The 57671-nt window shown below is 46.6% G+C and carries 54 protein-coding genes (1 of these 54 cut by a window edge); 25 read left to right on the top strand and 29 right to left on the bottom strand.

The genetic code is table 11. The features are described 5' to 3' along the window. The 3 genes from yfkAB to R7V76_RS08885 form a co-directional block, all read left to right on the top strand. A protein-coding gene (gene yfkAB / locus R7V76_RS08895; protein ID WP_318092135.1) for a radical SAM/CxCxxxxC motif protein YfkAB crosses the window boundary here: on the top strand, nt 1-145 show its 3' end. 968 nt of this gene lie to the left of the window's left edge; 145 of the gene's 1113 nt are visible here — the last part of the coding sequence; its start codon lies beyond the left edge, outside the window; it ends in the stop codon at nt 143-145. Between the two features lie 79 nt (nt 146-224). After that, nucleotides 225-407 carry a hypothetical protein gene (locus R7V76_RS08890; protein WP_012369542.1) on the top strand — a complete coding sequence of 61 codons (183 nt, stop codon included), beginning with the start codon at nt 225-227 and terminating at the stop codon, nt 405-407. Nucleotides 408-478: 71 nt separating this feature from the next. Further along, nucleotides 479-1633 (top strand): MFS transporter, encoded by a 1155-nt coding sequence (locus R7V76_RS08885; protein WP_369076251.1) that lies wholly within the window; start codon nt 479-481, stop codon nt 1631-1633. A 244-nt stretch (nt 1634-1877) separates the two neighbouring features. Here R7V76_RS08885 and R7V76_RS08880 read toward each other — a convergent pair whose 3' ends face one another. Beyond that, nucleotides 1878-2174: a hypothetical protein gene (locus R7V76_RS08880; protein ID WP_318092132.1), complete on the bottom strand. Its 297-nt coding sequence runs from the start codon at nt 2172-2174 to the stop codon at nt 1878-1880. Nucleotides 2175-2327: 153 nt separating this feature from the next. After that, complete coding sequence (locus R7V76_RS08875; RefSeq protein ID WP_318092131.1) at nt 2328-3257, bottom strand: DMT family transporter; 930 nt, start codon at nt 3255-3257, stop codon at nt 2328-2330. A gap of 187 nt (nt 3258-3444) precedes the next feature. Here R7V76_RS08875 and R7V76_RS08870 point away from each other — a divergent pair, with 187 nt between their 5' ends. After that, nucleotides 3445-5394 carry a heavy metal translocating P-type ATPase gene (locus tag R7V76_RS08870; protein WP_318092129.1) on the top strand — a complete coding sequence of 650 codons (1950 nt, stop codon included), beginning with the start codon at nt 3445-3447 and terminating at the stop codon, nt 5392-5394. 84 nt (nt 5395-5478) lie between these two features. On the opposite strand, the gene R7V76_RS08865 is transcribed toward R7V76_RS08870, so the two are convergent. From R7V76_RS08865 to R7V76_RS08850, 4 genes are all read right to left on the bottom strand, one after another. Further along, nucleotides 5479-6387: a YihY/virulence factor BrkB family protein gene (locus tag R7V76_RS08865; RefSeq protein ID WP_012369537.1), complete on the bottom strand. Its 909-nt coding sequence runs from the start codon at nt 6385-6387 to the stop codon at nt 5479-5481. 87 nt (nt 6388-6474) lie between these two features. Continuing rightward, entirely contained in the window at nt 6475-6900 is a 426-nt protein-coding gene (locus tag R7V76_RS08860) for an NUDIX hydrolase (RefSeq protein ID WP_318092128.1), read from the bottom strand. Between the two features lie 27 nt (nt 6901-6927). Beyond that, nucleotides 6928-7839, bottom strand: a complete 912-nt coding sequence (locus R7V76_RS08855) for a PfkB family carbohydrate kinase (RefSeq protein ID WP_318092127.1) — start codon at nt 7837-7839, stop codon at nt 6928-6930. A gap of 196 nt (nt 7840-8035) precedes the next feature. Further along, entirely contained in the window at nt 8036-8929 is an 894-nt protein-coding gene (locus R7V76_RS08850; RefSeq protein ID WP_318092125.1) for a 1,4-dihydroxy-2-naphthoate polyprenyltransferase, read from the bottom strand. Nucleotides 8930-9089: 160 nt separating this feature from the next. Between R7V76_RS08850 and R7V76_RS08845 the strand changes: the two genes are divergently transcribed. The 6 genes from R7V76_RS08845 to menC all read left to right on the top strand — a co-directional run bounded on the left by R7V76_RS08845 (nt 9090) and on the right by menC (nt 16243). Further along, the gene (locus R7V76_RS08845) at nt 9090-10469 is read left to right on the top strand and encodes an isochorismate synthase (protein WP_318092122.1); all 1380 of its coding nucleotides are present in this window, start codon (nt 9090-9092) and stop codon (nt 10467-10469) included. Continuing rightward, nucleotides 10459-12105, top strand: coding sequence for a 2-succinyl-5-enolpyruvyl-6-hydroxy-3-cyclohexene-1-carboxylic-acid synthase (menD, locus tag R7V76_RS08840; RefSeq protein WP_318092120.1), 1647 nt, complete (start codon nt 10459-10461; stop codon nt 12103-12105). The genes R7V76_RS08845 and menD overlap by 11 nt, the downstream gene beginning before the upstream one ends. Then, nucleotides 12102-12881: a 2-succinyl-6-hydroxy-2,4-cyclohexadiene-1-carboxylate synthase gene (gene menH, locus R7V76_RS08835; RefSeq protein ID WP_318092118.1), complete on the top strand. Its 780-nt coding sequence runs from the start codon at nt 12102-12104 to the stop codon at nt 12879-12881. The genes menD and menH overlap by 4 nt, the downstream gene beginning before the upstream one ends. A gap of 14 nt (nt 12882-12895) precedes the next feature. Next, nucleotides 12896-13720, top strand: a complete 825-nt coding sequence (gene menB, locus R7V76_RS08830) for a 1,4-dihydroxy-2-naphthoyl-CoA synthase (RefSeq protein WP_012369530.1) — start codon at nt 12896-12898, stop codon at nt 13718-13720. 73 nt (nt 13721-13793) lie between these two features. Next, nucleotides 13794-15167, top strand: a complete 1374-nt coding sequence (gene menE / locus R7V76_RS08825; RefSeq protein ID WP_318092117.1) for an o-succinylbenzoate--CoA ligase — start codon at nt 13794-13796, stop codon at nt 15165-15167. After that, nucleotides 15164-16243 (top strand): o-succinylbenzoate synthase, encoded by a 1080-nt coding sequence (menC, locus tag R7V76_RS08820; protein ID WP_318092115.1) that lies wholly within the window; start codon nt 15164-15166, stop codon nt 16241-16243. The genes menE and menC overlap by 4 nt, the downstream gene beginning before the upstream one ends. A 77-nt stretch (nt 16244-16320) precedes the next feature. Here the strand turns inward: menC and map are convergent, their stop codons facing one another. The 5 genes from map to R7V76_RS08795 all read right to left on the bottom strand — a co-directional run bounded on the left by map (nt 16321) and on the right by R7V76_RS08795 (nt 21496). Further along, nucleotides 16321-17067: a type I methionyl aminopeptidase gene (map, locus tag R7V76_RS08815; protein WP_318092114.1), complete on the bottom strand. Its 747-nt coding sequence runs from the start codon at nt 17065-17067 to the stop codon at nt 16321-16323. 14 nt (nt 17068-17081) lie between these two features. Further along, the gene (locus R7V76_RS08810) at nt 17082-18272 is read right to left on the bottom strand and encodes an EAL-associated domain-containing protein (protein WP_318092112.1); all 1191 of its coding nucleotides are present in this window, start codon (nt 18270-18272) and stop codon (nt 17082-17084) included. A gap of 73 nt (nt 18273-18345) precedes the next feature. Continuing rightward, a complete protein-coding gene (locus tag R7V76_RS08805; RefSeq protein ID WP_318092110.1) occupies nt 18346-18612 on the bottom strand; it encodes a hypothetical protein in 267 nt (88 codons plus the stop codon). Between the two features lie 95 nt (nt 18613-18707). Beyond that, nucleotides 18708-20303, bottom strand: coding sequence for a DEAD/DEAH box helicase (locus R7V76_RS08800; RefSeq protein WP_318092108.1), 1596 nt, complete (start codon nt 20301-20303; stop codon nt 18708-18710). A 338-nt stretch (nt 20304-20641) separates the two neighbouring features. Next, nucleotides 20642-21496 (bottom strand): S1-like domain-containing RNA-binding protein, encoded by an 855-nt coding sequence (locus R7V76_RS08795; RefSeq protein ID WP_214766405.1) that lies wholly within the window; start codon nt 21494-21496, stop codon nt 20642-20644. A gap of 504 nt (nt 21497-22000) precedes the next feature. On the opposite strand from R7V76_RS08795, the gene R7V76_RS08790 reads away from it, so the two are divergent. The 5 genes from R7V76_RS08790 (at nt 22001) to R7V76_RS08770 (ending at nt 27209) form a co-directional block, all read left to right on the top strand. After that, a complete protein-coding gene (locus tag R7V76_RS08790; RefSeq protein WP_012369520.1) occupies nt 22001-22306 on the top strand; it encodes a hypothetical protein in 306 nt (101 codons plus the stop codon). 43 nt (nt 22307-22349) lie between these two features. Then, nucleotides 22350-22607 carry a hypothetical protein gene (locus R7V76_RS08785; protein WP_012369519.1) on the top strand — a complete coding sequence of 86 codons (258 nt, stop codon included), beginning with the start codon at nt 22350-22352 and terminating at the stop codon, nt 22605-22607. 78 nt (nt 22608-22685) lie between these two features. Continuing rightward, complete coding sequence (locus tag R7V76_RS08780) at nt 22686-23384, top strand: lysophospholipid acyltransferase family protein (protein WP_318092103.1); 699 nt, start codon at nt 22686-22688, stop codon at nt 23382-23384. Nucleotide 23385: 1 nt separating this feature from the next. Then, nucleotides 23386-25281: an ABC-F family ATP-binding cassette domain-containing protein gene (locus tag R7V76_RS08775; protein WP_318092101.1), complete on the top strand. Its 1896-nt coding sequence runs from the start codon at nt 23386-23388 to the stop codon at nt 25279-25281. Between the two features lie 134 nt (nt 25282-25415). Continuing rightward, entirely contained in the window at nt 25416-27209 is a 1794-nt protein-coding gene (locus R7V76_RS08770; protein WP_318092099.1) for a diguanylate cyclase domain-containing protein, read from the top strand. A 58-nt stretch (nt 27210-27267) separates the two neighbouring features. Here the strand turns inward: R7V76_RS08770 and R7V76_RS08765 are convergent, their stop codons facing one another. Genes R7V76_RS08765 through R7V76_RS08755 form a run of 3 tightly spaced genes read right to left on the bottom strand, consistent with a single transcriptional unit; the run spans nt 27268 to nt 29541 of the window. Next, a complete protein-coding gene (locus R7V76_RS08765) occupies nt 27268-27855 on the bottom strand; it encodes a hypothetical protein (protein WP_318092098.1) in 588 nt (195 codons plus the stop codon). Between the two features lie 50 nt (nt 27856-27905). Next, on the bottom strand, nt 27906-29072 hold the full coding sequence (locus R7V76_RS08760; RefSeq protein ID WP_318092097.1) for a DEAD/DEAH box helicase: 1167 nt from the start codon (nt 29070-29072) through the stop codon (nt 27906-27908). 37 nt (nt 29073-29109) lie between these two features. Then, entirely contained in the window at nt 29110-29541 is a 432-nt protein-coding gene (locus R7V76_RS08755; protein WP_318092096.1) for a hypothetical protein, read from the bottom strand. A gap of 347 nt (nt 29542-29888) precedes the next feature. Here R7V76_RS08755 and pflB point away from each other — a divergent pair, with 347 nt between their 5' ends. From pflB to abc-f, 3 genes are all read left to right on the top strand, one after another. Beyond that, a complete protein-coding gene (gene pflB, locus R7V76_RS08750; protein WP_318092095.1) occupies nt 29889-32138 on the top strand; it encodes a formate C-acetyltransferase in 2250 nt (749 codons plus the stop codon). 24 nt (nt 32139-32162) lie between these two features. Further along, nucleotides 32163-32885, top strand: a complete 723-nt coding sequence (pflA, locus tag R7V76_RS08745) for a pyruvate formate-lyase-activating protein (protein ID WP_318092094.1) — start codon at nt 32163-32165, stop codon at nt 32883-32885. Nucleotides 32886-33156: 271 nt separating this feature from the next. After that, nucleotides 33157-34827 (top strand): ribosomal protection-like ABC-F family protein, encoded by a 1671-nt coding sequence (abc-f, locus tag R7V76_RS08740; RefSeq protein ID WP_318092093.1) that lies wholly within the window; start codon nt 33157-33159, stop codon nt 34825-34827. A 78-nt stretch (nt 34828-34905) separates the two neighbouring features. Here the strand turns inward: abc-f and rsgA are convergent, their stop codons facing one another. Further along, nucleotides 34906-35955, bottom strand: a complete 1050-nt coding sequence (gene rsgA, locus R7V76_RS08735) for a ribosome small subunit-dependent GTPase A (RefSeq protein WP_318092092.1) — start codon at nt 35953-35955, stop codon at nt 34906-34908. 271 nt (nt 35956-36226) lie between these two features. On the opposite strand from rsgA, the gene R7V76_RS08730 reads away from it, so the two are divergent. Genes R7V76_RS08730 through R7V76_RS08710 form a run of 5 tightly spaced genes read left to right on the top strand, consistent with a single transcriptional unit; the run spans nt 36227 to nt 39716 of the window. Further along, a complete protein-coding gene (locus R7V76_RS08730; protein ID WP_318092091.1) occupies nt 36227-36607 on the top strand; it encodes a lmo0954 family membrane protein in 381 nt (126 codons plus the stop codon). A gap of 58 nt (nt 36608-36665) precedes the next feature. After that, nucleotides 36666-37289 carry a PspA/IM30 family protein gene (locus tag R7V76_RS08725; RefSeq protein WP_318092090.1) on the top strand — a complete coding sequence of 208 codons (624 nt, stop codon included), beginning with the start codon at nt 36666-36668 and terminating at the stop codon, nt 37287-37289. Between the two features lie 59 nt (nt 37290-37348). Continuing rightward, entirely contained in the window at nt 37349-38068 is a 720-nt protein-coding gene (gene liaF, locus R7V76_RS08720; RefSeq protein WP_012369506.1) for a cell wall-active antibiotics response protein LiaF, read from the top strand. Beyond that, the gene (locus tag R7V76_RS08715) at nt 38065-39090 is read left to right on the top strand and encodes a sensor histidine kinase (RefSeq protein ID WP_318092089.1); all 1026 of its coding nucleotides are present in this window, start codon (nt 38065-38067) and stop codon (nt 39088-39090) included. The genes liaF and R7V76_RS08715 overlap by 4 nt, the downstream gene beginning before the upstream one ends. Next, nucleotides 39087-39716 carry a response regulator transcription factor gene (locus tag R7V76_RS08710; RefSeq protein WP_012369504.1) on the top strand — a complete coding sequence of 210 codons (630 nt, stop codon included), beginning with the start codon at nt 39087-39089 and terminating at the stop codon, nt 39714-39716. Before R7V76_RS08715 ends, R7V76_RS08710 begins: the two co-directional genes overlap by 4 nt. A gap of 105 nt (nt 39717-39821) precedes the next feature. On the opposite strand, the gene R7V76_RS08705 is transcribed toward R7V76_RS08710, so the two are convergent. The 11 genes from R7V76_RS08705 to R7V76_RS08655 all read right to left on the bottom strand — a co-directional run bounded on the left by R7V76_RS08705 (nt 39822) and on the right by R7V76_RS08655 (nt 50848). Next, the gene (locus R7V76_RS08705; RefSeq protein ID WP_318092088.1) at nt 39822-41513 is read right to left on the bottom strand and encodes a b(o/a)3-type cytochrome-c oxidase subunit 1; all 1692 of its coding nucleotides are present in this window, start codon (nt 41511-41513) and stop codon (nt 39822-39824) included. Further along, nucleotides 41514-41984, bottom strand: a complete 471-nt coding sequence (locus R7V76_RS08700) for a cytochrome c oxidase subunit II (protein ID WP_318092087.1) — start codon at nt 41982-41984, stop codon at nt 41514-41516. It abuts the gene before it with no gap. 12 nt (nt 41985-41996) lie between these two features. Beyond that, nucleotides 41997-42110: a cytochrome C oxidase subunit II gene (locus R7V76_RS08695; protein WP_318092086.1), complete on the bottom strand. Its 114-nt coding sequence runs from the start codon at nt 42108-42110 to the stop codon at nt 41997-41999. Between the two features lie 318 nt (nt 42111-42428). After that, on the bottom strand, nt 42429-43136 hold the full coding sequence (locus tag R7V76_RS08690) for a Crp/Fnr family transcriptional regulator (RefSeq protein ID WP_318092085.1): 708 nt from the start codon (nt 43134-43136) through the stop codon (nt 42429-42431). Between the two features lie 162 nt (nt 43137-43298). Then, complete coding sequence (locus tag R7V76_RS08685; RefSeq protein WP_318092165.1) at nt 43299-44426, bottom strand: CDP-glycerol glycerophosphotransferase family protein; 1128 nt, start codon at nt 44424-44426, stop codon at nt 43299-43301. Nucleotides 44427-44496: 70 nt separating this feature from the next. After that, on the bottom strand, nt 44497-44886 hold the full coding sequence (gene tagD / locus R7V76_RS08680) for a glycerol-3-phosphate cytidylyltransferase (RefSeq protein WP_318092084.1): 390 nt from the start codon (nt 44884-44886) through the stop codon (nt 44497-44499). Then, nucleotides 44883-46100, bottom strand: a complete 1218-nt coding sequence (locus R7V76_RS08675; RefSeq protein ID WP_318092082.1) for a CDP-glycerol glycerophosphotransferase family protein — start codon at nt 46098-46100, stop codon at nt 44883-44885. The genes tagD and R7V76_RS08675 overlap by 4 nt, the downstream gene beginning before the upstream one ends. A 69-nt stretch (nt 46101-46169) precedes the next feature. Next, on the bottom strand, nt 46170-47552 hold the full coding sequence (locus R7V76_RS08670) for an aldehyde dehydrogenase (RefSeq protein WP_318092081.1): 1383 nt from the start codon (nt 47550-47552) through the stop codon (nt 46170-46172). 101 nt (nt 47553-47653) lie between these two features. Next, the gene (gene deoD / locus R7V76_RS08665; RefSeq protein WP_012369495.1) at nt 47654-48361 is read right to left on the bottom strand and encodes a purine-nucleoside phosphorylase; all 708 of its coding nucleotides are present in this window, start codon (nt 48359-48361) and stop codon (nt 47654-47656) included. Between the two features lie 25 nt (nt 48362-48386). Then, nucleotides 48387-49091 carry a helix-turn-helix domain-containing protein gene (locus R7V76_RS08660; protein ID WP_318092079.1) on the bottom strand — a complete coding sequence of 235 codons (705 nt, stop codon included), beginning with the start codon at nt 49089-49091 and terminating at the stop codon, nt 48387-48389. Beyond that, nucleotides 49091-50848 carry a sensor histidine kinase gene (locus tag R7V76_RS08655; protein ID WP_318092077.1) on the bottom strand — a complete coding sequence of 586 codons (1758 nt, stop codon included), beginning with the start codon at nt 50846-50848 and terminating at the stop codon, nt 49091-49093. The genes R7V76_RS08660 and R7V76_RS08655 overlap by 1 nt, the downstream gene beginning before the upstream one ends. Nucleotides 50849-51056: 208 nt before the next feature. On the opposite strand from R7V76_RS08655, the gene R7V76_RS08650 reads away from it, so the two are divergent. After that, nucleotides 51057-52349 carry an NCS2 family permease gene (locus R7V76_RS08650; protein ID WP_318092075.1) on the top strand — a complete coding sequence of 431 codons (1293 nt, stop codon included), beginning with the start codon at nt 51057-51059 and terminating at the stop codon, nt 52347-52349. Between the two features lie 52 nt (nt 52350-52401). Here the strand turns inward: R7V76_RS08650 and R7V76_RS08645 are convergent, their stop codons facing one another. Then, nucleotides 52402-53688, bottom strand: coding sequence for an ABC transporter substrate-binding protein (locus R7V76_RS08645; protein ID WP_318092074.1), 1287 nt, complete (start codon nt 53686-53688; stop codon nt 52402-52404). Between the two features lie 188 nt (nt 53689-53876). Here R7V76_RS08645 and R7V76_RS08640 point away from each other — a divergent pair, with 188 nt between their 5' ends. After that, nucleotides 53877-55340: a potassium/proton antiporter gene (locus tag R7V76_RS08640; protein WP_318092073.1), complete on the top strand. Its 1464-nt coding sequence runs from the start codon at nt 53877-53879 to the stop codon at nt 55338-55340. 13 nt (nt 55341-55353) lie between these two features. Here R7V76_RS08640 and R7V76_RS08635 read toward each other — a convergent pair whose 3' ends face one another. Together R7V76_RS08635 and R7V76_RS08630 are read right to left on the bottom strand one after the other, a co-directional pair. Continuing rightward, nucleotides 55354-56808 carry an IS1182 family transposase gene (locus tag R7V76_RS08635; RefSeq protein ID WP_318092072.1) on the bottom strand — a complete coding sequence of 485 codons (1455 nt, stop codon included), beginning with the start codon at nt 56806-56808 and terminating at the stop codon, nt 55354-55356. A gap of 259 nt (nt 56809-57067) precedes the next feature. Further along, on the bottom strand, nt 57068-57661 hold the full coding sequence (locus tag R7V76_RS08630; protein WP_318092071.1) for a DedA family protein: 594 nt from the start codon (nt 57659-57661) through the stop codon (nt 57068-57070). Nucleotides 57662-57671 lie beyond the last annotated feature (10 nt).

Raw genomic sequence — 57671 nt, 5'->3', positions numbered from 1 at the left:
AGCGTATGCGGTGTGGAAGCAAACAGAACTCAATCAGAGTTTATCCTGTCACTGTCCTGCCGTTCAGTGCCTCGGTCCAAATGCACTCGTCAAAAATGCCTACTATCCGGAAGTCGATTTCCTAAAACAATCCAGTCGTCTGTAAGCAGGTTTGAGTCTCTTTTAAAACGGGAAAAGTTTGTCACAAAGTCGCCACACTTTCCTTGTTCGAAGGGGGTTTCAAAATGGAATGGCTTGTTGGAATCGTTGCAATTATTGGGATGTTCAGTATGGTACTTGGAATCATGATGATCGGGATTCGGGCGTCTCACAGTATCGAACACGATGAAGTGTTTGACCAAACGGACTGGGACGAACATCTTCTACACATGCCCCGCCCGACACGCTTTGAACAAAATAAACCATAACCGTGTGACATGCCCCGGTGTACAATCGTACAGCCGGGGCATGTTATGCTTAAATAAAAAAGGAAAGGCAGTTGTTTGTTTTGTCGCGTCGCTTTGCTTTGATTCTTTCGATTGTATTCATTTCCGGTTTCACCCAAGGATTACTGATCCCATTGCTTTCTATTTTGCTCGAACGTCAAGGAACACCTGCTTACATAAATGGACTAAGCGCTGCTGTCCTGTATATCGGCGTCATTGTTGCCGCACCATTGATGGAAAAACCGTTGCGCCGACACGGTTATGTACCTGTCATCTCGTTTGGTCTCGCATTAGTAGCGGTTGCTGTATTTGCGTTCCCGCTGATTCCGAGCGTTCTCGCTTGGATGGTGTTACGATTTGCAGTCGGCTTCGGGGATCAAACCCTCCATTACGGTTCTCAAGTATGGGTCACATCGATTACACCCAATCATAAACTCGGCCGGACGATGTCTCTGTACGGCATGGCCTTTGGTCTCGGTTTCGCTCTTGGTCCACTCGCAGCACCGCTTGTCGACTGGATCAGTTGGCTGCCGTTCGTTCTGACCGGAACATTAACCGTTCTCGTCTTGATTGCTTTAAGACGGTTACCGAATGAAAAACCGTCTGATATCATGCCAGAAGAACTTCAGTCCGCTGCTTCCCGTTACCGTCTTGTCCTGACGAGCGCTTGGTTTACATTGTTACCCGGCTTCACCTATGGTTTTTTGGAAGCGACCTTAAATGCCAGCTTCCCGGTCTTCGCAACACGAAACGGTTATGAACTATCTCAGACAAGCAGTTTAATTACGACATTTGTCGTCAGCTCTTTATTGATGCAATTACCCCTCGGACGTCTCGCTGACCATTTTGGAAAACGACGGACGCTGATCACCGTCCTCAGTATCGGAGCGTTTGCATTTTTGGCAGCTTGTTTTTTCTTTCAAAGTTACGGAGCATTATTTATGATTTTTGCTGTCAGTGGCATGGCACTCGGCTCGACTTATTCACTCGGCGTTGCTTACATGACAGAACAGTTACCCAGTCATCTGTTGCCGACCGGTAACCTGCTTGCCGGGATTTCATTCAGTCTCGGTTCAATTCTCGGTCCGATTTCCGGTAGCTTGTTCGTCATGTTACCGCCGGGATTCTACTTTATTTTGTTTGTCCTGGTTCTCGCGACACTCGCTTATCTGCTTTTTCGGTCAAAGACTACACCCCGCTCGCTGTAAACAGATAAAGATACTGAATCAAAAAGAAATCACTCGTTCTTTCACGCCCTTTCCTCAGGCGAGACACAAGCCAGTTTCCCTGCTTCATTTAGCGGGTCTTGTTTGTCTCTGACAGCGCAAAAATGCGCTTTTCCCTGTAGGAGTTGCGTGAAGCGAGTGATTCTTTTTTTACAAGATGAGGGTGGCAGAATTGGAATCTGCCACCCTCATCTTTGCAGGAACTGACCTTTGAGTCAGTTCCATTCTATTTCACGATTCCTTCTTGCCGAAAACTGTGCCAGAGCTTATCGTCGATTGCATACGGTTGTTCTTTTGCCCGTTTCAATTCTTCCGTTTCCAGCAAGACGACGACCTCTCGACCGTTGATTGACCAAACGGAGTCGTACCCTCTTTCCGCCTCAATGATTTCCACACCGACATCTCCATGCGTCTCCTTTAATTGTTGACTGACACAAGTAACGACAAACCGGGCAAACTCATCCCGCGGACGACGGTTGGCAATGATCTTTCGAACGATCTCATTCCGTTCCAATTCTCTCATCTCCTCTCGTTTTTTAGTTGCACTAGCCTTTGCAGCAAGGCCGAATCGGTGGTTTTATGACCGTACAGAAAAAGCCGAACGAGTCGGCTTAGCAACGAACGATTAAAAATAACAGATTGATTGAGACTATTTTTGCACGATTCAGAATCTTCGTCAACCGCGCTTTTGAAACCAGACCGGTAGATAGGTCGAGACCAAAATACCGGCGACTACAAATACTAATCCAAGGCATGCCTGGGGTGGAATCGATTCACCGAGAATGAGTGCGGATAACGTCACACCGTAAATCGGTACAAAAAACATAAACAATGACACCCGGCTGACCGGATTGTATTTCATCAAGAGATTCCACAATGTAAATCCCGTCGCTGACAAGAATGCTAAATAGATCAGCATCCAGACGGTCGTACTGGTGAAGTTAAACGGGAACCAGTCTCCATTCAAGACCGCTCCGACGATGAATAAACCGATTGATCCAATGACCATGGCCCAACCTGTCATCGGTGCAACCGGATAACTGGCCGAATATTCCTTGGCGATTAAATTTCCGAATGCCCCGGAAATCATCGCTAAAATCAACAGGATTTCTCCGGCACCAAACGAAACACCGGCAGACCCTTGCGGCCAGTTCGCTAAAATGACGCCTGTAAACCCTAAAAATAAAGCGAGTCCCTTAAATCGATTTAACCGGTCATCTTCATACCGGAAATGAGCGAGCAACATTTGAAAGAAGGAAGTCGATCCGGCAATGATTGATCCTTGCACGCCTGTTGATAAGGAAAGCCCGATGTAAAAAAACACATACTGGAGAAACGTCAAGAAGAAACCAAGCCGGCTGTAAGCGAGTGTCCGCTTTTTCAACGTAATCGGCTGTTTAAATATCAGGACGCTGACAATCAGCAATAAGACACCGGCTAGGAAAAAACGGTAACTGGCAAACAACAGCTGTTCTCCATATTCGGTTGAGGTGATGGCAAGTAAAGCATAACTTTTTTTAATGAAGGGAAAGGCACTTCCCCAAAGAAAGGTCGTCACTAAAGCGAGCACAACCATACCAAATCGATCGGTCAATATTTTTTTCATTTTTACTGATTCCTTTCCTGTTCCTTTTGACATAGACATGGTATAGTAGTTTTACAGATAATAATTATTATAATCTAGCGACAATGAAACTCATTATCATTCATGAGAAAACGTTGGTAATTAACATTCTCATTGTTTTAACATAATGATTTCTTTTCTCATTTAGACTTGAAAGGAGTTTTCCCATATGACTACCTCTACTACTACTGATGTCCATCAGCGTTCCGCTCTCCGCCATGCTTGGGAGGAACATCACGAATTGATTTTAGCACTCTTTAGTGGAATATTGATTTTAATTGCCTACACACTTGAAAAGCTCAACATTCCGGCTACCGGTTATGTCACGCTTTATCTCTCCGCTTATTTGATCGGCGGTTATGCGAAAGCAAAAGAAGGTTTAACCGAAACGTATCATGATAAAACCTTAAACGTAGAATTGTTGATGATCTTGGCTGCGATCGGTGCAGCGGCGATCGGTTACTGGATGGAAGGTGCTATCTTGATTTTCATCTTTGCTTTATCTGGTGCCCTTGAAACCTATACGATGAATAAAAACGAACGGGCATTACAGAGTTTGATGTCCTTGCAACCGGAAGAAGCTACTCGTTTAAACGCTGACGGTAAGCTTGAAGTTGTGGGTCTTGAGCAATTGGTTGTCGGCGAACTGGTCTACGTCCGTCCCGGGGAACGCATCCCTGTCGACGGAACGATCATCCGCGGTCAAGCCGCCATTGAGGAAGCCTCGATTACAGGCGAATCAATCCCTGTCGAAAAGCATGTTGGGGATACCGTCTATAATTCGACCGTCAATATGAATGGTGTTTTGACGATTGAGATGACGAAAGCTGCGGACGAGTCGTTGTTCCAAAAAATCATTCATATGGTTCAAAACGCTCAAAGCGAGCAATCACCCTCTGCACAATTCATTGAGCGGTTCGAAAGCCGTTACGTCAAAATCGTCTTACTCGTCGTTGCTTTGATGATGGTCGTCCCCCACTACTTAATTGGTTGGACATTTGAAACGAGCATTTACCGGGCTATGATTTTGCTTGTCGTCGCTTCTCCTTGTGCGTTGGTCGCTTCGATTACACCAGCTGCTTTGGCAGCAATCGCCGCCTCTGCCCGAAACGGTGTTTTATTTAAAGGTGGTGCACATATCGAGACACTCGGACAAGTCGATACGATCGTCTTTGATAAAACCGGAACATTAACGACCGGAAAACCTATCGTCACGGAAAGCCATTATGCTGACGGAGTGGATGCATTTGCCGTCAAACAAGCGGTCGCATCCATCGAAGCACAATCGAATCATCCGCTCGCACAAGCGATTGTCACGCATTTAAAAACGGATATCATCGAGCCATCCACTTTTAAGGATGTGACCGGCTACGGAATCGAAGCCACGGTTTCCGGTCAGACATACCGGATCGGAAAATATGCATTCCACGAAGGATTAGTTGATCCTTTCCTATCGATGGAACAGACCTTAAAAGAACAAGGAAATACGATAGTTTATGTCAGTAACGGACAATCGATCATTGCGCTTTACGCATTACGGGACACGATTCGTCCCGAAGCCAAGACAGCCATCACCTCTTTAAATGCTCTCGGTATCACGACGATCATGTTGACCGGAGATAATCCGGTGACTGCCGCTGCGATTGCTAAAGAAGCAGGTCTGACGGATTATGTAGCGGAATGTCTTCCTGAAGACAAAGTCCGTTATATCAAGCAGTATCAGACTGAAGGAAAAACAGTTGCGATGGTCGGAGACGGAATTAACGATGCTCCCGCCCTTGCCTTGGCTCACGTCGGGATTGCAATGGGTGAAGGAACCGATGCTGCTCTTGAGACAGCCGATGTCGTCTTGATGAAAAACGATTTAGGACGCCTTGCTTACGCCGTCAACAAGGCGCGTAAAATGAATCGTGTAGTCAAACAGAATATCACGCTCGCTATCGGTGTCATCTTGTTACTAATCATTTCGAACTTGTCACAGTTCCTCATCATGCCGTTTGCAGTAGTCGGTCATGAAGGTTCTACCATTCTCGTCATCTTGAACGGATTACGCCTGCTCCAAAAAGATACGCCGTCTCAGAAAATTCACGCTCCGCTTTCAAAACAAGCGGCAGCTTAATCCAATTAAAAAGCATCTACCATCGGATTACCGACGGTAGATGCTTTTTTGATGCAACCGATTAAAACGCGGGACGATTTGAAATCAGCCAAATGTATTGGTTGGAATCGAGTCTAAATCCGCCTGTTCTTTTAATCGTTTTTCTTCCATTTTTTGCGGATCCGCTTTTTTCATGAACCGTTCCCATGAGGCGTTCAGCTCAGATCCAAGTAAAATGATGAGTCCTGTAAAATACAACCACAACAGTACAATGACGACACTTCCGAGTGAACCGTATGTTTGGTTATAGTTCGAGAAATTCGAGACATAAAATCCGAATCCAACCGATAACAATTGCCACACGATGACGCCAAAGACAGCTCCCGGAATGGCTTCCTTAAATGTAATGGGACGTTTCGGCGCGACGCGGTAAAAAATCGACAAAATCAGAATCAACAGTACAGTGGAAATGGCATACCGCAATACCGTCAGCAGAATTTTTTGTCCCATATCGATCGGAATGACAAAGTTGGCTAAGTAGCTGATAATCGGACCGCCCAGAACGTTCAAAACGATTAGTAACAACATACCAATACCAAGAACAATCGTTAAAATCAATGCGATTCCACGGGCTGCAACGAATCCGCGCGGTGAGAAGTCTCCGTACGCATGGTTAGCAGTCGTAATCAGACGATCGACACCTTTTGACGCCGACCAAATGGCAAGAATCGCACCGACGGACAAGAGACCGCCCTGTGGTTCTTTAATGGCCTGGAAAATGACATCGGTAAACGTGTTAACCGACCCACCCGGCGCTAAATCACGAATTTGGGATTCAAGCGTCTGTTGATCAATGTCAAAGAATGATAATACTGAAATAACAAAAATGATACCTGGAAAAATGGATAAAAACCAATAATACGCGAGTGTTCCTGCATAATCCGTAATGTTGTGATCGGACATCCGTTGCTTTAGATTCAGGGCTAATCCTTTAGGATCACGTGTATGCGCCATCGTCATCTCTCCTTCATAAAAAAGAGGCAGTCTAGGACCACCTCATTGTCTTACTATACTTTTTCCCTGTTTATTTTAACTAAAACCTCAATTATCCTTGAGCTCGATATTATAGAAACGATCCGTCATCTTAGCCAATTCCTGCACAAGCGATGTCGGACGAATCGGTAAATCGGTTAACGCTTCACGTTTGATCCACAACGGTGTATACCCGGACGACTGATCTTCGAATTCTTCTCCGGTTCCCGTCCCGAATACACCACCCGTTATTTTTGCCCAATAATACGGATTTTCCAAGCCGTTAAAGTGAACGTTCGCAGCAACACCTTCAAGTTCTACGTCCACACCAAGCTCTTCATGGGCTTCCCGAATCGCCGTCTCTTCCAGTGTCGCTCCAGCTTCCCGTCCACCGCCGGGGAATACATAATACGTTTCACCCGGCTTATCCCGACGAATCAAGGCAACTTCGTCTGCTTCATTGATTAAAATAATCGCACTTCTTTGAATCGGCATTGATTCTCCCCCTCACAATCTGAGGACTCAACGAATGGTCTCAAGCATTTCTGGAATCAGTCCGTTTTCCGTGGATGCAATGACTTGTGCGGCAACTTTCATTCCAAGCTGTAGTGCCTCTTCTGCCCGCTTCGATTCCGTCAATTCGGAAAGAACAGCGGAAAAGAATGAATCTCCTGCACCTGTTGAGTCGACTACTTTCACTTTTTTTGTCCCGACGTGACCGGAAGTCGCCGTCCGGCGATCGACATAAACAGCACCTAACTCACTCATCGTGACGACGGTAAAGGGTGCTCCTTTTTTCGCCAGTTCGTTCGCTACATGGATTGCGTCTTCTACTGTCACAATCGATAAATCCGATAAAATTTCAGCTTCTTCGCGGCTGCAGATGAATCCTGTGAATCCTTGCAACAGATGACGGTTGCGTTCAATTACACTCAAATGTCCACAGACACCGTAAAGCGGTAACTCCATTTTACGGCAGATGTGAATCAATCGTTCAAGCACTGTAACCGATAAATCCAAATCGATTGCGACTGCGTCCACTCCGTCAAGCGCATAGACAGATTGGCGAAGAATGGCTTCTTCGAGGAGTTTGGCGTCCGGTTGTTTGGAAATCGACGTCTGCAAATCTCCTTCATTGTCCATCACCGCAAGCCACATTCCCATTCCATGATCTTCGAGCATCTCCACATGATCGACGTTGGCTCCGTAAGATTTTAACTCTTCCAGTACCCCGACACCAATTTGATCGTTCGTAACCGTCGAGATAAAACGAACATCATTTCCGAGAACAGCAAGATTTTGTGCTACGTTCCGCCCTGTACCACCGTTCGAGAAGGTGATATCCCCGACGTTTTTGGCATCCTTATGCAAAGGCGCAAACGAAGTTCCTTTTATGTCGACGAATACTTTTCCGATTACCGCAATTTTATTCATTCCTGTTCCACCTCTAAAAAAATTTCATGAACCCGAAGGATTTTATACGCGTTCTAGGCACATTGCTTCCATTATAGTAAAATTTCAAAACTGTTACAACCAATCAAACCCTTGACTGTACCAACAAAAAAATCCCGACGAAGACAGTTTTATCCGTCCATCATTCGGGATTCCGTTCATAAAAGCAGTTTTCCGGTCACAAATTGGCAATCGTCAAACTGATCGCAAGCAATAATCCGAAAATCGTATTGACCTTTCCGGTCTGTGCCATACCCGGCATCAATTCCTGCGGCGGAAGATCACGCCAGAACAATTTTACGGCTTTGATCATCAGTGGAATGCTCAAAAGAGCAAGCAGTGCCCACCAGGTGACGTTAAAGACCAGTACAGCAATCAAAAGTGAGACGATTGCAGCGGCAAAAAAGGCAATCAGGACGTAAACGGCTTTTTGGTGCCCAACTAAACAGGCGATTGTCTTTCGGCCGTTGACTTTATCATTGTCGAGATCCCGTATGTTATTTGCGAGCAAAATCGATCCGATTAAAATCGATACCGGAATCGAAATTGCGATTGCTTCCGTCGGAACATAACCGATCTGCAGATAAGCTGAAATCGCGATGATGACATAGCCCATGAAGAAACCGGCGACGATTTCCCCGAATGGTGTGTAGGCGATCGGTAACGGTCCGCCTGTATAGATGTAACCAACAAACATCGACACGATACCGATTAGCAGTAACCACCATGTTGTTTCAAGACACAAATAGATACCAAGCAAGGCCGAAATACCATACAACGAGAAGGCAAACGCCAAAATCGTTCCCGGTTTAAAACCGTCACGGACAATCGATCCGCCGATTCCCACCGAGTCTTCCGTATCAAGCCCGCGCTTGTAGTCGTAATATTCATTAAATAAGTTCGTCGCAATCTGAATCAGCATCGATGCGATCAACATGGCAAAAAACAGATCCATCCGTAACGATTCGATCCGCGGTGCCACAATGGCCGTTCCGACGACGACAGGTACAAAACTTGCCGTCAGCGTATGTGGTCGTGTCATTCGCCAGTATACAGCGATTGATTTATTCATATAATAAACCCCTTTCCTGTCTAAGTGTATCGGGTTTCGTTTTTTACTGTCAATGCTCAATCCAAGATAGCTTATTCCTTCTTTTTTTCACATAAAAAGTTTACACTGAGAATAAGTGAAACGTATCACAGTATCTTTAGACTAGGGGGCAATGAGCGGTATGGCCTACGCTCAACATGAGCTTAAACAATGTATTGAACGTGCTGTTGGTCATGCGAATGCATATCAACGGTCTATCATCGCCGCGTATTCTTGGAATGTCGAGGCGCAGGATGTTAGTGCACTGTCATTCGGGACAGAAGAACGCTTTTATTTTACGACACCTGATCGATCGATGCGCGCCATCGGTTTTGGTATTACGCAACAATTAAAAACAGCAGGACAGGACCGATTTTTACGGATGCAGTCCATGTGGTCAAATTTGAATCGGGATCATGTCGGCACCGATTTATTTGCCTTTTGCGGCTTCTCTTTTTCGGAACTGAAACACACTGAATTTCGTTGGTCTTCTTTTGGAGAAGCATCAATGACCATTCCGAAGTATCTTTACCTGGAACAAGATGGTCGTACGACGGTAACGGTTTTTGCGTTCGTTGAACCGCAATCTAACGCAGAAAAAATCCTCAATCAGTTGGCTGTCGAATATGCAGAACTGCATACTCCAAAATCCGACCGGTTTGTGACCCGGATTCGACTGACCCGTGACGGAAATGATGCTTTCGAAGCTTCTTTCCATCAAGCGACACAACTCTTAAAAACATCACTCAAAAAAATCGTCTTGGCCCGTGAAGTCGTCTACGAACTTGATCAACCAATCGACTTGGCAGGACTTGTCCAGGAACTCGAATCATCGCAGCCGGGCAGCTATATCTTCTTCTTTCAACCAACGGCAGACGAAGCTTTCCTTGGTGCGACACCGGAACGATTGATTTTAAAATCCGGTCTTGAACTTAAGACAGCCGCCGTCGCCGGATCTGCTCCTCGACATGCCATCGAGACGACAGATACCGCACTCGGACAGTCGCTGTTACAAGACGACAAAAACCGTCACGAACATGCGATTGTCGTTGATTCGATTGAACAGACACTTCAAGGACTCTCAACGACGATCGACAAACCGGATGAACCGATGTTGCTGAAGAATCGCCACATCCAGCATCTGTACACTCCGATCAACGCTACGCTGTCACCTGAAGTCAGTCTCTTTCAGCTGATTGAAAAACTTCACCCTACACCCGCTCTCGGTGGAGAACCAAAAGAGGAAGCCGTCGCCGCCATCCGCGAAATCGAAACGTTCGAGCGCGGCTGGTACGGTTCTCCCGTTGGTTGGATGGACGGACAGGAAAACGGTGAATTCATCGTCGCCATCCGCTCCGGTCTGTTTACCGATCGCTCGGCTGTTCTTTATGCCGGTTGCGGACTCGTCGAAGGATCCGTTCTTCAAAGTGAACTCGAGGAAACCGAAACGAAACTATCACCGATGCTGCAGGCGCTGTCGCATCTCTGTACGATAGAAAAGGATGATATTTATGTTGAGTAAATGGATGCATGCATTAATCGATAATTTGGTGAAAAGCGGTGTCCGGGATTTCGTCATCAGTCCCGGATCCCGTTCGACACCACTTGCCATCGCTGCCTTTCTTCACCCTTTTAGCCGTACCCACGTCCTCATCGACGAACGGTCGGCTAGTTTTTTTGCCCTTGGTTTGACACGGGCGGAGGATGTCTTGCGCCCGGTCGCCTTGATTTGTACGAGTGGAACAGCAGCTACGAATTATTATTCCGCCGTGACGGAAGCCAACATTTTCGAGCTGCCCTTGATCGTATTGACAGCGGATCGTCCCCACGAATTACGTGGTGTCGGTGCGCCCCAAGCAATCGATCAAGTCGCCCTCTACGGGAAACAGGTCCGGCATTCTTTTGATTTGCCGTTACCGGAAGAGACTGCTCTTCCTTACGTCCAGCACGCGGCGGAACGAGCCGTCCTCCTCGCGCTTTCAGAGCCCGCCGGTCCGGTTCATATCAATATTCCGCTTCGGGAACCATTAATTCCAGAACTGGATCTCTTACGAACGGGTCAACCCGTCGGACAACCGGATCAACCACAAGCAGAAAAACATACCGAAAAACTCATTGAAATTTTATCAATCCCGCGTCTTTTGATTGTCATCGGACCTCAAATTTCTCTTGCCGATACACAAATCATTCTGGACTATGCAGACCGTGCACGGATTCCTGTTTTAGCCGATCCTTTGAGTCAAGGGCGCCGTTCTGCCAACGATACGGTTTTCGGCTATTACGATACGTGGTTAAAGGCAACGGCGATTCACGATAAAATCCGACCGGAACACATTTTACGATTCGGTGCGATGCCGACTTCAAAACCGTATCTGCTTTGGTCAAAAGGAATTCCGACGACAGTCATCGGCCATCCCGGAAACTGGCGCGATCCCCAGTTGCAGGCTCATTTTTTAAGCGGTCATCCGAGCCAACTGAAAACTGCTCCTGTCACCGTGCATGAAACCTCTTATCTCGAGACCCTGCAACGGGCAGAGAACACCGTACAGACTGTTTTTTCTTCTCTGGATGCCAATCAGCTGACGGAATACAATGTCGTCCGGGCATTAAATGATTTAACAGACGGCAGTCTGTTTGTTTCGAACAGTATGCCGATTCGGGACTTGGATACCTTTTTACCGATGGGGACACCGCTTCGTATTCTTGCGAACCGGGGTGCCAATGGTATTGACGGCATTCTTTCAAGTGCTCTCGGCGCGACCTTTGAAGCCGAAAATCGTTATCTGCTTGTCGGCGATCTGGCGTTCTTGCATGATATCAACGGATTGCTGATGGCGCGGACTGTTCCGATTACGATTCTGTTAGTGAATAACACGGGTGGCGGGATTTTCAGTTTCCTGCCGCAACAAAATCTCGATCCGGCTTTGTTCGAACCTTTGTTTGGAACAGCACAAGACGTTGATTTCAGTCATCTCGCTGCCGGTTACGGTGTCGAGTATGAACGGATTTCCTCGATTACGCATCTTCAGTCGACCTTGCAACACCAAGCGACTGCGACACGGGTCTTGGAAATCATCACCGACCGTCCGGAGAACGTCCGTCTGCACCGCTCGATTTGGGAGCAGACGAACGAGGCACTGCAGGAGACATTCCGATGAAACTGCGGCATCAGGAATACCATGTCGAGATCAGCGGAAGCGGTCCGCCACTGCTGCTGTTGCACGGTTTTACCGGGAGCAGTGCCACATGGGATCTGTTCGGAAGCCGGTTGCAGTCAGACTATACCGTTTACCGGATTGATTTGCTCGGCCACGGCCGTACCGCTGCTGCACCTTATCAACGTATGCGCTTGACGGAACAAGTAAAAGATTTAAAAAGTTTGCTTGCGACCCGTGATGAAGACTGGTCCGTTCTCGGTTATTCGATGGGCGGACGAATCGCGCTTCTGCTTGCTGCGACATCGAAACAGGTAAAGCAGACGATTGCTGTCAGCACAACTCCCGGTCTCCGGTCGGCACATGAGCGACGATTACGCCGTCAAGCCGACCGGCGTCTTGCTAATCGTTTACTAACAGATGGTTTAGCCGATTTCATCGATTATTGGGAGTCGCTCCCGCTGTTTGCAAGCCAACGTCATCTGCCGGTTGAAGTACAAGAATCGATTCGCCGTGGACGCCTTGCCCAATCACCGGAAGGGCTGGCCGCTTCTTTGATCGCTCAAGGAACCGGCAATATGGCTCCGGTCTGGCATTTACTTGACACTTCCTCGATTGATTGGATTGTCGGAAACGACGATGATAAATTTAAAAAAATTGCCATCGAAGCCGCTCCATCGGAAAAAATTCATTTAATTGAAGGTGCATCACATGCCCCACATATCGACCAACCGGAAAAGTTTGTTACAATAGTAGAGAAACTACTCTTAATTAACTAAATGGGGGAATTGAAATGAGATACGTTCCAGAATGGGCAGCTGCCCGTAGCTACGAAGACATCAAGTATGAAAAATGGAATGGGATTGCTAAAATCACAATCAACCGTCCCGAAGTCCGGAATGCTTTCCGTCCGAAGACGGTTCACGAATTGATCGATGCTTTTTCACGTGCACGTGACGATCAAAACGTCGGTGTCATCGTCTTGACTGGTGAAGGCGACCTTGCTTTCTGTTCAGGCGGCGACCAAAAAGTCCGCGGACATGGCGGTTATGTCGGTGAGGATGAAATCCCACGCTTAAACGTCCTTGATTTACAACGTCTGATCCGTGTTATTCCGAAACCGGTCATCGCTATGGTAGCGGGCTATGCAATCGGTGGCGGACATGTTCTTCATCTCGTCTGTGATTTGACGATCGCAGCAGACAACGCCAAATTTGGACAAACTGGTCCTAAAGTTGGTTCATTCGATGCTGGTTATGGTTCCGGTTACCTCGCTCGCGTCGTTGGTCATAAAAAAGCACGTGAAATCTGGTACCTTTGCCGTCAATACGATGCCCAACAAGCACTTGACATGGGTCTCGTCAATACGGTCGTTCCACTGGCTGATTTGGAGCAAGAAACAATCCAATGGTGTTCTGAAATTCTTCAGCATTCACCAACAGCACTTCGTTTCTTAAAAGCTGCGTTTAATGCCGATTCAGACGGCCTTGCAGGTATTCAACAACTTGCAGGTGACGCAACGTTACTCTATTACACGACAGAGGAAGCAAAAGAAGGCCGTGACGCGTTTAAAGAAAAACGTGATCCTGACTTCGGACAGTTCCCACGATTCCCATAATACAAAAAAGGTTCAATGTCGAAAGACGTTTGAACCTTTTTCGTATCATCATTCAGAAAGGAAGTGACCATCCGTGTATCCTTGGATTTACACGCGTGCCAAAGAACAACCGGATGACCTTGCCCTCATCACGGACAACGAGCGTCTGACCTGGTCTGCCCTTTATACAAAAGCGCATGAACTCGCCAGTTCCTGGGCTCCCTTGTTGTCACGCGGTGACCGTATCGCTTTGTACGGTCCTTCAAGCAGCAGCTATATCATTGCTGTCCATGCGGCTCAATTGCTTGAATTGACGATTGTTCCGATCAATGTCCGTCTGAGCCAAACAGAAGTTCACATGCAACTCCAGCAAGCTGATGTCCGGTTCGTCATCTCAGATCGCCCGATCGATGCACCGGTTAAACGGCTACCGTTTCATGTCGTGAAGCCGGCACCTGATGTTCTCGTCCGGCATATGCCAAAACATTATATTCAGTCGATGTTATTTACAAGCGGAACGACCGGGCGGCCAAAAGCGGTCGAACAGACGATGCTCAATCATTTTTCAAGTGCCATGAATGCGGCCCGTCATACCGGCTCCTATCCGGATGACCGGTTCCTGGTCGTCACGCCGTTATTTCATATGAGCGGTCTCGCCGTCGTTTACCGCTCCGTCATCTATGGTGTTCCACTTATCCTTGAGCCTCATTTTTCACCGAACAAGACTATTACATGGATCCAGACAGAACACATCACACATATTTCTCTCGTTTCCGTCATGTTGGATCGGTTGCTCGAAGCCGGATTACGACGGTTTGATTTACGCGTTGTTTTGACGGGCGGAGGGCCTGTCCCGTTACCGATTCTGACACGGGCGTTAGACCGCGGCATTCCCGTCATGCAAACATATGGTATGACCGAAACTGCTTCGCAAGTGGCGACACTCCTACCGGAAGAAGCCATCCGGAAAATCGGTTCTGCCGGTAAAGCCATCGCTCCGACGGAAATCCGAATCAACCGGTATCAGGAAATTGAAGTCAAGGGACCAACTGTCATGAACGGATATTTCGCTAATCCGGAAGCGACAGCCGCTGCCTTTACTGCTGACGGCTATTTGAAGACCGGTGATCTCGGACGGATCGATGCCGACGGTTACCTGTATGTATTGGATCGAAGAAGCGACTTGATCATTTCCGGCGGTGAAAATATTTATCCGGCAGAAGTCGAAGCCGCCTTATTATCGATCTCCGGCATCGCAGAAGCCGGTGTCGTCGGACGGTTTGATCCGGTCTGGGGTCAGGTACCGGTCGCCTTCATCGTCAGTACGCTGTCAGAAACCGATGTCCGGCATGAAATGGAACGATTACTGGCCAAATACAAATGTCCCGTCAGCTACTTTTACCGTGACACATTACCGCGCAATGCAAACGGTAAACTAATTCGGCGCCAGCTGAAGGAGTCGCTATGACGACGATTACCCTGCGCAGTGCGGAGCTGTTTGACGTCTATCTGACGTTCCGCCAGCCGATGCAGACCGCCATCTCTACGTTGTCGAAACGACGGACAACCATTTTGCGGCTGACCGACCAGGAAGGACGCATCGGCTACGGGGAAGGCGTTGCTTTTGAGACACCTTGGTACACGGCAGAAACACAGGATTCTCTTCGTGCCTTGTCTCCCCTCCTGTACCGGTTGCTTGCTGCAACACCTTTATCCTCGCCCGCTGCCGTTCCTGCACGCTTTCAGCCGATTAAAGGGAATCAGATGGCAAAAGCCATGTTCGACGGGGCTGTTCATGAATTATTTGCCCAAGCAGAGCAGACCTCTCTTGCCGCTTACCTGGGGGGCGACGAAAACCGGTCGATTCCGTGCGGAAAAGCACTTGGCCGCTCCTCGGCCGAGCAAACGGTGGAAGCGGTAGGTCAAGCATTAAACGATGGATTCGAGCGGATTAAGTTGAAACTCGCTCCGACGGATACTGCAGTTTTGGAACAGGTTCGCAAATCTTTTCCGGATGCTCCGTTAATGTTTGATGCCAACGGAAGTTTTCAGTTAGCTGATTTGCCGCTCCTTCAAGAGTGGGATACATTTTCGATGCTGATGATGGAACAGCCGTTTCCTGCTGACGACTGGTTAAGTCATCAGCATGCCGCCTCCTTACTGAAGACACCGCTTTGTCTCGATGAATCCATCCAGACGACACAAGATGCCTTACTGATGCGGACACTGCAGGCCGGTCACATCATTAACATCAAACCGGCCCGTCTCGGCGGTCTGACAGCAGCACTCGATGTTCGGGAGATGACATCCTCGTATTGGTTAGGCGGGATGTTCGAAAGCGGGATCGGACGACGCCAAACGCTGGCTTTTGCCACTTTAGCAGGTCTCGCTTATCCCATCGATATGTCGGGGACCGATCAGTACTTCACGGAAGATCTTCTTGAACAGGACTATATCGTCGAAAACGGAGCCATCCGGTATGCAGAACATCCGGTTTCTCAGGAACGACTCGACCGATTGGCTGTTTCAACAAAAACTCTTTAAAAAAAGGAGTATCATATCCCGTTTTAATCAAGGGATGTGATACTCCTTTTTATTTTCAGTCATTCACAGATTTTGAATCAATCGACTTTCGTTAAAATCTCATATCCGTCTTTTAAGACGATGACGCTATGTTCAAATTGCGAAACGAGACTTTTATTTGGTGTATATAAGGTCCACCCGTCTTTCTCATCTTCCATACAGAACTCGTCGCCGGTCGAGATAAATGTTTCGACGGCAATGACTTGTCCTTCTTTCAACAAATCATTTTCCTCGCGGCTGAAGTAGTTCGAAATCGATTCCGGCTCGCCGTGTAATGTCTTTCCGAGACCGTGTCCCGCCAAGTTCCGGATGACAGTAAAGCCGCTTTTCCGTGTCTCGGCATAAATCGCTTTCCCGATCTGATTGACCTTCGTTCCGGCCTTTACTTTCTCCAACCCTTTTTCAAGGGCGGACAACGAAACTTCGACCAACCGAACATCTTCCGGGCGACGGGCTTGTCCTGCGATAACCGTTTTGCCGGTATCGGAGTAATAACCATTCTTTACGGCTGAGACGTCGACATTGACAATGTCCCCCTCTTTGATGACGTACGCTCCCGGAATACCATGTGCTGCTACTTCATTTACACTGATACAAGTTGCTCCCGGAAAGTCATACATGACGATCGGTGCCGATTCCGCCCCGTGTTCTTTCAGGATCCGTGCCCCGATGTCGTCTAATTCTTTCGTCGTAATCCCCGGTTTGACGGCATCTGCCATCTCATCGCGTGCAATCGCGACAATCCGTCCGATTTCACGTAATGCATCGTAATCATAATCCAACATTATTTATTTCCTCCTCATTCACTCAATCGTTCTTGATATAAATAGTCTGCTGAAATATCAGCAAATAAGAACATCCCATTATTCAGCGGCATACTGAAGGTCCGTGTCTGATCCCCGGAACTGAAGTCGACGTACCGGTCGGATAAATAACCGGTATGCCGTCGTTCCATTGCTACTGTCGTACGGATGAAATACGGTCGGAAACTCCAATTGTATCCTTGATAAAACGAATAACGTTTCCATTCGCCGCTTTTTTTACTGATGTTTGATGACTGCTGGAACCCGTTCGCATCCGTGATGTAGAATCGAATAAATTCCGGCTCCATCTTTTTCGCTAACATCAACAACCAGCTGTCGAGGTCTTCCTCCGGCCTGATGGACTGGCAATATTCGTTGAATCGAACGGTCCAGTCCTGTTCGAGTTGAAACAGCCGGTTCATCTGTTCCCGGTCATATTTATAAAACATTGGAACCTCATGCAGCAGAATGTCCATTCCCGGGCAAGTCGTCACCCAGTCAGGCGTCGTTTCACCGAGTAGGTTCCCCATGTAATATCGTCCGCCGTGCTGCCAGGCATACCGCAATTGACCGAGGTGACTGATGTTTTTGTACAGCAGCGGAGCCCCCAGCTGATCGCAGAGATGTTCCATCGTCTGCAATAAATGCGGATAACTGGCCGAGACCGTTTTTTTCTCAATCATCGATGCCAAATCGACAATCAACATGTCCGGCGACATCGAAAACACCCGTTCGAGACTCGTTGCTTCCGCCCGGTCTAACGCTACCTTCAAACCGGAATTTTGATAATAGGCGACAATCCGGCCAAGACGGTCAAAATCATCGACCTGAACATCCGTCAATGTGACATATAATCGGTCTTCCGGAAAATCGATTTGGGCATCACGCAGAATACTTAAAAAATCTTCGCCGCCGTTCTCAAACAACCAGGCCGGGCGACAGCGGACCAAAACAAACGAATGGGCATCCGTCGGTACTTTTTGAAAGGCATGTCGAATGACATGACTCATCACTTCGAGTTGGTATTCAATCGGTACATCATCTTCTTGAAAAAACGGTTTTAACGGTTCTCCCCGGAAATGGGATTGGATTTCATACCCTTCTACTTTAAAAGGCGCCGCTCCGACAATCGGCTGAAACCAAGCTTCAATTTGTTCCGGATGAACAATGACATCTAAGGCATCCATTCTTCTGCCCCCCTTTTCTCTTGTTCCATCTTATCAAAAAAAGAACCCCTCTGTAATCAGAGAGGTCCTGTCTTTAAAATAAGGTCGTATCTTTTCTGACTGCGATGTACAAATAGACACCAAATGTCGCCGTTAAATAGATAATACTCAGCACGCCGTATTGAATACCGGTTGCCCCACCTTTTCCAATCGCCAAGACAAGAAAGATAATCCCGCCAAACAGAAGCGTTGCTAAAGGAATATAACGGAAGTGCCCTTTCGTCGTCCGCTCACTGATCTGTTTTGTCGCGACGACTAGCACAATGAGACAAATAAATGCCAAAGCGTAGGTAATATACACAAAATTCCGCCCTCTCTATATCGTTCATTGCTCATTTTAGCACGAGATTTCATAAAAAAGAACCGACTTGTCTGTGACAAATCGGTTCAAACTTCTTACTTTTCAAAACGTGGTTTACGTCCACCACGGTTGCGATCACTTTCACTGCGGTTACGGCCAGCGTATCCACCTTCACGACGATCTGATGATGCTGAAGAAGAACTACGGTTTCCTTCAGAAGGACGACCGCCTTCACGGCGCTCCCCACCACGTGGGTTGCTGCCACGGTATCCGCCACTGCTACGGTTAGAAGAAGAACCAGAACCTGATCCACCTTTGTTACCGTAAGGACGACGGTTACCACCGCCACCGTTGCTACCAAAACGTTTAACACGGATTGGTTCGATTGACGAGATTTGAACTGGCGTTGCGTCCGGCTCTTTCGTTAATCCTTTGAGCGCTGCTGAAATCAACTCAACTGCTTCATACTCTTCAAGAAGTTCTTGAGCGAGTGTTGTATACTCTTGTGAGTTTTTCGCTTCTACACGTTTGATCAGTTCTTGTGCAGCAAGTTTCAAGTTACCTTCTAGGATTTCATCAAGCGTCGGTGCATGACGGCGCGACATTTTTTTGTTTGTAACACGTTCGATCGTTTTGATCTGACCGAATTCACGTGGTGTAACAAAAGTAATCGCTGATCCTGTTTTACCAGCACGACCAGTACGGCCGATACGGTGAACATAGCTTTCCGGGTCTTGCGGGACATCGAAGTTGTAAACGTGTGTAACGCCTGTAATATCAAGACCACGTGCCGCTACGTCTGTAGCTACAAGGATATCGATTGTTCCTTTTTTGAAACGACGGATAACTTGGTCACGTTTTGCTTGTGTTAAGTCACCGTGTAAACCGTCCGCCGTGTATCCACGTTGGACAAGTCCTTCAGTCATCTCATCAACACGTTTTTTCGTACGACCGAAGATGATTGAGAGTTCCGGAGAATCCGTATCAATCAAGCGGCAAAGTACGTCGAATTTTTGGTTTTCTTTTAATTCGATGAATGATTGGTCGATGTTTTCGACAGTCATTTCTTTTGCTTTTACTTTGATGTGAGTCGGAGTCGTCATGAAACGATCTGCGATTTTACGAATCTGCGGCGGCATTGTCGCAGAGAATAAAAGTGTTTGACGAGTTGGTGGAAGTGTACCCAAGATTTTTTCGATATCTTCCACGAAGCCCATGTTCAACATTTCATCTGCCTCATCCAAGATAACTGTTTGGACGTGGTCAAGGTTTAATGTTTTACGGTTCATGTGGTCCATTAGACGACCAGGTGTCGCAACGACGATTTGCGGGTTCTTACGAAGCGCACGAATCTGACGGTCGATTTGCTGACCACCGTATACTGGCAAGGCATGAACACGTTTCACTTCACCAATGCGGTTTAATTCTTCTGCAACCTGAATCGCAAGCTCACGAGTCGGTGCAAGGATCAATGCTTGGATATGGCGCGATTTTGCGTCAAGACGCTCAATCGTTGGAATACCGAATGCAGCTGTTTTCCCTGTTCCTGTTTGTGCTTGACCGATTAAGTCAACGCCGCTAAGACCGACTGGAATTGTTTCTGCTTGGATTGGAGTTGCTTCTTCAAAGCCCATTTTTAGGACACCTTTGATAAGTGCCTCACTAAGATTTAATTCACGAAATGTTGTCAATGCTAAATACTCTCCTTTGTCATATGAAAAGCGTCTGCCACTAAACAGACGCTACCGTAACGAATACAATCGACTACCTATTATAGCAGAACCTCTTCCTTAAAGATAGGGGCTATTTCTGCGTATAATAATGTTTAGGGAAGTCACCATCATAATCGTTGCCATAAGGGCGAGGGAAAGGCATGATGCCCGGACCGTACAACGCTTGAATTCGCGCCGTTTGCCCCCACTAGTGATGGGGTTTTATTTGGAAATGGTCGCCGGTAAGTACCAGCCGCAACCACCAAAATGATGAATTCCTAACTATTTATTCGAAACGTAGGCTGAAGTTGGTTAACTTATTTCGTTAACCGAATACCCGTTTCATGTTTTTCTATTTTTTTGTCTTTCAACAATCGACCTAAAGCACGTTTGAAGGCAGCCTTACTTAGGCCAAATACCTCATCAATCGTCTCAGGAGGTGTCTTATCACCATACGACATCTGACCACCATGTTCAAGCAGGTGATTCATGATCAAATCCGCATCGATGTCGATTGCCTCGTGAGCACGTGGTCTTGCTGAAAGTAATACTGTACCATCTGGCTTCACATTTGTCACCCGTAATTTCATAACTTCTCCAAGTCGCGGCCACCGTTCCATCTCTTGTTCATGGAGAAAACCAATCGTCTGTTCATTGACCCAGACGTTGACGCCGGGATCCCGCTGAGCAAAGACAAGTCCTTCGACATCCATGTTATTCCACTCTTCCGGTGCTGGTTTTGCCCGTAAGTTGAAATACGCATAGGGAGCCGGATCTCCGAGTAAACGAAGTTTTTGGTCATGTTTCAGACGAATGTAGAGTTGATCTCCTTCTTCCGGCCAAAATGTCCGGCGTTGCGGCAAATCATCAAGAGATACTAAGACATCTTTTTGAATACCGATGTTTGCAAATACGCCTGTATTGTAACGCGTACCGTTAATCGTCGTTTTGACATAGTCTTCAAACGATGCTTCCGGAATCGTCATCGAAGAAGCGAGCCGCCCTTCGTTGTCCTGATAAAGAAATACTTCCACTTCTTCGTCAAGTTCGAGCTTTTTTGTTTGTTCATTATTATGAAGTAAGATGTCCTCTTCCCCGTTGCTTAAGAAAACACCAAACTCTGCTTCTCGTTCTACTTTTAATGTGACAACCTGTCCTGCGCGTAATGCCATGAGTGGTCATCTCCCTTCTGTTGTTTCCATCTGTTCCTGCGTATCACCTATCATACTATACTCTTTTTCCTCCCCTCTCCGACATGAAGCAAAAGTGACCAAATATGACATTTTTGTGAACGGTTCTGATTTGAGTGATTTTTTCGAAAAAAAGATATATGATAAAACAATAGGAAAAAGAAGGTTTAGTTTAGTTAAATATGGGGGAAAAACATGTTTCATAACATTCAATCGCGTTCTTTCGCAAGACGCTTCACAAAAACATTGGTATTTGCTTTTTTTGCATTCCTCGCAACGATCGGAATCGTTTTTGCAGAAGGTTCGAACAGTACAGACCTGTCTCCAAAGACACCTGCACTTCAACATATTGACACTCCATAAAATCTACACTAAGCGTGTGGATTTTTTTATTTTTCCCGAAGTTTTACAGGGCGATACAGGAAATCACGGTTTCGTCACGAATTCTTTAGAAGATGTACATCATCTAAATAAGGAGGGCATGTCATGTGGTTTTACCTTTTCACAACGTTTACAGGTCTCATCAGTACATATTTAAGTTATACGACCGGCTATTATACGGATTCAATCGGTGTATTCGTTTTTACACTCGCCATCTGCTTATCGCTCTCTTCCTTCAGACAGCTCCTTCGGACATCTCACCAGTCCTATCATGAATATGTGCAGCATCGCCGAGTCAAAAAGCAGTATGAACGGATGAAAAAACGGGAACAGTCGTATCAATTGTCTTACGATCAACGTGAATCCATTCCACCACTTGCATTATCGGCGACAGAACAGCATGATAAATAAAGAACCGCTTTAACTTCGTATTATTAGGAGGAACTGAGTCATTATGAATGAAATTCCCTTATCCAACGGTTGGACCCTTCGTTACTCGCCTGTCATCGACCTGTGGTTAAAAGAAGACGGCGTCCTGCTTGTCGATCACGAAGATAAGGTCCGACTGACATTGATCCTTGACGAGGAGTCGATGGAAATCAAACAGATTGATAATACTAACGCTTCTTTCTCGATTGACCCAACGACCCGTCGTTTGACGTTTGAACTTGGAGAAACCGAAGAAGAGTCGGAACCTCGTTATTGGGAATAATGACGAAGACTGGGTGCGATACCCGGTCTTTTTTTGTACAATAATCATTGAAAGCAAAAAAAGGAGTCTGATGCCACTATGTTACGCACAATCATCTGGTTCATTCATTTTGGACTGGTTCTACCCCTTACATTACCGTTTCTTCCGGGGGCAAAACGTCGAACGCACGCCGCACGCTACGCCTATACACAAAAAGTGGCGCATGCCTGGGCAAACTCATTACTCCGGCTTGCCGGAGTCAAAGTCCGGATGACGGGTCAAGAAAACATCCCAGCCGATCAACCGGTCGTCTTCATCGCTAATCATCAAGGTAATTTTGATGTCCCGATCCTCCTCGGAAAAATCGACAAACCAAAAGCCTTCATCTCAAAAATTGAAGTGAACAAGATTCCCATTGTGAATGTCTGGATGAATCTGATGGGATGTGTCATGATTGACCGCAAAGATCGCCGACAGTCCCTCAAAGCCATAAGGGCCGGAATCGACACGATTAAAGATGGTCAATCGATGATTATTTTTCCGGAAGGCACACGTTCTAAAGGAGGACCTGTCGCCGAGTTTAAGGCAGGCAGTTTTACACTGGCTACATCGAGCGGAGCATTAGTCGTTCCGATTGCGATTTCGGGAAGCTATCGTGTCATGGAGGAAACCGGACGCATTCGACCGGCGACCGTCGATGTGACGATTTTAAAACCGATCGATCCGACACCCATGTCGCAAAAAGAACTGGTCGTTCTGGTCGAACAACAAATCAAGGAAATTGTAGAAGGAGTCTGACATGTTACTTAAAGTCGATCAACTAAAAAAAGAATTCGCCGATAAAATTGTATTCGAGGATGTCACCTTTTCCGTAAGTCCCGGTGACCGGATTGGAATCATCGGTGTCAACGGTACCGGAAAATCAACGTTGCTTCATATCTTAGCCGGACAAGAAACACCGGACTCAGGTGAGCTTCAACATCCGAATGACTACCGAATCCGCCTGCTTTCGCAGTCAACGGATTATCCGGAAGATCAAACAGTCATGCAGGTTTTGTTATCCGGTAATACCCCCACCATCAATGCGCTTCGTCATTATGAGGTTGCACGGTTGGCTCTTGAGCAGGATCCGGCAAATGAAATGTTACTGACACGGTTCATCAGCGCACAAACAGAAATCGATGCTGCGAACGCCTGGGATACGGAGTCCCGTCTCAAAATGATTTTAAATAAACTCGGCATCACGAATCTTGAAGCTACGATCGGTTCCTTGTCAGGCGGACAACGAAAACGGGTCGGACTGGCTGAAGCATTACTCGACGAAGCCGATCTCTTACTCCTCGATGAGCCGACCAACGAACTTGACGCCGAAACGATCACTTGGCTTGAATCGCAAATCAAGGAATATCGTGGGGCAATCTTACTGATCACCCACGATCGTTACTTCTTGAACCGTGTTACGAATCATATGATGGAAATCGCGAACGGAACAGCTTACTTCTATGTCGGCAATTATGAATCATTCCTCGAGAAACGGGCGGAGCGCCGGGAACGGACAGCCTCGATGGAAGAAAAACGACAAAACATCCTCCGCCGGGAACTCGCCTGGCTGCGCCGCGGAGCGAAAGCACGGACGACCAAACAAAAGGCACGCATTCAACGGGTGGATGCTCTGCAAGAACTGTCTTACGAAGAAGACGAAGCATCGCTCGAAGTCCAGGTCGGCTCCACCCGACTCGGTAAAAAAGTCATCGAAGCGGTTGATATCAGTCAGCAATTTGGTGACCGGACGTTGTTCAGCGACTTCAACTGGTTATTTGGCCGTAAGGAACGATACGGAATCGTCGGACGAAACGGGAGTGGAAAATCCACTTTGTTATCCATTCTTGCCAAGCGTCTGGAACCGACGAGCGGTGAAGTGATCCACGGCGAAACGGTAAAAGTCGGCTTCTACGGTCAATTCGCAGAATTCAGTCACCCTAACCGCCGGGTCATTGAAGAAGTCGAACGGATCGCCCAAGTCATCACGACCCTGGACGGTCAGGAAATCACGGCAAGTCAAATGCTGGAACAATTTTTGTTTAAGCCGGAAGCACAATACAAACCAATCGGTAAATTATCCGGTGGTGAAAAACGACGGTTGAAACTGCTCACCATCTTAATGGATGAACCAAACGTTCTTTTCCTTGACGAGCCGACCAACGATTTGGATACGGAAACGTTATCCGTGTTGGAAGATTACCTGGACTCGTTCCCGGGAACCGTCATCACGGTCAGTCACGACCGCTATTTCCTTGACCGTGTCGTCAACCGGTTATTAGCATTTGAAAACGGTGAAATCGTATCGTACTACGGACAATATACCGACTATTTAGAGCAACGGGAACTCCCGTCCGTCATCGAGGCACCTGTCGTAAAAGACGTGCCGCCCGTCGAAGCACCGTCTGCCGAGACACCAAAAAAACTAAGTTATCAGGAACAACTCGACTGGAAGACGATTGAATCTCAAATCGAGGAAGCGGAACTTCAGGCGGAGTCGCTTGAACAACAACTGGCTTCTTCCGGAAGTGATTTAGGTCAGGTCAACGATCTTTACCAGCAAATCGAACAAGCGAAAGCAAAAATCGATCAGTTGATGGAATACTGGACTTATTTATCCGAAAAAGTCGAGGCGTACGAAAACTATAAAAACTAATTTTTTTCTTACGAATCGTATCCATTCGTCAACACGACGGACGGATACGATTTATTTTTTTGATTCACATGAACCGGACAAAAGCAGTGTATGATAAAAAAAGGACAACACACTTCACGTGAGGAGGCAGTTTCTTGCAACGATCCCCCTATTTCATAAAATGGTTTCCGCCGTTGCTGATCATTTCTACGCTACTCGTAGTGATTTCCTCTGCAAACGAATCGATTCCCAACCTTATCGTCGAACAAATCCTGCAGTATCTGTCGTTGATCTTGATTGCCTTTTTCATTTTGGTCGCCTATAAAAAAGAACAGTTTCTCATCGTTCCCAGACGGAATTTCTGGTTGCTTGCGCTCGGTTCTTTATGTCTATCCGTCATCGGATCCGTCTTAGAAACGATTCATTTGTTCAGTCCGCCCGAAAGTTTTTCCGGACTCTACAGCCTCGCTTTATTTTCCTTATCTCATTATTTATTTTTGTATGCTATTTTCTACCGGATTGCTTCTAAAAAGAGTTTCGGTCAACATCTTTTGGCTTTTATCGATGCCATCATTTTAGTCATCTTTCTTGCTTTAGTTGCGTTTCATATCCTGAATGAACTGGTTGACCCTGCTGTCAATCCGTTCCCTTATTCGCTTGTCGTCATCATTAATACATCACTCGGTCTATTCGTGTTCTTTTACTTTTTCTTTATCCAGGACACCCATTGGGTATCCCGGACGACATTATTTTTACTGTTCTTATCGATTTTCATTCGGGGTCTGTATGAAATATCGTCCGTCTATTTTCCGGCATTTACGATGCAGTATCTGGTTTTCTCGCCCATTCTTATCCGTTTGGCTCAGAGCGCAGCAATTCTTTGGCATATTGACCATATCGCTGAAGGGGCTAATAAGTCGCCGATCGTCAAACGCGCTTGGCTCCCGCTGTTATCTTTACCGTTATTCCTTCACTATTTTCTGGATGAGGACGGACAAAAACAGGATGTCTTTGTCATCTTATTTTTATTGATTGTTCGCCAGATTCTTATCACACGCCAACATACATCGATCGTCCGTCAACTCGATACCCGGAATGAACAATTAGCGATACGGGTGGATCGACGAACTGAACAAATCAAAGCCAGTGAACAACAAGTCATCCCGCTGTTCATGGGACATCCTGATCCAATCGTTCGCTTTAATCAGGACCAGGAACCGACTTATGCGAATCAGGCTGCTCAACGGATTTTCGGCCTTTCAGACATGACGATTGATTATGTGACTGACGAACTGCATCATGTTCAAACTGCCTTGAAAACAGGGACGAATCATTATCAAAATGAAGCGAATCAACAATTCGAATTAATTCCGATCCCGATTCAGATTGGCGATACTGCCGTTGGCCACTTCTTGATCCTGCATGACGTAACAGAGCGGATGGCACGTCAACAGCAAATCGAATACCATGCCTATCATGACGGTTTAACCCACATCGGCAATCGCCGATCGTTGGAAAAAGCATTTCATGAAAAAACAGTTGCCTTGAATTATCTCGCCCTGATTGATTTGGACGGCTTCAAACAAATTAATGACACATACGGTCATGAAGCCGGAGACTATATTCTGATGGAAGTCGCACGACGTCTTGCCGGCGCATTATCCGCTGACGAATCGGTTTACCGGCTCGGTGGAGACGAATTTGCTCTGCTGACCTCGGCGAAAGATGAAGTTTCATTAAGAAGACGCTGTAAGATTTTCTTGAATCAGTTGTCGAAACCATACCAGTATCACGGACAACGGTTACGTGTTTCTGCCAGCGTCGGCGTCGCACGCCACGATTTGGAATCCGATTTAGAACAATGGCTGAAACAGGCGGATTTAGCCATGTATCGTGTGAAGCATCAAGATAAAAACGGCATCGGTGTATACCGTTCCGAAATGGAATAATGATTGCCGCTCAAAAAAACCGGCCCTTCCGAATGATTACGGAAAGGCCGGTTTTTTGTTATTCCGGGCGTGGGGCGATGTTTCCTTCTTCAATATCGAGCAATAAATCAATTAACTCGGCACAAAATTCAGGATATTGGCGTAACAAGGCATCTTCTCCTACCTCATCCACGAAATCCGCCAAAAGAATCCGGACTTCCGGAACTAATGCTTTGGCGACTTTCATGTAAGCAATCGCAAAGCGCCACTTTCCCGAGATATAAAGAAGTTTACCGACCAGTAAATCCCCTGGTTCGACTTCAATTTCTCCTAAATCCGTCTGATAGGTCTGTTTTGACATAATGTCGACGACCCGGTCTTCCTCAACAAGAAACAGAGAAGGCACCGGATCCGCCAACCCTCTTAAAGCACGATACAAACTTGGTGACATGTCTTCCTTGACCTGTTCTAAAAAACGGCCGTGCGGTGTTTTGCCTTGTTCGTCCGTTTCATAAAAAATTGCCCAATCGACGAATAGATCACGGAACAGTTCCGCGTCCTTTAAATACCATCGTCCTTCCGTTGCAATTTCTTCAATGAACGCGACCCAATCAGTACTTCTGGCCGTTGCGGCTTCCTGGTACATCTTTTTTAATGCCGTATTCATCTCCGCTTCCGATACGGTCGTTGGAAAAGGAATGATCTTTCGCTCGCTTTTCATCGTGTCGGTCCTTTCCGGTGTGGGTTCGCCGGGCGTTTAATGGTTTTTGGTTCAGTTTCTTCCCGTTTCGGAATCACTTCCCCACGGTAAATCTCCATTTCTTCTAGTTCCACACCCATTTGTTTAGTCAATGTCTTCAGGTGTTTCAAATCGTGATCCGTCACAAGAGCAAGGACCATACCGGATGCATTCCCGCGTCCTGTCCGTCCTGAACGGTGAACGAAATCATCGAAGGATTCGGGTAAATCATAATGAACGACATGAGTGACCGCTTCGATGTCGAGTCCACGGGCTGCAAGCCCCGTCGTGACAAGTAAAGGGAACTCTCCGCGTTTATATGAACGAAGCGTCTCCATCCGTTCGCGTTTTCCTTTTTCGGCGTCAAGAATCCGGTACTTTAAGGAGAACTTACTCAATTCGCCGTTTAACGGTCCGAGGAATGAACGATTGTTGATGAACGTCAACACTTTTGCTCCCTGCATGTTGGCCAGGCGGCGCAAGTATTCCGGTTTGAGGCGGCGTGACATCTCGATATAACCGAACTTCACTTGCGTACTCATGACACGTTCTACTTTAATCCGTTCCGGCTCGTTCGCAAATAACGTTTTGCCCCATTCAGCCGTTCGTTCCGGCAACGTCGCCGAGATGAATGCCAGCTGACGATCACGCAATGCACTGTTGGCAATACGTGTTGCCGAAGCACTCATGCCGCTTTCATAAATCTGATCGGCTTCATCCAAAACAATCAGTTTCACTTTATGCATCTTCATTTTTTTAGAGTCAATCAGTTCAACGAGACGTCCAGGTGTCCCGACGATGATTTGCGGTTTTTTCTTCAATCGTTCGTGCTGGCGTTTAAGTTCGACACCGCCGATGAAGGCACCGGATTTAATGCCGCTTCCTTGCGAAAACAGTTGAATGACTTGATGAATCTGCATGACCAGTTCACGTGTCGGTGCGGTAATCACGACTTGGATATGCGGCTCATTTTCATCAATCAATTCCAGTGCCGGGATGACATAGGCTAATGTTTTCCCGGTTCCGGTCGGTGCTTCGACTAAAACATCTTTTCGTTCGCGTAATAATGGAATTGCCTGTTCTTGAACCGGCATCATTTTTTCGAAGCGGGCGCGTTCCCATGCTTCCGTAATAAAAGGTTTCATAAAGTCCATAACGTGTATTCTCCTACTCTCTTCTGCATCAGTCTGTGACATATTCAAATTGATCGTTCGTTTCGTCACGCATCCCGCGTAACGTTTGCGTATATTCGTTTCCGGCGTCGATCAGCCGGATATGATATACCACTTCCTGGTCACTTTTTATTTCTTCCGTCAAAATATCGAACCCTTGAATGACACGGTCTTGAAGTTCATCCGCCAGTTTCGGAAACTGACTGAGTACCGGATAATCAGACCGGACATCACTCGGACGACGGATCAGCTTCGCCAAGTATTTTTCGTTGTATCCGATGAAGTCTTCAAAATCAAAGTCATCTTCAAAACGAATCCAAAAGCCGTCTTCCTCAAACTCCGTAATCATACCCGTTCGCGGCGTTCCTTCAGTTGATACCTTTAACGTCACCCAATCACCTGCTCTATAATCGGCACGGTCTTCCAGCATTGAAAAATCCATTTTATGCACCTCCACGGTCTATATTCCCTTTTTCATTGTCAACGATACGTCATAAAAATACAAGATAACCCGGTGTGACTTTTATCACGATTCAAACTGTCTTGTTTAGAACAGAATAAAAATAGTGATACAGATTTGAAAAAACGGCTAGTTTTCGACCTTTCTCTGTTTTCCGGACATCTTTCGTCCACTGGTACACATTTGAAGAATCCCTTTTATACCAACGTTTTTCAAGTCTTCTACGCTTTCACCGGGATGTAAAACTCTTCCGGCTTTATGTTTGTTACACTATTCACATAAGGGATGTATCTTGTACTGTTCACCTTACAACCAAAGGAGTGTTCGTGATGTTACTTGAAAAAACACCAGCATGGCAACAATTCGAAACAGGCACGTGGAACAATCAGATTGACGTGGCTGATTTCATTCGCCGCAACCGGACAGAGTACCGGGGGGACGATCAGTTTCTCGCCGGCCCTACCGTTGCTACCGAAACACTGTGGCAACAAATCATGAATTTAACAAGTGAAGAACGTTTACGCGGCGGTGTCTATGCCGTCGATGCCTCGACACCTTCAACGATTCTGTCACATGGTCCGGGTTACCTCAACCGTGAGCTTGAACAAATCGTCGGCCTGCAAACCGATGAACCGTTCAAACGGTCGATTCATCCGAACGGCGGCATCCGGATGGTCAATGATGCCTTGGAAGCCTATGGCTTCCAATCGGACCCTATCGTGACAAAAACGTTCAGTGAATACCGGAAAACACATAACCAAGGCGTATTCGATGCGTATACTCCTGAAATGCGTGCCGCCCGTAAAGCCGGGATCATCACCGGTCTTCCCGATGCATACGGACGCGGCCGGATCATCGGTGACTACCGACGTGTTGCCCTGTACGGTACCTCCTTCCTGATCGCACAGCGGAAACAGGATTTACAGGACCGTGGCGGCTTCCTGTCCGAATCAATGATTCGCGACCGCGAAGAGATGAACGAACAAATCCGGGCCTTGCAGGAACTGACTGAACTCGGACAACGGTATGACTGTGATTTATCCCGTCCGGCGGAAACTGCTCAGGAAGCGTTCCAATGGGTATACCTGGCTTATCTCGCTGCCATTAAAGAGCAAAACGGAGCCGCGATGTCACTCGGCCGCGTCTCGACGTTCCTGGATATTTACATTGAACGGGATTTACAGAGCGGTCGTTTGACGGAACAAACAGCACAGGAACTTGTTGATCATTTTGTCATGAAACTGCGGATCGTCAAATTCCTCCGGACACCGGATTATAATGATCTATTCTCCGGCGACCCGACCTGGGTCACAGAATCAATCGGCGGAATGAGTGAGGACGGCCGCTCCAACGTAACTAAAAGTTCGTTCCGTTTCCTGCAGACACTCGTCAATCTCGGTCCGGCACCCGAACCGAATCTGACGGTGCTTTGGTCCATCAAACTGCCGCGCGGTTTCAAAGAATTCTGTGCCAAAATGTCGATTCTCTCCAGTTCGATTCAGTATGAGAACGATGATTTGATGCTGCCGATTTATGGCGATGACTACGGCATCGCGTGTTGTGTTTCCGCGATGAAAATCGGGAAACAGATGCAATTTTTCGGAGCACGGGCGAACCTGGCAAAAGCATTACTCTACACGTTAAACGGCGGTATGGATGAAAAACTCAAAATGCAGGTCGCTCCAAAAACCGACTTGATTCTCGATGACGTCCTGGATTATGAGACGGTCATGGCCGCTTACGACCGCCAGCTCGACTGGTTGGCGGAACTTTATGTCAATACATTGAATGTCATCCACTTCATGCATGATAAATACAGTTACGAACGTCTCGAAATGGCATTACACGATCCGGAAATCTTACGGACGATGGCTTGCGGTATTGCCGGTCTGTCCGTCGTCGCCGACAGCCTGTCTGCGATCCGTTACGCTACCGTCTCCCCGATCCGCGATGCTGACGGAATTGCGGTTGATTTTAAAATCGAAGGTGACTTCCCGAAATTCGGCAATAACGATGAACGTGTCGATCAGATGGCCGTTGATCTCGTCAAACTGTTCATGGAAAAAATCCGGAAACATCCGACGTACCGTGATGCTTTACCGACTCAATCCGTCCTGACGATCACTTCAAACGTCGTCTACGGCAAAAAAACCGGTAACACACCGGACGGACGCCGGGCCGGTGAACCGTTCGCACCGGGCGCCAATCCGATGCACGGACGCGATACGAAGGGGGCTGTCGCTGCGTTGACATCCGTCGGCAAATTACCGTACGAACACGCACTTGACGGCATCTCTTATACGTTCTCGATTGTCCCGAAAGCCCTAGGGAAAGATGAACCGACACGAATCCGCAATACGGTCGGACTGCTCGACGGCTATATGGGCGGAACTACTTCAAAAGGACATCACTTAAACGTCAACGTCTTTGACCGGGAAACGTTGCTTGACGCGATGGAACATCCGGAACTTTATCCCCAGTTGACAATCCGGGTTTCCGGTTACGCCGTCAACTTCATCAAATTGACCCGCGAACAACAAATCGACGTCATCAACCGGACATTCCACGGTGCACTTTAACGGAAGAGAAAGGATGGAATAACCATGACACACGGAACGATTCATTCTGTTGAATCCTGCGGTACGGTCGACGGACCCGGCATTCGCTTTATCGTCTTCACACAAGGCTGTCCTTTACGTTGCCAATACTGCCATAATGCGGATACGTGGGAATTCGGATGCGGTCGTTCCGTCTCGGCAACGGAAATCATTGAAGAAGCGGAAAGTTACCGCTCCTTCTTTGACGCAACAGGCGGCGGCATCACGTTTTCCGGCGGTGAACCCCTTGCCCAGCCGGAGTTCCTTGAAGCCGCACTTCGGGAAGCCAAGCAAAAAGGATTGCATACCGTCATCGATACGGCCGGTTCGGTCGTCCCAAAAAATATTGACCGGATTCTCGACTATACGGATCTTGTTTTACTTGATATTAAACATATCGATGATGCCACCTGCCGGATTCTGACCGGGCGGAGTAATGCCAATACCCTTGCCTTTGCCAAACGATTGGCGGAGCGGAACATCCCAGTCTGGATCCGTCACGTCCTCGTGCCCGGTTTGACGATGACGGAGACGTTCCTTCGACAGACCGGCGAATTCATCCGGACACTCGGGAATGTCGAACGGGTCGAAGTCCTGCCTTATCATCAGCTTGGCGTCTACAAATGGGAAGCACTCGGCCTTGACTATCCATTGGCGGATGTTCTGCCGCCGAGTCCGGAAGAAGCTGCGGCTGCACAAACTCTGCTTGATTCTTACTTGTTTTGCTGACGACAAATTGCTACACTGAGCACATAGTCTATGAACAGGAGGTACAATACCGAAATGAAGCATTTACTCGCTACTGTCTAATGATGAAAGAATTCATCACTTTCGCAATGAGTTGCGGATGACTGACGCTACGAGTCTGCTCATTTTCGGTATTTCCGCCATGCGGGATATACCTTCTTTGATTTGCACTCCTGCACACCATCCGCTCGCTTTCGGATGGTGTGTTTTCATTTCATCACAATTTGAAATGAACCCCAAAGGAGCTGAACCTATGCCTGCTGAAATCTTATCCATTCATGATGTCTGCTTTGATCTTCCAGAGCAGACGCTGTTTCAACACATTTCATTTTCGATCCGTCCCGGTGAACATGTTGCTTTAGTCGGTGCCAATGGTGTCGGTAAAACGACACTCTTCCAGCTGATTTTAAAACAGCTTCAACCGACGGAGGGAAACATCTTCCGCGGCTATACGACGATCGGTCACGTCGCCCAGCATCTCACCTCAAGTGCACCTGCCATCCGGCTCGTCGAACAAGCCGACCGACTCCGGTATCAGGCGCGGGAAGCGGCGCTACATGCCTCTTCACTTGAAATCTACCAAACGGCACTCGATCTCGATGCGTTTTCTCTTGAGGCGGATGCGGCACGGGCTTTAAAAGAAGTCCAGTTACCTGAACATGTCTGGCTTCATTCGTTTGATACACTCAGCGGCGGTGAACAGACCCGGATTCAGTTGGCCTGTCTGTTGGTCAAACAGCCTGATTTCATCCTGCTCGATGAACCGACCAATCATTTGGATTCGGAAACGCTTGATTGGTTGATCAACTGGATCAATCAGACAGCGATCACTATTTTTTATGTCTCGCATGAGCGGGCTTTCATCGATGCGACAGCCGATGCTATCATCGAACTGACACCGCATCAAGCGACACGCTACAAAGGTAATTATCAAGCATATCGTCAGCAAAAAGAACAGGAACGCCTGACGCAGGAACGCGAGTATGAAAAGCAGGAAAAAACACGGAAGGAACTCAAGCGGATGATCACCAAGTATCAAAACTGGCATCAACAGGCTGTTGCTCACGCCAGCGAACGGGATCCTTACGCCAAGAAAAAAGCGGCGAAACAAGCCAAGAAATTTAAGGCAAAAGAAAAACAACTCGAACAGACACTCGATCACCGGGTCGCCAAACCGGAAAACCCTTCTTCCGTCCATGTAGCCTTCGAAGCAGCATCCTTTGCCGCCAAACAACTGTTTACGCTAGACGATGTCGCTTTTTCGTATGATGGTCGGACGTTATTTAAAAAACTGACCTTTTCCATGCACCAAGGTGACCGGATTGCCGTCATCGGTCGGAACGGCTCCGGCAAGACGACCCTGCTACGGCTGATTCAAGGAGAGCTCGCTCCGACGGAAGGAACAATCACGCGCCATCCTGCCCTGACAATCGGCTACTTTTCACAGTCTCTTTCCGATTTACCGACTGACGGTTCCCTGCTCGATGCGTTACTGCAGGAGACGACGATTTCCGAAACCGATGCCCGGACGCTACTTGCGTGTTTTCTGTTTCGCCGGGATCAGGTGTATAAACCGATTGCTGAAGCCAGCATGGGAGAGCGATGCCGGGTTGCTTTCTTACGACTTTACTTTTCCGGTGCCCGTTTGTTGATTTTGGATGAACCGACCAACTATCTGGATTTGACGACCCGTGAACAAATTGAAGCCGCCCTTGATGTCTTTCCGGGTGAACTGTTATTTGTTTCGCATGATCGTTATTTTAATGATCGTCTCTCGAACCGGACCATCACTTTAGATGGGGATGCGACCGTTCATCCAGTCGATACAAAACGATTGCGGGAACAGCAGCCCAGTGACATTCAAGCCATTCAATACGATTTAAAGCGTCTTGATGATTTGACGGGAACGATTGATTTTGATTAACTGCTTTCAACGAAACGAACGACGCCTCTCTGATTCATCAGAAAGGCGTCGTTCGTTTCGTTCTATTACTACATTCCATCATCGCTTTTGATATTTTAATTTCGTCCGTGCCTGTGCCTGTTTGTGAATTTTCTTCCACTTTTCTTTTTCCGCCGCCTGAAGAGCCGCGTTTTGCTTCCGTTCTGCATAGGCAACTTCGCGCTTCAGTTTCAGGAAACTGTCCCACCGTTCATGTGACAGCATGCCTTCCGTCAGCGCCGCTTGGACGGCACAGCCCGGTTCTTCGCCGTGCTGACAATCCCGGAAACGGCAGGATTCCGCCAGCTTCTCGATATCCGAGAAGGTGGACGTCAATCCGTCCGTTCCGTCCCATAGTCCAAGCTCCCGCATCCCCGGTGTATCAACGAGTAACAATCCGCTCGACAACCGTTTCAGCTCCCGGTGTGTCGTCGTATGCCGGCCCCGTTCATCATCTTCGCGGACGCCGCCCGTTTCCATCAACTGTTCTTCCGCCAACGCATTGACGAGCGTTGACTTCCCGACACCGGATGATCCGACGAGAACGATCGTCTCGTTTGGTCGCAATGCTTCACGTAAATCATCCAAACCTTCTCCGGTCAGCGAGTCGACAGCAAAATACGGTGTACCAAAGGCAACTGCCTCCACTTCTGACAGGAATTCGTCAGCGGACGTCGTCAGACTCTTTTTCGTTAAGACGATCACGGGTGTGGCGCCTGCTTCCCATGCGACCGTCAAATAGCGTTCCAGGCGACGAACGTTAAAATCGTGCCCAAATGCCATGACGAGTAATGCAATATCGACATTCGCACAAATCACCTGTTCCTCGGTTTCCGTTCCGGCTGCTTTTCTGGAAAATTGCGTACTCCGCGGCAAAACACGTTCGATCCGTCCCTTACCGGCTTCTCGTCCGCTCTGAATCACCCAGTCCCCGACGGCCGGCAGTTCAGCTTTCGTTAACGCTTCAAACCGCAGCTTTCCGGATAATTCACTTAGCGTTTCCCCGTCAGTCGTCATCACACGGTACTGTTTTTGAAAGACTGCTGTTACACGGCCTAACTGTTCATTTGTTCCGGCTTCATGCGCCGGTACTTTACCCCATTCGTTCAAATGGTTTCCTCCTCTGATTTAAGGGAGGGAAACCCCTCCCTGTGTTCCGATACGGTTTTCTTTCACGTGGCTGATTGCATACATAAAAACACCACTCCTCTCGTTTCTTATAGCCGTATTTTACCATATCTCATTTTGCCGACCTAGCAGAATCGTTAAAGTCAGACTTCCCTACTCCGCCTCAAGTCGGAGACGATTCCGGTCCGAAGGGCGTCGTGTCTCTTCTCTTCTTCCCTTAAGATAAGAGTATCAAGAAAAAGGAGGCTTCATCATGAAGCAATCAAAAGGAAAACAGGTCTTGATGGCACTTGCCGGTCTTGCCCTTCTCGCTGTCGTCATCGGTACATTACCGCATATGATCGGACTCGGGCTCGGTGCACTGCTCGCTTTTTATGCCATCAGTAAGTTTATCCAAACGTCAAATGTTTTTGCGAAAATCGGATTTGGACTGCTCGCAGCAATCGGCATCGGTTTTGCCTTATCGAACATTTGGGCCGTTTTAGGAATCGCCGCCGCACTGGCACTTTACATCGGATACATGCGTATGAAAATGCAACGGGTCGATTTAAACCAACTGTTCGCCCGTCGTCGCAAGGCCTCATCGGCACACTTTGAAGCTGACTGGAAAGATCTCGACAAAAACCGTTACTGAGTCATTCCGTGTTATTTAAACATATTACGTAGATTTAACATCCAAGGAGGAATTTTTAATGAAAAATGTATTTGATCAATTAAACGAATTTGCGAATCAGATGATGACAGAAGTCAAGAAAGCAGCGGATCAAGGGGAAGCACCCGCTAAAAAGCTGGTCCGTCACATCCGGACAACCGAATCGGACTTAAAAGAAATCGATCGTTTACTCGAACGTCAACGGACATTACTCGTCGAATTGACACAAAAGCAAAATGAAGCAAAGGAACTGGCGGACAAACGTTTTGCACAGGTCGAAATCGCCAAAGAAGCAGGCGAACAGGAACTGGCGGAACGGGCTGCCATCGAGTCGAAGCATTACGGGGAACAATTCCGTTTCTTTGAAGAACTGATCGTCGAAACGAAACGTGAATTGAATCAGCTCGAACGGGAAGCACTGGAATTGAAACTGAAGCTTGAAGACTTACAAAACAAACGGTATGAATGGATGATGCGGGAAAACGTATCAAATTTAAAATCAAAGATGAACCAGGTGCTAGAACGCGAACCAAATGCTACTATTAAACAAGAACAACATCCATTCACAACAGAAGAACCTGAATCGAAGGAAGAGGAAGCTCCGATCGCAGAAGATGATATCGATGCGCGGATCGCCGATCTCGAACGTCGATTCCAAAAATAAGTATTTGGACGAAGGAGGCATTCTTGCCTCCCTTTGTCATGTCAGGAAGGAGATTGCCCGTGCGACGATTAAGTACAAAACAACTAGTCGGCTACGTGTCGATCCTGTTTGCTCTCGGACTATTTTATGATTTGATGACAGGCGCGGGGAACGTGTTATTCGGAGTTCTCTTCCCTTTCCTCCTGTACTATGTCGGGATTCATTTCCGAAAAAGAAATCATGAAAAACTGGCTATTCTGTTTTATATCGTTGGTACAATCATCTTAGCCGGTGTCGTTCTCAGTTCAGCAGCGATCGGATTCGTCATCGCCGGCATTCTGCTGTATCTCGGAATCATTCTCGTCACCCGTCACTCTGTCCGGGAATTTTTCTTCTCAAAAATTTCACCGAGCCTCTATGAAGAGGAAGGGATTAAAATTCAACCGGCCTATTCGTTTGCGACACAACAGGAACTTCCCTATGTCCTAAAAGATTTGAGCGAACAATTCATCGTTCGTGATCTCGAAATCGATTTGACGCATGCTTATGTTCCGGAAGGCGAGACACTGATTGTTGTCAGTGGTGTCGTCGGTGATGTCCGAATCTTATTACCGTCCGGTTATGATTACACGCTCGACACATCAATCGGTTTCGGGAGTGTCAAAACCGATGTCCGTCGTATTCCGACTTTCTTCAACCGCCGGATCCAATACCGGGCCCCCGAATATGACGAGGCTGTCCGGAAAGTCCGGATTCATGTCATGCTTGGCATCGGGAATGTGGAGGTGACCTCGATATGAAACGCGATCAATTTCCGCTTGGTGTCATCGCACTTCAGGTGATGACCGGTTTTTTGACGGCCGTGATGACGACGTTATTATTTTTAAGTACACGCCAAGTCAATTGGCATGTACTTTTCGTCCGTCAACAGGACTTTCCTGTTTTCCTGCTGGTCATCGGCTTATCGCTTCTGTTGCCCCTGGCAGTTGGCAGTATCCATTATTTCTTTTTACGGCGTGATTTCAAGAGAGTCACTACGGCCATTATTGAACTGGAGCAGGGAAAAGAAGTGACGATTGTCAACGGTCCCTATTTCCATACGCTGACACGTCTGTCACGCATCGGGAAACGAATTGATGAACAGGTTGAAACCGTTCAAAAAATCAGTACCCGTCCGCAACATATCGAACAAGTCCGAATTCAGGCGATTACAGAAGAACGCAAGCGCCTTGCCCGTGATTTACACGATTCCGTCTCCCAGCAACTGTATGCCATCTCGATGATGACGACAGCCGCCAAACAGACGATCCTGACGCAACCGGAAACAGCAGCCAAACAAATCGATTTGGTCGAAACGATGGCCCAGACGGCACAGTCGGAAATGCGTTCTTTATTGTTGCAGCTGCGCCCGGTCGAACTGGAAGGGATGACCCTTCAGCAAGGTCTGACTCAATTGTTGGAAGAATTATCGAGAAAGCAGTCAACCGAACTCAGTTGGAAGCTTGAACCCATTGAACTGCCCCGCCCGATTGAAAACGAATTGTTCCGGATCGTTCAAGAAGGGTTGACCAACGCATTACGCCATGCAAAAGCGTCACATATGGACATCGAGTTGCGTCAATTTAATGATACGGTCATTTTAAGCATGAATGATGACGGTGTCGGCTTCGTCGTCGATGAGAAAAAACTCGCTTCTTACGGCATCAACTCGATGCGGGAACGAACGGCTGAGATGGGTGGAACAATCCGCCTTGTCAGTGTTCCGGGACAAGGAACACAAATTGAAGTAAAATTAAGAAAAGATCGGATGGTGCAAGTATGATACGAGTGTTATTAGTCGATGATCACGAAATGGTCCGTGCGGGTGTTTCTGCCTTTTTGTCCACTCAACCGGATATCGAGGTCGTCGCAGAAGCATCGGATGGCCAAGCAGGTGCCGAGCTTGCGCTGAAACATCGTCCTGATGTCGTTTTAATGGATTTAGTCATGGAACCGGTGGACGGGGTCGAAGGAACACGTTTGATTCGAAAAGAATGGCCAGAAGCAAAGATTTTAGTCGTCACAAGCTTTTTGGATGATGAAAAAGTCTATCCGGTCATCGAAGCCGGTGCAATGAGTTACGTCTTAAAAACAGCAAGTGCCTTTGAAATTGCGGAAGCAATCCGTAAAACAGCAGATGGTCAATCCGTCATGGCGGCTCAGGTCACTGGCAAGATGATGGAACGGTTACGGAAACCGACCAGTCACCTGCACGATGATTTAACAGAACGTGAACAGGAAGTTTTACAGTTGATGGCACGCGGAATGGCAAACCAAGAAATTGCCGATGAACTGTTCATTTCGCTGAAGACCGTCAAAACACACGTGTCGAACATCTTGTCGAAGCTCGACGTCGTCGACCGGACGCAAGCTGTCGTTTATGCCTTTAAACACAATATCGTCAAGTGATCTTTAATATTTTTTATACTTAACAGTGCTCTTATACTCGATAAAAATGACCGGGTTCCTCTTGTGATACAGGAGGAACCCGGTCATTTGTTGTTTTTAGTTGGGTCACCAGAGTTTCCAGCCCGGCGCACCCGGTGGCGCATTTTCAATCATATGCCAAATCGGAACCGTATAGGCAAACGCAATCAAGGCAAACGTCACGAAAATCCAAAGTTTCCAATTCTCGAAGAACAGCGGCGTCTGCATTGCCGCTTCTTCTGTTTCAGCGACAGGAAATTCTTCCGTTCCTTTCGGTGCCCGGAAAGCGAGCTGGAACATCGCAAATAAGAACAGCAGAATCGATAGGAATAAAATCGTTCCGCCGATCGCCATCGCTACATGGTACGGAATCCAGTCTGCGACAAGAGAATCCTTGAAGTAAGCCGCAGGGCCGGTCCGTCTCGGATTACCGAGCAGTCCTGAGATGTGCATCGCTGTCGACATAAACAGCATACCAATCGTCCATAACATCGTTTGAACCAGTCCGATCCGATTGATTTGTTTCGTCAACGTCCGCCCTCTGAGCAACGGAACTAGCCAGTAGGCCGTTCCAAAAAACGTCAGTGCAACGGCCGCTCCGACTGTGATATGAAAATGTCCTGTCACCCACAGTGTGTTATGGACGACGATGTTTAATTGATGGGACGCATTGATGACCCCGCCGGCTCCGGCCGGAATGAAAAATAACATCCCAATGAACGGTGCTAAAAAGCGAACGTCCCGATACGGCATTTTCTTGATCCACCCGAATAATCCGCTTGCACCTTGTCGGCGTCCTGCCAGTTCAAAGGTTGCAAACATCGAGAAGGCTGTCATGAGTGACGGAATGATGACGAGAAACGTAAGAACGACCTGAATGTATTTCCAAAAGGCGGAGATACCCGGCTCCAGCAATTGATGATGAAATCCTACCGGGAAAGAAAACAGTAAGAATAGTAAAAAGGACATCCGGGCCAAGGCATCAGAAAAAATCTTTCCACCGACGATTTTTGGAATGACGGTATACCAGACGATATACGCCGGTAACAGCCAAAAATACACCAGCGGATGCCCGAAGTACCAAAAGAGTGTCCGGGACAACTCAATCCCGACTTTGTCCGTCCAACCGAGTGATAACGGTAACAGTTGAAACAGAATCGTTGCAGCGACACCAAGCGTCGCAACCACCCACAATAACACTGTCATGATACTCATATAGGCCTGCAGCGGCGGATGGACGCCCTGATGCTCCCGTTTATAATCCGCGTACATCCGGAACATCGCACCTGAAGAGATCCAGGTCCCGACAACGAAGATGACGAGTCCGATATAGAACACCGGGTGCGCTTTTAACGGTGCATAAAAGGTATATAAAACCGAAGCTTCTCCTGCAAGGACCATCCAAGTGACAAGGACGACACCAAGCATCATGAACCAAAAGCCGACCCAACCGAGACGTCTTGGTAATTCCTCAAAACGACCAAATGATTGTCCTAAAAAGGCAAATAATAATCCGAAAATAAATAAGGTCGTAAACACAATCGCCAGCATCAGTCCGTGGGCAGTCAACAATTCGTAATAACCAACGCCTGCAATTTCCGGAATGACACCTGTCCGGACGAGGGTTTGCAACAGCCCGCATAATCCACCAATCAGCAACGCCACCAGCGAAAAGCTGACATGGGCAAAGGCCAGTTTGGCTTCCTTCAATCCAATGGCTGTCGCAGGAAGACCACGCTCCATCTCAAACTCCTTTAACTTCTTGGAAATGGCATTCATTTACTCCACCACCTTAATTTTTGTTGACATCATATGATGACCGCTTCCGCAATATTCATTACAGACAATCAAATAGTCTCCGGCTTTTTTAAAGGTGTATTCAATCGAATTGATATGACCGGGTACGACCATCATATTGACGTTCGTCTTAACGATTTCAAAACCGTGAACGACATCTTTTGACGTCACGAGAAAATCCACCGTCGCTCCTTTTTTGATGACCATGTCCTGCGGAGTAAATTGAAATGCTTGTGATACCATGACCGCTTCATAGCGGTTGTCGTCAATTTTTTTTAAGCCCGGTTTATCAAATGGTTTGGTCTGATCCACTTGTGTCGGATCAATCAACGTAGCATCGGACGGTGGTTGATTGCCTGAGGCGAAAGCAGAAATACCGATGATGACTAAAAAAACGGTTAACATCACACAGCCAAACACCAACCAAATTTTCTCCAAACGATGAATGTGCATTGTCTTTCCTCCTTATCTCGAACTAAATAATAGAAAAATCGATCCCCACATCCCGATGATGACTGAAGCAACAATAAAGACGGCGACGATCGTGCCTGATAAATTCGACTCTGGTTTACTGCTCATAATGCCCGGCTCCCTTCTCATTTCAACTTGACGTCTTGTCTTTATTCTAGAAAAGACAGATCCATCGAGAACGTGATAAATGTCACACCATTTGTGACGATTTCGCGCTTTCTCTTCTAAAAACACACATAAAGTTCACATATTACTAAAGAACCAAAAAAGGAACCGACTCCAACAGGAATCACCCGTTCTTTTACGCTCTATCCTGTAAGAGTCGCGTCAAAAGAGTGATTCCTGTTTAAACGAAAAAAAGGCGGCAGAATTGTCATCTGCCACCCTTTTCGTCGGAGAGACTGACTCAGTCCCTCGGTTCATTTATTAAATCCGGCACACCCCTACCGGGCATCCTTCACAATGACACAAATCTCTTAAATAGTTCGCATCATGGACGATGATTTTGGTTGTCGTCGATGAAATGACCTTGTCTTTTTTCCACTGGGAAAACATACGATTGACCGTTTCACGTGGTGCCCCGATCAACTGACCGAGTTCGCTGTCGGACGGTCGTTTGGATATGACGTAATCGTTCGCGACTTGTTTCCCATGCATGGCAATCAAACGAAGTAAGGTTGAAGCCAGTGCCCCTTGTTTCCCGAACAATAACAAGTCACGCAATTTCGTTTCGGACTGCTTCCGCATCAAGGCTTGCCAGCGCATGATTTCCAAGGCAAACACACCATCCTGCTTCATCAATTCCTCAAGCTTACTTTTCGAAATGACACCCAATATACTGTCTTCCATCGTTTCAATGCTATAAGAACTGGGAAATGCTTCACCGACATCAAACTCACCGAACAAATCTCCTTTAAAGTATAAAAACATCATTAAAGGACTGCCTTTTTTCGTCAGTTTCGATAGTTTGACACCACCCTGCTTCACGTAAAACAACTTATCGTTTAACTCACCTTCCCAACAAACGATGGAATCCTTTTTAAACGTCACCTCTGTCATGAAGTCTTCCAGTATCATTCGTGTTTCTGCCGATAAGACAAACGTATTGGCTTCAGTCGTTCCGCAAGCAAGCATTTCGCATTCTCCTTTCCTGATTCCTTCTGTCCCTAGTATAAAACATCACAGTTCAAAAAAACGTTTTTTCAAAAGATTGTCAAACATTGTTCACCTTTTCACAAAAAAAGATAGATAAAAAAATGACTTCTGTTCGTTTAAAAACAGAGGTCATTTTTAGCTTCAGCGTCCTTTTCGATAATAATGATCGACAATCCGGCGCGTTGCTTGCCCAGGTTGTTCCGTATACCAGATCGTTTTGAATTGTTCCATCGCTATTCGACTTTCCTGCAATGATACATCCGAATTAATCCAGTTCAACATGATCTCAAACTGATCGGTCCAAGTGACCGGTAACGGATCCGGATAGGAATCGATGATACCGGGAATTTGCCGATACGTGTCGATGTCCGGTGTATACAGAACGGTCGGAACACCGAGTAGACAACTTTCAAAAGGAATCGAGGAATAATCGGTTACCAATACGTCGGTAATTAGTAAGTAATCATTGATTGAATATTCATCTGTCACGAAATGGACATGCGTTTTTTGATGCGTGAACATGGAACGGACCGTCGGATGTAATTTGACGAGAATCGTCCATCCTTGATCAGTCAATTGTTCGAGTTGACGAACCGTCTGTCCTTCCATCCCATTATATTCCCGGTAAGTCGGTGCATATAATAGAATACGCCGCTTCGGTTTAGCATAAATGTCGGAAAGTTGTTTTTTTACGGTCTGATGTTGCTCGTTAAACCAATAATCCGTCCGGGGAACACCCAATGTTTTGAAAACTGTCCGGGGAAGATCGTGCGGTGCCATGAGTTGTCTCGCACACGCTTCTCCAGGTACGATGAAATCCCCATAACGTTGATACACCCGTTTGAAACGACGCAGAACATGTTTCGGCACCATCAAACTCCTCGATGACGTCAATCCGAATTTTTTTAACGTTCCTGCAGCATGCCATAACTGAATCCGTTTTGTCCCCTGACGGATCGGAGCGACACTGTATTCACCGATATAGTTATCGATGAATAGGTGTTTCGATGTCGCGAGAAGATAAGCCAGTCGAATAAAACGCAGTCTGCGGTAAGGCAAAGCATATTCTGCCAACCAGGCTTCCGGGTTTTTCACAAATTTTTTATCATACACCAGATACCGTTTCTCTTTCGGGAATTCCGTGAGGAGCGCATCATTAATCGGTTTCACGTTATCACCGTAAGTGACCCAAAAGAGCGTTACCGGTCTCAGAGGTAACAAGCAGAAGGTTCGATAGAAAATCCGAAAAAGCAGCAAATAGATTTGCACGATACTCTCTCTCACGTTACTCCCTCCTTTCCATGAAGAAAGACCGCACGCGAGGTGTGGTCTTTTTTCATCAACCTTTTCCTAACTCCGTTTTAATCTGGCTTGTCGAAATGCCTTCCGTCCGGCTAAGGTAAACGACTTCACAATATTCTTTCAAGAAATCGAATTCGCCGGCCCAGTCGTCACCCATGACGAATGTATCGATTTGATGTTCTTGTACATCCGTAATTTTCTGGTTCCAATCGTTTTCCGCAATGACTTCGTCAACGTAACGAATCGCTTCCAAAATCAATTTACGGTTTTCGAAGCTGTGATAGGATTCTTTGTGTTTCAAACGATTGAACTCGTCTGTTGAAATTGCAACGACTAAATAATCGCCCATTTCCTTTGCGCGTTTGAGGATGTTGATGTGCCCCCAATGTAGTAAATCAAATGTGCCGTACGTGATGATTTTTTTCATGATAATTCTCCTTTATGCTGATTGCTGACAGGTTGCAACAGACGTTGATAGGCTTGTACAGACGCGGTTCCGTCATCCCACTGGCAAAATTTCTTTTCAAATGCAGAGAATTTTGCGCCGTATCGATTACTCCATTCGTGCAACCGGTCAATCTCTTCAAATAGCCGTGATTGCTGTAAAACGAGCGGACCCGGGGCTTCCTGCTCAAAATCAAAATAGAATCCGCGCAGTTGATCCCGATAATGTTCTAAATCATACGTGTAAAAAATCATCGGTCGTTTCAGATGGGCATAATCAAACATGACGGATGAGTAATCCGTAATCATGGCATCCGCTGCGATATATAAATCTGAAATGTCCGGATAATCCGATGCATTCCGGACAGACGGATAAGCTGACGTATCCACTTGATCCGCCACTAAATAATGCATCCGAATCAAGAGCGTATACTCCGTCCCAAACCGTTTTTCAAACTGGTCCAACGAAAACGGGAGCGTAAAGGAATAGGAGCCTTGCGCCGCGTACTCATTATCCCGCCAAGTCGGCGCGTACAGAATGATTTTTTTACCCCGATCCATTTGGTAATGGGAATAGACACGTTCAAGGATTTCCGGATGCCGGTCCTTCTGGTAAAACAGGTCATTCCGCGGATAACCGATTTCAAGTAACTCTCCTGTAAAATCAAATGCTTGCCTGAAGATTTTACTTGAATAGGCATTCGGTGAAATCAACAGGTCCCACTTCGCTGCCTCGCGCGCAAAATCACGTTTATAGCGTTCTGTCGTCGTATCGGCCATCTGCACATCATCCATGTCGAGCGCCAGTTTTTTGAGCGGCGTTCCATGCCACGTCTGTAAATAGAGCGTCCCTTTTCGTTTGAACAACCAGGAAGGAAGCCTGCTGTTAGAAATCCAGACGCGCGATGTAGCAAGCAGATAAATCCAGCGAATCGTCATTCGATTGACTGTCTGCACCGTCGGATCCGTTAATACACTCTGTCGATCTTTACTGAAAATCAACTCAAGTTCCGGATGTTCTTGTTTTAATGCTTCATAAATGGCACGTGGATTGTCGCTGTATTGTTTCCCCAAAAAGCTTTCGAACAGGAAACGATTTTGATGAACCGGCAAACAAACAAACAACCGCATCACAAGGTGCAATCCCGTTTCGACCAGTTTCGTTTTCTTAATCCACTGACGTAGTTGACGTTTCAAAACTTGTACTCCTTAATTTAACAAAAAATTTACTTTTTATAGCACTTCATATAAATCAAACCTCAGCTATTATAACAAAAAGCGCATCCATTTGGAATCAGTATTTGAACGCATATAACGGAATGGTAAATCAAACTTCGTCGTATTGTGCACCAGACCTTTTTGATGGCTGAACGTTTCGAAACTATATTTGCCGTGATATCCGCCGATTCCACTGGCACCGACACCGCCAAACGGTAAATTATGCTGTGCGACATGCATGAGTGTATCGTTCACGCATCCGCCGCCAAAGGAAATCCGGTTCAAGACACGTTCCTTAACGAATTCGTTTTCTGTAAATAAATAAAGGGCCAGAGGTTTGTCACGATCCGTAACAAAGGTGATGACATCTTCGATTTCGTCATATACGAGCACCGGTAAAATCGGACCAAAGATTTCTTCTTGCATCAATTTCGAATCAAGAGGAACGTTCGTCATGACGGTCGGAGCCATTTTTCTTGTTTCCGGATCGACTTGTCCGCCGAACTCGATGTTTCCTTGTTCGAGATATCCTGTCAATCGTTCCAAGTGGCCATCCGAAACGATTTTGACATAAGATCCCACGCCCACTCCGTTGCCATACTGGGAGAACGCCTCTTCTTCAATCAAACGAAGAAATGTTTCCTGTACGTCCCGATGAACGAAAACATAGTCCGGAGCGATACACGTTTGACCGGCATTTAACCATTTCCCCCAGGCAATCCGTTTGGCCGCGAGTCTTAAATCTGCATCTTTGTGGATAATCGTCGGAGACTTGCCGCCCAGTTCAAGCGTGACCGGTGTTAAATGTTTGGCTGCTGCTTGATGCACGATTTTACCGACACGGGTCGAGCCGGTAAAGAAGATATAATCAAACTTTTCTTCCAACACGGCTGTACTTACTTCTGCGTCACCTTCGATCACGACACCAAAACGTTCGTGAAACGCCGTCTCAAACACTTCGCGTAATACACGCGAGACGTTTGGCGTCAATTCCGAAGGCTTTAGAACAACGGTATTCCCAGCCGCAATCGCACCTACGACAGGGGCAAGGGCAAGTTGGAAGGGATAATTCCAAGGTGCGATGACAAGAACGTTTCCGTAAGGCTCAAAACGGATTTCACTTTTCGAGCCGAAATGCAACAATGGCGTCCCGACACGGCGCGGCTTCGCAAGACGGCGTAATTGTTTTTCCATCCGATTGATTTCGCCGTAGACAAAACCGATTTCTGTCGTAAAAGCGTCTTGACGTCCTTTATTCAAGTCGACTTTCAAGGCATCGTAAATGGCTGCTTCATGTGTTTCAATTGCTTGTTTCAAGAACGTCAACATACTTAAACGAAAAGCAATGCTTCGTGTCGCACCTGTCTTAAAGAAACCCCGTTGTACTTCGACCTGACGTGCTACATCCAATCCCGTTGTCGTCAATCCCATCCTTAAATCCCCCTTGTGAGCTCATTCATTTCTACCTTCTCATTCTACCATAGCTGTCAGGGCAAATAAAAAAAGCGGAGAGTCTTTTCTCCGCCTTTCGTTTACAGTTGGATGGCTGTTTCAAGTGCGACTTTCATCATGTCGTTAAACGTCGTTTGACGTTCTTCCGCTGTTGTCTCTTCACCCGTCAACAAGTGATCGGAAATCGTCAAGATCGTCAAGGCATTGACTTTATGTTTGGCCGCAAGTGTGTAGAGACCTGCCGCTTCCATCTCGATTGCGAGGCAACCGAAGTCCGCCCATTTTTTAAAGTGATGGAAATCATCTTGATAAAATTGATCCGTCGTAAAGATTTGACCCACTTTTGCGTCGATTCCGTGTTCTTTCGCTGTCATATACGCTTTGTGCAATAAGTCAAACGATGCTGTCGGCGCGTAATCGAGTCCGTTGAAGCGGACGCGGTTTTGTGCCATATCGTGTGATGCACTCATGGCGATGACGACGTCGCGAACTTTAACGTCCGGTGTAATTCCGCCGGCAGTACCGACACGAATCAGGTTTTTTGCGCCATATGATTGAACGAGTTCATTGGCGTAAATCGACATCGAAGGAACACCCATACCAGTTCCTTGAACCGAAACTTTTTTACCTTTATACGTCCCTGTAAAACCATACATTCCGCGGACTTCGTTATAAAGAACGACGTCCTCTAAAAATGTATCGGCAATATATTTTGCACGAAGTGGATCTCCTGGAAGTAATACGGTTTCTGCAATCTGACCTTCTGCTGCGTTAATGTGTACGCTCATGTACGATTCCTCCTCTAAATAGTGACTAAACCGACAACAACTCTCGGAACTCGTTCGGAGTCATTCCGAATTGCTTTTTAAAGACTTTCCGAAAATATTTATCATCATGGTATCCGACTTCCAGCGCAATCTCGTAAATCCGGGCATCCGTCTCACCCAACAATTCTTTTGCCCGATTTAAACGGATGGTTTGAATATAATCCGATAGATTAACGGAAAAACGCTGTTTGAATCGTCTTGAAATATATTCCCGACTTAAATAAAAGCGTTCACTCATGAGTTGAAGCGTTAGTTCTTCCGCATAATGTGTCGAAATGTATTTTGCAATTTGATCAATCGCTTCGCCTTGTTCTTGAACAGGACCGATCAATTCCATAGCGCGCCCGAGAGCGTCATTCAAAATATCAGGATCAATCGGCTTAAGTAAGTAATCAAACGATTGGTGCAAAATCGCCCGACGCATATACGTATAATCATCATACCCTGTCAATACAATCGTGACGACCTTTGGATGATGATTTTTTGTCCATTCGAGTAAACTTAGTCCGTCGAGTCCGGGCATTTCGACATCCGTCAACATCAAATCGATTTTTTCCTGTTCCAAAAAACGTTTGGCAGTGACCCCGTCATCCGCCTCAAAGATGTTATCAATCTGCCAGGTATCCCACTCTCCAAGCAATTTCACCGCGTCGCGCACATGTTTTTCGTCGTCTACGATCAATACATTCATCATAGTTCCTCCTGTTCAACGGGAATTCGAATGACGATTCTAAAACCACCTTCAGCCGGAGACTGCAGGATCATGCTGGCTTCTTCTCCATAAAAGATTAATAGACGTTCGTAGATGTTGTGAAGACCGATTCCGGACGTTTGACGGTCTTCCGGTCGGCGGTGCATTCGCATTGTTTGATCAATACTTTCCAGTTTTGTTGCTTCCATGACTGAACCGCTGTTTTCGACTTGAATGATGAGCTGGTCCCCATCGTTTCTGACTTTATAGGCGAGGTAATTTTCTGTCGCATCTGTCTGTTGATTAAACGCATGCTTAAAATAATTTTCAGCAAAGGGTTGTAAAATCATCTTCGGGACTTCAATCGAATTCATGTGCCACGGTACATCGACGATATAACGGAACCGATCCGGAAAACGTTGCTGCTGAAGACGCATATAAGATTGAAGATGATCGACCTCCTGCTTCAGCGTGACAATCGTCTGTTCATTATTCATGGAATAACGCATCATCTGCGACAGTCCTGTAATCGAACGATATGCGATTTTCCGGTCACCCTGTAATGTCGTTGTTCCAATCGATTGCAAGGCATTAAACAAAAAATGAGGATTCAATTGAGATTGTAAAGCCCGCAATTCGTTTGTCCGGTTTTCAAGCGCCAGACGGTATTCCCGTTTAATCAGCCGGTCGATTCGTTGAATCATCCGCTGGAACTGCCGATTCAGCAACCCGATTTCATCGTTGGTCGTCGCAACGAATTGTGCCGATAAATCCCCCTGTTCGACACGCCAAACGTTTGCTGTCAGCTGCTTGATCGGTTTTGTGATTTCAAGTGCTGCAAGACTGGCTGCGATAATCATCAAGACTAATGAGCCGATCCCGATCAAAATTAAAATCAGCGCCGTTTCATTGGCACCTTTGACGACCGATGCATATGGGGTCGTCTTGACCAATGTAATGGGAACACCTTGTGTTATCGTTTTGGCATATACGATAAAGGAGTCTCCGACGCGCATGCTCCCGCTCTTGCCCGTCAATCGGTCATTCGTGACCGGAAGTTCTTTGCCTGTCTTCGCAATCAGTTGGTTTCCATTCAACAGCCAAAGCGATTCACCGGGAAAATTTTCGAACAGCTTTAATTGTTGTTCAAAGACACTCGTCGGAATGTCGACTGAAAGAAAACCGAGCGGTTTATCCGTTTCCACCCGATTGATCCGATAACGGAAGCTGACGATTTCTTTCTCATCCAAAATCATCGTATGTGTATTATAGGCGGCAATCTGATGTGCCGGATCAATCAGCCATCCGTTTTTTTGTTTCATCAAACGAAAATAATCGGTCTCCTGCAGCCAATCAAACTTTCCCCGGCTTGATGTTTTCATGTTATAGACCGAGTACTCCGAATTTCCTTTTAAGATGACAAAATGAAGCTGCTCAATGTCTTGTCTTGATAAAAAAAGTCCGAGCAACGCCCGTGAAATCACACCTTCCGATTCACTGAGCTCGGCATCTGCGCCGACGTTCATGATATTGAGCAAGGAGCGGTTGGCATACAAACTTGTCGGCAACCGTCTTACATCTTCCATATAATGACTGATTTGGTTACTTCCTCTTTTCAGACCGCTCAAGCTTGAACGTTCCGCCTGCTCGATGTTCTGGTGGCGCACATAGAGATAAGAAGCTGATGTAGCAAGCGTCGTCGGAATCAGAATTGCTAAGACGACAAGTCGGATCAAACGTGTTCGGATGCTCTTCATCGCCGTCTCCTCCATCCTTTTTCTTCTAATAAGTAGTATAGCACAGCTGTATCCGCTTACATGTATGTCTTTTATTTGTTTGTACCCGCTATCATTTACTCCAATTTATATCGACTGAAAAACAATACTTGATTCCGAATGAATATTGATATAACATCGTTAATGTTCGTTTTTAACAAACTTTCGAGATTAAGGTGGTCTTTGACTCATGTTTAAACTTTCAGCACACGATACAACGGTCAAACGTGAAATTCAAGCTGGTTTTATTACGTTCATCACAATGGCCTACATTCTTTTCGTCAACCCAACTATTTTATCGGAAGCAGGCATTCCGCAGGATCAAGCTTTCTCGGCAACGATCATCGCTACTTTGATCGGGACATTGTTGATGGGCTTTTACGCCAACCTGCCGATTGCGGTAGCACCGGGAATGGGCTTAAACGCTTATTTCACTTATACGCTCGTCATCGGCGAAAAAATTCCTTACCAAACAGCTTTATCCGTTGTTTTTGTCGCCGGAATCATCTTCCTTTTGCTATCCTTGTCTCCTTTACGGACAAAATTAATCGAAGTCATTCCGACGACGCTCAAATTGGCCATCACCGGAGGAATCGGTTTGTTCATCGCTTCCCTCGGTTTGAAGATGTCCGGTATCCTTGTTGCAGACCCTGCTAACTTGATTACCATCGGCTCTTTAACGTCACCGGAAGCACTGATTACGTTAGTCGGATTACTCGTAGCTGCCATTCTGACGGTGAAACGTGTTCCGGGTGGCCTGTTGTATGCGATGGTCCTGTCGGGAGTACTCGCTTTCTTAACAGGTGAATTGACGTTCTCGAAAAGCTTGATTGCTTTGCCGACTTTACCGGAAGGCATTCTTGTCGCGAATCCGATCACTGCCGTTCAAGACGTCATTCAATATGGTCTCTTCAGTGGTGTCCTTTCGTTTGTCCTCGTCACGATGTTTGATACGACCGGTACGATGGTCGCAGTCGGTGAACAGGCTGGACTGATCGAAGAGGATGGTTCCCTGAAAAACAGTGAACGCGCCTTGTTATCTGATTCAACGGCAATGATTGCCGGATCGATGTTTGGAACAAGTCCAACAACAGCCTACGTCGAATCGGCTTCCGGTGTCGCAGCCGGTGGACGCACCGGATTGACATCCGTCACGGTCGGCATCTTATTTGCGCTCTCGGCAGTGTTCGGTCCAATCGTTCAATCGATTTCAAGTGTTCCCGCTATTACAGCACCTGCTTTACTCCTGGTCGGTGCGTTGATGTTACAAAATATTAAACAAATTGAGTGGGAAGATTTCAGCGAAGCCTTTACGGCGTTCATGGTGATCATCATCATGCCGCTGTCCGGCAGTATCGCAACAGGGATCGCCTTCGGATTCATCATCTATCCGATTATGAAAGCTGTCCAAAAGCAGCGGGTCCACTTCTTGATTTATCTGTTCGCCGTCCTCTTCTTCATCCAATTGTTTTTCCTTCATTAATAATAAAAAACGTGTTGTTTCCAAGAAAAATTGGAAGCAACACGTTTTTTTATTATTTCTTCATTTTTTCCCAAGTCTTCGTAAAGTCTTGTAACATCTCTTCTGATGTTTTTTGTTTCCCTACGTACGCTTGCATGATGGCACCAAATTCGTTAACGGCGCCGTCCGGATATTTGAACCAGTTCCATGAGATGGTTTTATCTTCTTTGGAGTACTTGATGATATCGTCAGCAAGTGGTCCAAGATCGGCTGCTTCGATTGATTTGAACGCCGGGATGAACTTGAATTTGTTGACCATATAATCTTTTCCTGTGTCAGATGTCGCCATCCACTCGAGGAACTTTTTACCTTCTTCTTTATTTTTCGAGTTTTTGTTGACGACCCAGTTATTCGGTACGCCGACCGGAAGTCGATCCATTTTTTCTTTGTCATCATTGATCGGCATCGGAATGAAGCCCATCTCGATATCCGGATTCACATCCGTAATCAATTGTTGCGCCCAGTTTCCTTGTTGGATCATTGCTGTTTTTCCTTCAGCAAACTGGGAAACTTGTGTATTATAATCTGTCGTCAACGGATTTTTGTTTCCGTACTTGATCGTTAAATCAAACAGATTCATGAACTCTTTAAATTGTTTATTATCTTCGAACTTCCCTTTGCCGGAGTTCAGATCAGCGATGAACTGATCCGGATCATCCTGTTGGGCCATCGGGATATTCATCAAGTGATTTCCAAGAATCCACCACTCGCCGTATCCGATTGAGAATGGTGTAACTCCGTCCGCTTTCAGCTTCTTGGACGCTTCTGTTAATTCCGTTAAAGTTTTTGGCAACTCTGTAATACCGGCTTTCTTGAAGATTTCTTTGTTGTAAATGAAACCGTAACCTTCCAAGTTCATCGGCATACCATACAGTTTTCCGTCAATTGTCATCGGTTCTTTTGATAGGTCTGTCAAATCACTGACCCATTTTTCATCCGAAAGATCTTCCAGCTTGTCTTGCCATGTTTTCGCTTCTGTAAATCCACCGTTGTTGAAAACATCCGGTTCGTTACCCGAAGCAAACTGAGATTTCAAGGCTGCGCCATAATCCGATCCGCCGCCGACTGTTTGAACGACGACTTTTACGCCCGTTTCTTTTTCATACGCCTTCGCCATCTTTTCCATGTCTTTTGCGATTTCAGCTTTAAATTGGAATACGTTGAGGGTCTTCCCGTCCTTAGAAGAGCCACTGTCCTTTGAGTCATCACTATTGAGTGTTCCACCGCCACCACATGCTGCAAGTGCTACGACCATTGCGGTCGTCATAACTGGTAGTGCTGCCCATTTACGTTTACGCATTCGGATACCTCCCTGATTTTCGAGTTGATAATCGTGCTACGCTTTTACAATAAATGAAAACGCTTGCAATAAAAACGGATAATTTTGTCCGGTGCGGTGGAAAATATTGAACAATCGTTATCCGACAAAAAAGCTCGGGATTAGTGTATGATAAAAGAAGATACTACTTCACGAAGGAGTTTGATGCAATGTCCCTACAGTTCACGATTTTATTGATTGGTTTATTGTTATTCACCGCAGTCTGGACGACGAAATTATCAAGTCGTCTCAATATTCCGGCTCTCCTGATTTTCATTGCCCTTGGCATGATTGCCGGCAGTGACATTACCGGATTCATCCGGTTTGATGATGCCGAACTGGCACAGTTACTCGGTACCGTAGCGCTGATCATCATCTTATTTGAGGGAGGTCTTCAAACGGCTTGGAAAGAAGTGAAGACGGAACTCTCGCCTTCTCTGTCTCTTGCCACGTTTGGTGTCTTCATCGCGACGACGATCGTTGCCGTCGCCTCTCACTACATTCTCGGCTTCAGCTGGGCTAACGCTTTTCTCCTTGGTGCCATTGTTGGATCAACGGATGCTGCTGCGATTTTTTCAGTTCTCAGCGGACAATCCGTCCGGCGAAAGGTCGGTTCAACGTTAGAACTCGAATCCGGTACCAATGATCCGATGGCGGTTTTTCTGACCGTCTTCTTCCTGGAATTCGTGACAAACCCGAAGGACGCTTCGCTAGTTTCCGGTTTAACATCCTTAGTCTGGGAAATGGTGATTGGTTTATTGCTTGGTCTGTTCATCGGCTGGATTGCCTCGACGTTACTCAACCGGATTGATCTCAGTTCCTCGAGCTTCTATCCGATTCTCTTGATGTCGTTTGCTTTTCTTTCGTTCGGTATTGCCGACACGATTCATGCCAGCGGTTTCTTAGCCGTTTATGTGACTGCCATCTACATCAGCAATCATGAGTTGGTTTACCGTCAAACGCTCGTCCGTTTCACGATGAGTATGGCGCACTTGGCGCAAATCGGGATGTTCATCGTGCTCGGGTTACTCGTGTTTCCGAAACAGTTGCTCGATCCGCAGGTGATTCTATCGTCGATTGCCCTTGCTTTGATTCTAATTTTTATTGCCCGTCCTGTGTCGGTTTGGCTCAGTCTGCTTCCCTTTAACTATTCCTGGCAGGAAAAAGTATTTGTTTCCTTCGCCGGTTTAAAAGGAGCTGTTCCGATCATTCTTGCGACGTATCCGCTGGTTGCCGGCATCGACAACGCCGGCATGATCTTCAACATCGTCTTTTTCACCGTTCTGTTATCGACATTAATTCAAGGAAGCATGTTAACGTTCCTCGCTGATCGTCTTCATTTGAATGACACGGGTTCTTCCGCCATTCAAACGGTCATCGAGTTCATGTCGATCGGAAAACCGAATGCCGAAATCATCGAATTGACGATTCCGAATTCCCATCCGTTCGTCGGTAAAGCCATCGCGGATATTGATCTTCCGCAGGAATTTTTAATTACGGCGATTATCCGGAACGACCAAATCGTAACACCCCGAGGAGATACGATTTTTGAAGGTCGGGATCAGTTGCTTCTATTAACTCCGAAACACCGGATTAAAACGCTAAAACGCTTTTTATTCCCTAAAACTCCATGAAAAAAGGACTGACTTAAATAGTCAGTCCTTCAGATCGTAGACAAACCCTCATTTCAACGTCGAAATGAGGGTTTGTCTTATGCAGTCGTATAAAATGATGTGAAAAACAAGGATTCCCACCAGAATCCCATGACCAGTTCGCCAATTTTTTGAGGTTCAGGGCACTAAAAGTAAGCATCGCTTGTAGCGTTGTTTTTTTCAGACCACGATATCGGGCCCAACGCATGCCATGCTTTTCTTTTGCATCTGCGAAGACGCGTTCGATGGTCTCCTGTCGTTTTCGATACAATGCCCGATTCACAGGAGTATGCCGTAAATGCTCCACCTCATCCATTGCTTCCTGCCAGAGATGACGTAGAATCATTTTTTTATTCTCTTGGCTCTTCGTGCATTCTGAAAGAAAAGAGCACGACGAACAGATTGTTGGATCAGAGACGTATTCTTGATACCCCTCTCGATTGGTCGTCCGATAACGAAGAACTTGATTATTGGGACACAAATAACAGTCATAGTATTCGTCGTAATAGAAGTCTTTCGTTTTGAACATTCCTTTCACCCCTCTGGGGCGGGTATAAGGAAAAACCGGTAAGATGTTTCGTTGAAGAAGGTGACGTGCGAGTTGGACTGTCTTGTAGGCAGAATCGGCTACGACAGCGAATGGCTGACTGAAACGATGACTGACGGATTCAAGAAGAGGTTCAAGCATTTTACTATCATGTACATTGCCAGGTGTGAGGATCAGTCCAAGTACGAAGCCATTTCGATCACAGGCTGTATGGCAAGAATAAGCGAATAGTCGTTCACGTTCCCCCTTCACGTAGTAACCACTCTCAGGGTCTGTCGTACTTTCCTTGATTTCCCGTGTTTCAAGACGGCTCTCCTTGGGGGTGAAGGGCTTTTTTCCATGCAGTACCCGATCCTCGTTGATTTCCAGGTCGAGTTCTTCTTTATAGTGTTGGATAGCGCGACGGACAATCTTTTTCTTCTTGAACTTTCGTTTGTTCGCGTTCGCCTTGATGTGTGTAGAATCCATGAATAGGACCGAAGGGTCCACGAACCCAGCTTCTACGCCTTGTGAGAGGATACGATAAAAGATGGTTTCGAACACATCCGTGTCCTGAAAACGCCGAACGTAATTCTTTCCGAAAGTAGAGAAGTGCGGCACCTTCTCATCCAGTCCGATTCCGAGAAACCACCGGTACGCGACATTCGTCTCAATCTCCTTAATGGTCCGACGCATCGATGGAATACCAAATAGGTATTGGAGAAGTGCCATCTTAATCAATAAAACAGGATCGATACTAGGTCTTCCGTTATTTTCACAATACAGTTTCTCTACTAAAGGATAGATGAATTCAAAGTCCATGACCTGGTCGACTTTTCGAACGAGATGGTCCTGCGGGACCAGTTGTTCCAATGTGATGGTGATGTTCTCAGAACGATGATGTTGATCTCTTTTGCCCATCATAATGAGTCCTCCTCTTTCGAATATCTATGCTAGTTTTATACCCGGAAGTACGAAAGAAAAAGCGTTTGTTCGCTCGAAATCGCTTCCTAGGGAAAAACAAGCAGGAGCGACCCAGCAGCAAAGCGATGCGGCGCGATGCTTGTCCCAGGAAAACGATTCGAAGCGAATAAAAAAGCGGTTCTTCTCCATCAAGAGAAAAACCACTACTTTGTCTTCAGTCTGAAGGACTGACTTAAATAGTCAGTCCTTTTTTGTATCCTTAACGCTTCGATTTCAAGCGGCGATACATGATGTAACCGATGATCCCAACGACGATGATTCCGAGAATCCACCATAATTCCTGTTCAAGTCCCTTCAGCATGGACTCTGCCCGTTCAACTCCAAACTTTTCTCCCAACCAAACATAAAAAAACGAAACCGGGAACAAACCAATGCTCGAGGCGAGTACGTATCGTTTGAAAGACAAGTTGAACAATCCACACGGAATGGAGACGACTGAACGAACAACCGGGAAGAAACGACCGAACAAAGCAGACCATGAACCATATTTCGATACGATTCGTTCCCCTTGAACAATTTCCCGTTCCTTAATCATCAACCATTTTCCGTAGCGCACCAAAATCGGACGTCCGGCGTAACGACCGAGAAAATAAAATAATGTCGCCCCCATCAGACTGCCGAGAAAACCAATCAAGACGGCTGCAGTCCAACTAATCGTTCCGTTTGATACATAAAGACCAAGTACCGGCAATCCGACTTCAGCCGGGATTAATTCCGTTCCGAGTCCAAGAATCATAATTCCTAAAAACAGCCAGAGATTCGACTCTCCGGCTGAGAACAACCATTCTAACATCCAACCACTC

The organism is Exiguobacterium artemiae (assembly GCF_033342815.1).
Lineage (GTDB): Bacteria > Bacillota > Bacilli > Exiguobacteriales > Exiguobacteriaceae > Exiguobacterium_A > Exiguobacterium_A artemiae_A.
The sequence above is the reverse complement of the archived record's forward strand: the minus strand, read 5'-3'. Positions and strand labels throughout refer to the sequence as shown.

Bases quoted from the DNA above. Each gene is read 5' to 3' on its own strand.
- R7V76_RS08890 (WP_012369542.1), top strand. From the start codon at position 225: ATGGAATGGCTTGTTGGAATCGTTGCAATTATTGGGATGTTCAGTATG.
- R7V76_RS08880 (WP_318092132.1), bottom strand. From the start codon at position 2,174: ATGAGAGAATTGGAACGGAATGAGATCGTTCGAAAGATCATTGCCAAC.
- R7V76_RS08875 (WP_318092131.1), bottom strand. From the start codon at position 3,257: ATGAAAAAAATATTGACCGATCGATTTGGTATGGTTGTGCTCGCTTTA.
- R7V76_RS08870 (WP_318092129.1), top strand. From the start codon at position 3,445: ATGACTACCTCTACTACTACTGATGTCCATCAGCGTTCCGCTCTCCGC.
- R7V76_RS08865 (WP_012369537.1), bottom strand. From the start codon at position 6,387: ATGGCGCATACACGTGATCCTAAAGGATTAGCCCTGAATCTAAAGCAA.
- R7V76_RS08860 (WP_318092128.1), bottom strand. From the start codon at position 6,900: ATGCCGATTCAAAGAAGTGCGATTATTTTAATCAATGAAGCAGACGAA.
- R7V76_RS08855 (WP_318092127.1), bottom strand. From the start codon at position 7,839: ATGAATAAAATTGCGGTAATCGGAAAAGTATTCGTCGACATAAAAGGA.
- R7V76_RS08850 (WP_318092125.1), bottom strand. From the start codon at position 8,929: ATGAATAAATCAATCGCTGTATACTGGCGAATGACACGACCACATACG.
- R7V76_RS08845 (WP_318092122.1), top strand. From the start codon at position 9,090: ATGGCCTACGCTCAACATGAGCTTAAACAATGTATTGAACGTGCTGTT.
- menD (WP_318092120.1), top strand. From the start codon at position 10,459: ATGTTGAGTAAATGGATGCATGCATTAATCGATAATTTGGTGAAAAGC.
- menH (WP_318092118.1), top strand. From the start codon at position 12,102: ATGAAACTGCGGCATCAGGAATACCATGTCGAGATCAGCGGAAGCGGT.
- menB (WP_012369530.1), top strand. From the start codon at position 12,896: ATGAGATACGTTCCAGAATGGGCAGCTGCCCGTAGCTACGAAGACATC.
- menC (WP_318092115.1), top strand. From the start codon at position 15,164: ATGACGACGATTACCCTGCGCAGTGCGGAGCTGTTTGACGTCTATCTG.
- map (WP_318092114.1), bottom strand. From the start codon at position 17,067: ATGTTGGATTATGATTACGATGCATTACGTGAAATCGGACGGATTGTC.
- R7V76_RS08810 (WP_318092112.1), bottom strand. From the start codon at position 18,272: ATGGATGCCTTAGATGTCATTGTTCATCCGGAACAAATTGAAGCTTGG.
- R7V76_RS08795 (WP_214766405.1), bottom strand. From the start codon at position 21,496: ATGGCATTACGCGCAGGACAGGTTGTCACATTAAAAGTAGAACGAGAA.
- R7V76_RS08790 (WP_012369520.1), top strand. From the start codon at position 22,001: ATGTGGTTTTACCTTTTCACAACGTTTACAGGTCTCATCAGTACATAT.
- R7V76_RS08785 (WP_012369519.1), top strand. From the start codon at position 22,350: ATGAATGAAATTCCCTTATCCAACGGTTGGACCCTTCGTTACTCGCCT.
- R7V76_RS08780 (WP_318092103.1), top strand. From the start codon at position 22,686: ATGTTACGCACAATCATCTGGTTCATTCATTTTGGACTGGTTCTACCC.
- R7V76_RS08775 (WP_318092101.1), top strand. From the start codon at position 23,386: ATGTTACTTAAAGTCGATCAACTAAAAAAAGAATTCGCCGATAAAATT.
- R7V76_RS08765 (WP_318092098.1), bottom strand. From the start codon at position 27,855: ATGAATACGGCATTAAAAAAGATGTACCAGGAAGCCGCAACGGCCAGA.
- R7V76_RS08760 (WP_318092097.1), bottom strand. From the start codon at position 29,072: ATGAAACCTTTTATTACGGAAGCATGGGAACGCGCCCGCTTCGAAAAA.
- R7V76_RS08755 (WP_318092096.1), bottom strand. From the start codon at position 29,541: ATGGATTTTTCAATGCTGGAAGACCGTGCCGATTATAGAGCAGGTGAT.
- pflB (WP_318092095.1), top strand. From the start codon at position 29,889: ATGTTACTTGAAAAAACACCAGCATGGCAACAATTCGAAACAGGCACG.
- pflA (WP_318092094.1), top strand. From the start codon at position 32,163: ATGACACACGGAACGATTCATTCTGTTGAATCCTGCGGTACGGTCGAC.
- abc-f (WP_318092093.1), top strand. From the start codon at position 33,157: ATGCCTGCTGAAATCTTATCCATTCATGATGTCTGCTTTGATCTTCCA.
- R7V76_RS08730 (WP_318092091.1), top strand. From the start codon at position 36,227: ATGAAGCAATCAAAAGGAAAACAGGTCTTGATGGCACTTGCCGGTCTT.
- R7V76_RS08725 (WP_318092090.1), top strand. From the start codon at position 36,666: ATGAAAAATGTATTTGATCAATTAAACGAATTTGCGAATCAGATGATG.
- R7V76_RS08715 (WP_318092089.1), top strand. From the start codon at position 38,065: ATGAAACGCGATCAATTTCCGCTTGGTGTCATCGCACTTCAGGTGATG.
- R7V76_RS08710 (WP_012369504.1), top strand. From the start codon at position 39,087: ATGATACGAGTGTTATTAGTCGATGATCACGAAATGGTCCGTGCGGGT.
- R7V76_RS08705 (WP_318092088.1), bottom strand. From the start codon at position 41,513: ATGAATGCCATTTCCAAGAAGTTAAAGGAGTTTGAGATGGAGCGTGGT.
- R7V76_RS08700 (WP_318092087.1), bottom strand. From the start codon at position 41,984: ATGCACATTCATCGTTTGGAGAAAATTTGGTTGGTGTTTGGCTGTGTG.
- R7V76_RS08695 (WP_318092086.1), bottom strand. From the start codon at position 42,110: ATGAGCAGTAAACCAGAGTCGAATTTATCAGGCACGATCGTCGCCGTC.
- R7V76_RS08690 (WP_318092085.1), bottom strand. From the start codon at position 43,136: ATGCTTGCTTGCGGAACGACTGAAGCCAATACGTTTGTCTTATCGGCA.
- tagD (WP_318092084.1), bottom strand. From the start codon at position 44,886: ATGAAAAAAATCATCACGTACGGCACATTTGATTTACTACATTGGGGG.
- R7V76_RS08670 (WP_318092081.1), bottom strand. From the start codon at position 47,552: ATGGGATTGACGACAACGGGATTGGATGTAGCACGTCAGGTCGAAGTA.
- deoD (WP_012369495.1), bottom strand. From the start codon at position 48,361: ATGAGCGTACACATTAACGCAGCAGAAGGTCAGATTGCAGAAACCGTA.
- R7V76_RS08660 (WP_318092079.1), bottom strand. From the start codon at position 49,091: ATGAATGTATTGATCGTAGACGACGAAAAACATGTGCGCGACGCGGTG.
- R7V76_RS08655 (WP_318092077.1), bottom strand. From the start codon at position 50,848: ATGAAGAGCATCCGAACACGTTTGATCCGACTTGTCGTCTTAGCAATT.
- R7V76_RS08650 (WP_318092075.1), top strand. From the start codon at position 51,057: ATGTTTAAACTTTCAGCACACGATACAACGGTCAAACGTGAAATTCAA.
- R7V76_RS08645 (WP_318092074.1), bottom strand. From the start codon at position 53,688: ATGCGTAAACGTAAATGGGCAGCACTACCAGTTATGACGACCGCAATG.
- R7V76_RS08640 (WP_318092073.1), top strand. From the start codon at position 53,877: ATGTCCCTACAGTTCACGATTTTATTGATTGGTTTATTGTTATTCACC.
- R7V76_RS08635 (WP_318092072.1), bottom strand. From the start codon at position 56,808: ATGATGGGCAAAAGAGATCAACATCATCGTTCTGAGAACATCACCATC.
- R7V76_RS08630 (WP_318092071.1), bottom strand. From the start codon at position 57,661: ATGTTAGAATGGTTGTTCTCAGCCGGAGAGTCGAATCTCTGGCTGTTT.